The sequence below is a fragment of the Nocardia sp. NPDC005745 genome, assembly GCF_040630775.1.
Lineage (GTDB): Bacteria > Actinomycetota > Actinomycetes > Mycobacteriales > Mycobacteriaceae > Nocardia.
This window is the reverse complement of the sequence record NZ_JBEXYF010000020.1, coordinates 1-57,671: the sequence shown is the minus strand read 5'-3', so window position 1 is coordinate 57,671 and position 57,671 is coordinate 1. Positions and strand designations below refer to the sequence as shown.

Here is a 57,671-nt window from a genome sequence, read left to right as displayed (position 1 = left end):
CCCCATGGCCACGCCGCGCCGGAACGCCGCGTCGAACCGTCGTTCACCGAGTGCGCGACGCACCGTACGCTCGCATTCGTCGTGATAGTGGGATAGCTCGGGGAAGACAGAAAAACCAGGGGTGGAAGACCGCAACAAAGCTGCCGCGGCACCCATCAGAACAGCCGCACGTTCGCCATCGCCGGCAATCCACGCCAGCCCCTCGATATCCAATGCCGCCACGACCGGGCTACGCACACGCTGGTTCACTCGCAGCGATTCCTGCAGCAACTGTTGTGCGCGGGCCCCCTCGCCTCGCTGCGATACGAGGATGCCCAGCCCCCACAGCGCCATCGACCGATAAAGCGATTCACCACGCGCTTCGGTGATGGACAGCATTTGCTCGTGACACTCGATCGCCTGCGATAAATCGCCCTTCGCTGCGTAGGCCCAACCCAGTAACATCAATGCAGCGATCCCTAGGGGCCCTCGCCCGTTCGAGTCGAATATCTCGACAGCATGCTCGAGGCAGGTGACTGCTCGAGCAGGTTCATCCTGATAGAGCGCCAAGGAACCCTGGGCGTAGGCAACCGACGCCTGATTCATGGGAGTGGGATCCTGGGCGGCCAATTCGCGCGCCTGCTCCAGTAAGGAAACGCTCGACTGCGGGTCTCGCTGCGCCGCGGCCATGATAACGCAAGCTAGCAGCGCTCTGACACGGTCGGATACCGAACCCGCACCGGTATCGAGGGTGCGGTCGAGCCATCGTCGACCTTCACCGTACAAACCCCGAAAGCTCCAGAAAATCAACAACGCGGCGGCGGTGCGCAGCCCGGCCTCGGCCGAGTCCGCAGTGTCGTCGGACAGGCAGAACTCGAGGGCATCGCGCAGATTCGGTTGCTCGCGATCGAGCCGGGCCAGCCAATCGAGCTGCCGATCGCTGATCCATTCGGCCTCGGCATCCAGCGCCAGCCGCTCGTACCAGTCGCGGTGTCGTCGACGCAGCTTTTGGTATTCGCCCGACTCGCGCAACTGCTCGCGCCCGAAGTCGCGAACAGTCTCGAGCATCCGGAAACGCACGACTCCATCCAGCTCTTCGCGGTTCACGATCGACTTGTCCACCAGGGAGGACAACCCGTCAAGTAAACTCTCCCGCTCCAGGCCCGCACCGCACACCCCTTCGGCAGCGTCTAGTTCGAAGCCGTCGGCGAACACCGACGACCGGGCCCACAGCCGCTGCTCGGTCGGCGGGCACAATTGGTAGCTCCAGTCGATGCACCAGCGCAGGGTCTGCTGCCGCTTCGGCGCGGTGCGACTGCCGCGGGTCAGCAGCGCGTACCGATCGCTGAGCCGCGCCAAAATCTGCTCCGGCGACAGGGTGCGCATTCGTGCCGCGGCCAGTTCGATCGCCAGCGGCAACCCGTCCAGCCGCGAACAGATACCGGCAACCGCGGCCTTGTTGTCCTCGGTGATCTCGAAGCCCGGCACGACCGCAGCGGCACGTTGGGTGAACAACGTCACAGCGTCGAATTTGGGCATTCCCCGCAACGACGGTTCACCGCCGCCGCCCGGAACGGTCAGCGGCAGCACGCGCAGCACCGCTTCTCCAGCGATGTCGAGCGGCTCGCGGCTGGTCACCAGAATCCGCAGGCCCGGACAGGCCAGCAACAGTGTTTCGACCAGTTCCGCCAACGCCTCCGCAACCTGCTCGCCATTGTCCAAAACGAGCAACATTTCCCGGGAACACAGGAACTCGACCAGCACGTCCCGCATCGGTCGGGCCGAATCGTCACGCAGGCCCAGAGTGGACGCCACGACGCCGATCAGCAGTGACGGGTCGCGCACATTGGCCAATTCGATCACCCAGACCCCATCGGGGAAACCGCGTCGAGCATTCGACGCCGCCCGCAACGCCAGGCGGGTCTTGCCGACACCACCGATCCCGGCCAACGTCACCAGCCGCGACACCGACAGCAGATTCTTGATCTCCGACACCTCGGCACGGCGGCCGACGAAACTGGTCAACTCCAGCGGCAGCTCACCGGTCCCGCCACCACCCCTCGTTGGCTGCGGCGCGGCCCGAACCTGCGACGGCGGCACATGCTCGAACGGGCCCCTGTCCGGTGTCCGCAGTGCCATCTCCCCCACTTGGTATCCGTGCTGACGCTGTACCTGCCGAATGGCCTCGCCGATCTCCGCTGCCGACGGCCGCGCTTGCGGATCCCGGTTCATCGCCGATTCCACCACCGCCGACAAGTCATCGGGAATACCGCTTTCCCGCAGGTCGGGCACCGGTTGACTGGTGATCCGCCAAAACTGCGCCACCACCTGCTCACCGCTGCGCCGCTCGAACGCGGCATGCCCGGTCAACGCGCAGAACAAGGTCGCACCCAGACCGTAGACATCGGCTGCTGGTGTCGGTGCATCGCCACCGAGCACTTCCGGCGCGGTGAACGCCGGAGACCCGGTCAGCACGCCCGTCGCCGTTTCGAACCCGCCGGCAATGCGCGCGATACCGAAATCGGTCAACGCGGGCTCACCGTAATCGGTGAGCAGAATATTTCCCGGCTTCACATCGCGGTGCACGATGCCGAGCCGATGCGCGCTTTCGAGCGCACCCGCGATCTTCACCCCGACCCACAACCCGGTCTCCAACGGCAACGGTCCCTGCCGACGAATCCACGCATCCAGCGAATCCAACGGGTGATACGGCATCACCAGATAGGGCCGCCCGCTCGCGGTGACACCGACCTGCAGCACCGTGACGATATTCGGATGCCCGGTCAGACGGCCCATAGCCTTCTGCTCGCGAAAGAACCGCTCCTGATTGTCCTCGTCCAGCTCGGTGGTCAGCACCTTCACCGCCACCGTGCGCTCCAGCGCCACCTGCCTGCAGCGATACACCACACCGAAACCACCACGTCCGATTTCTTCGGCATCCTCGAATTCGGACGCACTCAACTCCACCGCGACGGGCAAGCCCACATCACGTTGAGTCTGCAGCGGGTCATCATCGACCATCAGCGGTGTGCATTCCACCCCGCACGTGCACGAACATCGGGCCCCATGCGCCTACCTTTCGACACTGCCCAGCGTATCGCCAACATGGTGCGCAGGTGATCGATCTCGCGGTACAACGCCGTCGTCTGGTCGGTGTGCTGCAATCCGATCCGGTGATGGTGCGGTTCCTGGCCGATCACGACGCGTATGCCCAAGTGATGGAGCGGTTGTTCACGATTTTGGGCGGTGCGGACGCCGATGCTGACATGCGGGTGCAGGCGGCGATGATGTCAGGGGCCATCGGCGGCGCCGCCCTTCATCCGCTGGTGATCGACCTCGACGATGACACGTTGCGGTCTCATCTGATGCGTTTGGCGCGGCGGCTTGTCCGGCTTCCCGAGTAACTCCGAGCGTTGCGGGCGATCAGCAGCCCGGGACCGGTCCGCCCTGTAGTTCGACCAGCGCGCAGAACGTCGTCGCCGCGACCTTCTGACCAGTCCCCGATGAACGAGACCAGGTGGACTCATTCACCGGGGACGGCTCACTCCGTGGCGTTCCGAATATCGGCCACTACGCCACCGCCAAGCACGGCGTCATCGGCCTCATGCGCTCATTGGCAATGGAGTTGGGCGACAAGAACATTCGCGTGAATACGATATGTCCGACCAACGTGCCGACGCCCATGCTGCTGAACGAAGAAACCTACCGCCTGTTCCGACCGGACCTGGCGCATCCGACCGTCGACGACTTCATCCCCGTCGCACAGATGCTGCACGTGCTGCCGATCGCCTGGGTGGAGCCGGAAGATATCAGCAACGCAGTACTGTTCCCAGCATCCGATGAGTCTCGTTATATCACCGGGGTGGCTTTGCCGGTCGACGGCGGCATACTGCTCAGGTAGCGGCGATCCATTGTGAAAACTTCTCGGATGAAAACCCTCGTTACTGGTTTCCGCACTCCGTACGGCAATCGAGACCGGCCGCAAATTCGATTCTGCCGCTTTCCCTTCTTGTGAAATGAGAATATTATTCTAATGATAAATAATGCAACGCTTTCAGTTGTTGCAAACCAGGATCCATATGAGATGGTCGCGTCGTGAATGCTGAGGACCAATTCCATATCGGAATGGTGGTAACAGACCTCGATGCCACTGCGGCAACGTTATCCGCAGTGCTCGGATACGAGTGGGGACCGGAGATCGGCGGGCCCATTGCGGTGGACCTTCCCGATGGCAGCACCACCATAATAGAATTGAAATTCCGGTATTCGACGACCGTGCCGAGGTTGGAGATCATCCGCAGCGTCGCGGGATCGCTGTGGGAACCAGTGCGGGATGCCGGGATACACCATACCGGGTACTGGTCCGACGATGTGGCCGCCGACGTCGCCGCACTCACGCGGTACGGATATCGCATCGAAGCCACAGGGAAGGCGGGCAACGGACAGATGTTGTTCGCATTTCTATCCGGTGCCCACGGCTTCCGGGTGGAACTCGTCAACCGGGCGGTGGAGCCAGGACTGGCGCAGTGTTGGACCGCTGACGACTCGGCGAGTGACGCATGAACAGCAACCGAGCGAAGCCTCGCGCTGAAGCAGCTCTCACGGTGCCGCATCGGTCCGCAGAGCAAATTGGTGGAATGCCGTCCAGCCTCCACGATGAGGCCGAACGGCCAGCCGCCGATAAGACACCGCGAGTTAGCCGAATCCGCTGACTCTTCGACCAAATCCGAGCCGGCAGATTGCACACCCAGCAAAAGCGCGAGAACACACCCAGCGGCGAGAGGCGCTGAATTTCGTGAACCGCCGTTGCGACCGGCGCCGATCATCGATCGTGCGATGATCGGCGAGCGCCCACCGCACGAACCGAAATGCTGATGAAATTGTCGTTGTGCTGCGCCGCCTCCCAGCCGCACAGTCGAAATACGGCGGTTCACGCCCGCGCCTGGTGATCGCCGGCCAGCACGGTCCGGCGTCGGCAGGAGTCGAACTCCAAAAGCATTCCGACTTGCCTCCTCAGCAGACGCCCGCACAGTTCCTCCCGAGGCGCCGATTCGGGTCACTGGATTGCTGGGCCGGACGCCAGCAGCTCGAATGCCGGCTCGGTCTGGACAAGATGGTGCCAGTCACCATCGACCACACTGGCCCACACTGCAGCGGCTGCGGGTTCTGCGCCGACTGCCTACGCGTGGTCCCCAATGCGAATGCCCCTCCCACGCCGCCCTATCGACCTCGAAACCGCCTGAACACCAATCCGTCCACCTCACGAACAAGCGCGAAACGTAACACTTGCGCATTCAGTGACAATTGTTACTACTGCCACGGAAGCGGTGCGACGCAGGGCCGCAACGGCAGTTGCCGGGCTACCGCCAGTTGACCCCGGGAGCCAATGAGCCGCACGAGACCCCCGCGTCGCGGCCGCACCGATCCCTGCCCATGAAGGAATCGCGATGAGAATGCCGCCGTTGTCGAGCTGGTTGAACCAGCGGTTGCTGCGGTTGCCCGCGCCCGATACCCGGAGTCTGCAGGTGGACGACACCTTGCAGATCCCGATGCGGGACGGCACGGTACTGCTGGCGGCTCGAATGACACCACGGTCGGGAGGTGACGGACTCCCGGTCGCTCTGATGCGCGGGCCGTACGGTCGCGGAGGGCAATTCGCGTTGCAATTGGCTCGGCCGCTGGCTGAGCGAGGTTTTCAGGTGGTGCTGCAGAGTGCGCGTGGCACAGCTGGTTCCGGCGGTGAGTTCGAGCCGTTACGCAACGAACGGTCCGACGGCATCGACACGGTGGAGTGGTTGTTCGAGCAGCCCTGGTTCGGCGAGTCGATGATCATGTTCGGCCCCAGCTACTTGGGCTACACCCAGATTTCGATGGCGGACCTGCTTCCCTCGCAAGTCAAGGCGATCATTCCGGTGGTCACCACCTCGACGTTGTTGCAGGGAATGGTCCGCGCGGGCGGGTTCCCTCTGGAAGCGACCTTCGGATGGGGCGTTCTGATGGAGCGTCAGAACCAGCCGCTGGCGACGACTCGTATGCTGCTGGGCGCCCGCAAACGGCGCCGCGCGGAAAAGACCCTACCGCTCGCCAATGCCGCCACGGTCGCACTCGGGCACCGTTCCGAGCTGATCCAGAATCTACTGACCCACGACGCGGACTCCCCGCACTGGGCTGGAACCGACCACCGCGACCACATCGGGCAGGCGGAAGTCCCCACCAGCATGATCACCGGCTGGTTCGACATCTTCCTCGATAGCCAACTGCGCGATTACGGCCGTATGGTGGCGGGAGGTCAGCAGCCGCGACTGACCATCGGCCCGTGGTCCCATGGTTCGATGGAGATCATCTCCACGATGGTCCACGAGGTGCTCGATTTCGGGCTGCCGCTCGCGCGCGGCGAGGCGCCGGTCGAGCGCGCGCCCGTGCGAGCTTTCGTCATGGGTGCCGAGCAATGGCGTGATTTGGCTTCTTGGCCTCCGCCGAATTACGAAGCCCGCAGCTTCTACCTTCAGCCGGGCGGCGCCCTGACAGTCGAGCAGGCGCCGGTAGCGGAGTCGGAGCCGAGCAGCTACCACTACGACCCCGCTGATCCGACCCCCGCCGTGGGCGGCGTGCGTCTGCTGCCCGGAATCAAGGCTGGCCGGGTCGACAACCGCATGCGGGAACAGCGCGACGATGTGCTGACCTATATCAGCGAGGCACTGGCCGAGGATCTCGAGATCGTCGGCGCGGTCGCGGCGAAGATCTGGTTCGGGTCGAGTTCGGCGCACGCCGATGTCTTCATCCGAGTATGTGATGTCGATCCCAGCGGACGGTCCATGAATGTCTGCGAAGGCATCACCGGCCTCACCGAAGCCGACGAACTCGATTGCGGCACAGTGGAACTCACGTCCACCGCGTATCTATTCAAACGTGGCCACCGCATCCGTATACAGGTTTCGAGCGGCTCCTTCCCGCAGTACAACCGCAACCTCGGAACCGGCGAACCCCGACTCACCGCGACCCGGATGCTGCCTGCGGACCAGCAGGTCTTCCATGATCCGGCGCACCCCTCAGCGGTCCTGCTGCCGGTACGGACCCACTGACTTCGACAACACTGATCAGCCGCGCGCATCCCCAATTGACCCCGTTAAGGAAGACTCCGTGATCGACCACACCCTGTCCACCATCGAGATCCCCATGCGCGACGGCGTCACGCTGTCCGCGACAGCGTTCGTGCCCGTCGGCGGCAACGCCTCGACATTGCTGGTCCGTAGCCCGTACGGATCGGTGGACTATCCGATAATGGGCGGCACCGGAGGCCTCGCCCCCACCCTGCTGACGTTCGTCAAAGCCGGATATGCCGTCGTCTGGGTGGAGTGCCGGGGCACCTTCGCCTCCGGCGGCGTCTTCACTCCCAACGTAAACGAAGTCGCCGACGGCTACGACACGGTGGACTGGATCGTGCGCCAACCCTGGTCGAACGGCAAGGTCGGCACCTATGGCTTGTCCTACCTCGGAATGACCCAGTGGGCTATCGCCACCGCCGCCCATCCCGCACACAAGGCGATGGTGCCGGTGATGACAGCGTTGGACTTGTACAAGGGCGCTATGTACCACCCTGGCGGCGCGCTGTCGTCCGGTATCGTAATCGGGTGGTCGGCGATCATGCGACTGGCCGAGGAGATGCGCCGCGAAGACAAGAACGACACGCTCATCGCCGAACTGGCCGGGCACGTACTCGGCGGCCACTCGGCGGCCGAGACCAGCCCGCTCACCGAGTTCACGGCACTGACGGACAGTCCCTGGTTCGCCGACCTCCTCGCGCATCCGAGCTATGACTCGTTTTGGCACGACCAGGACCTCAGTAAAGACATCGGCAAGATTTCCACACCCGCGCTGCTGATCGCCGGATGGTTCGACATCTTCGTCAATCAGCAGTTACGCGACTTCGAACTGCTGCGCCGCGATGGCGCCACCGACGACGTCCGCGAGGGCTCACGCCTGATCGTCGGGCCTTGGGATCACTACGACGGCGTGCTCAATGCCCGCACACCCGACCGCGACTTCGGCATCATGGCCAGCGGTGCCGGAATCGACCTGACCGCCGAGCACCTTGCTCATTTCCAGCGTTGGATGTCCGACACCCCGTCCGACGGCACTCAGCCACGGGTGCGATTGTTCGTCATGGGCATCGACCAATGGCGTGACGAGAGCGACTGGCCCCTGCCCGATACCCGCTACACCGACTACTACCTCGACGCGAACACCCTGACCACCTCACCCCCGGAAACCCCTGGCACACACAGCTACGTCTACGACCCGGCCGACCCGGTCCGCACTACGGCCTCCGCACGGATGTCGGCGCTCTGGGAAGCCGCGGACCAGCGCTTCAATGACGAACGCCAGGATGTGGTGCGGTTTGCGACTCCGCCGCTGGAGGCGCCGGTGTAGGCCACCGGCTACGTCAGCGCCGTGTTGTTCACCTCTTCCGATGCACGCGACACCGATTTCACCGCACAACTGATCGACGTCTTCCCCGACGGCAAGGCGATCGCTCTGAGCAATGGCATCGTGCGCGCCCGCTACCGCAACGACCTGTCGACCCCCGAACTGCTCGAAGCCGGACACATCTATGAACTGACCATCGACCTGGCGGCGACCTCGAACGTCTTCCTCACCGGCCACCGGATTCGCGTCGACATCTCCAGCAGCGACTTCCCCCGGTATCAGCGCAACACCAACACCGGCGGACAGATCAGTGCTGAACCCATCGACGTCGCGGTGACCGCCACGAACACCATTCACACCGGCCCTGATCACCCCAGCCGCCTGGTGCTGCCGGTGATCCAGCGATAGGCCATAGCTGACAGCCCCGAAGCAGAAGGGCCACACGGGAAACAGCACCGCGGAGCTACCCACGGCGCGGCCCAGCGCCTCCGCGGCCCCCATCAGTATGGTGGCGCGTCGTGCGCCGTCCTCGGCACCGGCAATCCACGCCAGAGCCTCCAGGGCCAGGGCGGCGGTGACCGGATCGTCGACCAGCCGGGTCAGCCGCAGGCACTGTTCCAGCAGTTCCGTCGCTCACCTGCGCAAACACCTCCTTCGAGGCAAGCGACAGCAGAACCCGTACAGGTAACGCTTGTAATTTTTGTAACAAATGTGCACGATCGCTGGGTGGAGAAGGAGCTGTCGCAGCGGATCCGGCGTGCCATCGCTTCGACGCGAACGCCCGAGCCGACTAAGGCGGCGACCTCTCGCCGGCGTAGACACGCGCCGTCGATCCCCGACGAAGGAATCCGATGAGAAAACCATCCTTGTTCAGCAAATTCCTGCAGCGCTCGTTCAAGTTGCCCGATCCACTGACACGCGAAGTCGCCGTCGAGCGGGATGTGCGCATTCCCATGCGTGACGGCGCAGTCTTGCTGGCCGATCGCTGGGTCGGCGCCGAAGGAGGTGACAGGCTGCCCACGGCACTGATCCGCGGCCCGTACGCCAGGCGCGGCCTGATGGCGGCGCAGCTGGCCCGCCCGCTTGCCGAACGCGGTTTCCAGGTGCTGCTACAGAGCACGCGGGGGACTTTCGGCTCCGATGGACAGTTCGATCCGCTGCGCAACGAGCGCCTCGACGGCATCGACACCATCGAGTGGCTGTGCAAACAGCCGTGGTTCGGCGAGTCGGTGGTTCTTGTCGGGTCCAGCTATCAGGGCTACACGCAGTGGGCGATGGCCGACCATGCGCCCTCGCAGGTCAAGGCAATGATTCCTGCGATGACCGAATCGACGCTCGGCACGAACTTCCTCCAGGCCGACAAGTTCGGCCTGGAGTCGGTCTTCGGCTGGGGTGTCCTGGTGGAGGGTCAGACCCGGCGATTGGCCATGCCGAGGTTTCTGCTCGGTGTACGGCGGCGCAATCGCGCGCATTCGGTACTGCCGCTGGCAAACGCCGATCAGGTGGCACTGGGCCGCAGGTCGATGATCATCCAGAGCTTCTTCAACCACGATGTCACATCGCCGTATTGGTCGGTGGCCGATCACAGCGATCGGGTCGCCGATGTCCGGGTGCCGGCCAGCCTGGTCTCCGGCTGGTTCGATGTTTTTCTTCCTGGCCTGCTGCGCGACTACTCGCGCCTGCGCGAGTCCGGCACCCCCGCTCGCCTGACCATCGGCCCCTGGTCGCACACCTCTCCGGAGGCGATCGCCGCGATGCTCAACGAGGCAGTCGATTTCGGGTCGGCGCACGCGAACAACACCACGCCGGCGGACCGGGACCCGGTCCGTATTTATGTCATGGGCGCCGAACGGTGGCGCGACCTTCCCGAATGGCCCCCGCACGGGTACAGCGAACACCCGCTGTACCTGCAACCCGGCGGCAGGCTCGACGACACCACCTCATCGGCTCCCGCCCACGACGCGTACCGCTACGACCCGGCCGATCCGACACCGGCGGTCGGTGGCGCCCGGATGCTGCCGGGCATCAAGGCCGGGCGTGTGAACAATACCGGGCTGGAGCGGCGCGCCGATGTACTCACCTACACCAGCGAACCCATGGCCGACGATCTCGAGGTCATCGGCGAGGTGAGCGCGCAGATCTGGTTCCGCTCGAGTCTGCCGCACGCCGATGTGTTCGTCCGGCTCTGCGATGTCGCTCCCGACGGCACCTCGACCAATGTCTGCGACGGCCTGGTCGGATTGGCCGATGCCGACCAATTGCAGTGCGTCGCCGTCGCACTCACTGCGACGGCGTATCTGTTCAAGCGGGGCCACCGTGTCCGCGTCCAGGTGTCCAGCGGCGCCTTCCCCCAGTACAACCGCAATCTCGGCACCGGCGAGGCACGCGCGACCGCCACCACCATGCAGGCAGCCGACCAGCGGGTTCATCACGGACCCGATCATCGATCGGCGATCATGCTGCCGGCCGGGCCGGCGCAACTCGCCTGACGAGCAGCCGACGCACCGGGCCTGGGTTTCCACAGCCCCGGGCCCGGTCCGGTCCCACGCCGTGCGGAAACCCGCCCGCGATAGCGTGAGATACCGCGCCGAGCATGAGCTGCAACACACCCTATCGGTAACACTTGTATACTTGGGTTCAACTGACAACATTGGAGGGGTGGAGATTGTGTTGCCGGTGGAGCCGGAGGCTGGAGATCGCAGGGTACGGCGTTCGAAGACGGCGCTGCTGGCTGCAACCATCCAGCTGATCTCCGAGCGCGGCAGCACCGAGGTCTCGGTGACCGAACTGGCCGAGGTGGCCGATGTCAGTCGCCGTGTCCTCTACCAGCATTTCGGCAGTCGTGACGCATTGATCGTCGCGGCGGCGGCGGACCTGCTGAGCCGCGAGTTGATACCGCATCTGCCCCCGAATCTCGACACCCGCGAATCCACGGTTGTCATGGCCGGACACATGGCCGCGAACCGAAGCTTCTACAGGGCGATTCTGACCGGGTCGTGTTCGTATGCGACAGCGCGCGCGGTGAGCCAGCTGTTCAGCCCGTTCGCCACCACCGACGCCCGTGAATCATTCGGTCTCGACGAAGAACTGGCCAGCGAGGTCGGTGACTACTTCGTCGGCGCCACGGTGACCGCGATAGCAACGTGGCTGGCCGATGGTCCCGATCCGCTGGACCCGGAGGAGTTCGCCTATCGGATGCAGCGCATCCGATCGGTGCTGACCTCTGAACAGCGGGCATCAGCAGACTCCGCCCGATGAAGCCTCGCCCGCCCGGGGTGGCAGTCGGCTCTGCTCACCTCGACAGTCACCGTCACGGGTACCGCCGTGGTGGGTGCGGTACCCGAGACGGTGAGATGGGTTGCGCTCAGGCCGGGTCGCGTCGAGCGGCGCGCAGGGCCACGATTCCGAGGGCGGCCAGCGCCGTGTATCCGAACAGCACCAGCGCCGCGCCGAGGCGGATGCTCTCGGGGTTCATCCCCGACCAGGGCGCGTCGCCTTTGGAGGCCAGCGCCGCCAGCGCCAGCTCGGTGATCCCCGCGATGACCGCGCTGAGCGCCACGACGCTGTTGGGGCGCCAGGACAGCAACAGGGCGAGCACGGTGCCGACGACGGCGAACACCCAGGCCATCCAGTCGAAGTAGGCCAGCTGCAGGGCCGAGGGGCTCTGTGCGTACATGGTGGCGAGATCGGCGAAGGACAGATACATCGGTGGTGTGCCTGCGGCCGGAGACGCGGGCATGTAAATCCACGCCGGTCCGAGCAGTCCGATCCACAGCGCCAGCGGTGACGCGACGGCCAGGGCGACCAGCAGACCGGGGGTTCGTGCGGCACCGATACCGACCTGTTGCGGGGAACCGGTGTTGATCGTTGTCATGGTGACGTACTCCATTCGAGTGACAGTGCTGTCGCTGAACGCGGGAACTCCCCGGCGGACGTGACAGCGATGGGTTGCCGGAACGCCGCGGGTGCGGTGTCCGGAGCTGGAGTGAACGGCGATGTCGGGCTGCGAACGGAAGCGGTCGGAGTCGAGGTGCCGATCGAGGGTGGCGCGTGGTCGCGTCCTTTCGAGAACAGGCGGTGATATGAAGATGTGGCAGGCGCAGACGATGGCCCACGGTGTTCGGGCGCGATGTAGGCGGCGCCGGCACAGTCGTGCCGGCGCCCCGTTACAGAATCACCGCGAGGACGGCGCCTGGGGTGCGGTGATCGATCCAGGCGTGTCCCGCAGTCGTCACGTCAGGAGGCCGGGAACCCGGCCCAGGCGACCGGCGATTCGGGGATGTCGGTGGGCAGTTCGGCCCAGCCGCCGCCCTCGACTGCGGAAACCAGCGTGCCGTTGCGGATCGCGGTCGGGTAGTAGGTCCAGTTGTAGAGCCGTGGATAGCCGGCTCCGGGCCCGGTCGGTTCGCTGAAGTTCAGCGGCGGGGTGATCCCTCCGCCGGTGTAGTCGGTCACCGCGCGCAGGCCCGCGAGCACGCTCTCGCGGGTGATGGACGCCAGTCCCTGGGTCGCGTGGTTGAGCAGGTCGAAGGTTATCCAGCCCATCTGCGATTTGTCTCCGAGGTACTGCACGTAACCGGCCTCGCGCATCGAGTCGAGGTAGCGCCGCTGTCCGATCACGTCGGCGTCGAAGGCCGGGAACAGCGAGGCGACCAGAACACCCTCCCCGGCCGGGCCCAGCTTCTCGAGTACGGCCGGGGTCAGTGACATTCCTTCCACGATGAACGGGGTGGTGATACCGAGTTCGTGGCGGGCGAGGATGGCGTTGACGGTGTCGTCGTTGTTGACCAGGGTCAACATCACCGCGTCGACACCTTCGACCGATTTCTGCACCCACGGCGCGATGTCGTCGACGACGTAGGGTGCGGCCACCAGACGGGTTTCCTCGGGCAGTCCGAAGCGCTGCAGAGTGAGGTTGTGGACATCGACGAACCACGGGATGCCCGGGATGTCGGTGGTGAGGCTACCGGGATGCTCGGCGCCGGAGGCGAACGCGGTGGCGATCTTGCCCCCGTCCATCGAGATGTGCCCGCCGTTGATGTTGAACACAAGCGGGTTGTAGTACTCGTCCTTGGTGCACGGTACTGCCGGGATCGAGGCCAGCCCGGCCTCGGCGAGGATGGTGCTGATCTCGTAGGACACCACCAGACTTCCGACCACCGCGACGCATTCGGGGTCCGCGGCGGCGCGGCGGGCGCACTCGACGGTCTGCGCCGGGTCCAGATTCGTCTCGAAGATCTCGAGCTCGACCGGACGGCCGGATCCGCCCAGGCCGTTCAGCGTCTCGTTGATGGTGCGGACCGCCGCACGGTTGCCGGCACACAAATCGTCCTGCGGCGCGTTGTTCGCACTGCTGGCGTCGATGATGGCGACGACCTTCACCGGAGTCCCTGTCGCCCGCCCCCGAGCCGGATGCGCTTGCCCGTCGCCGAGCCGCTGGGTTGTGTCGCTCACTGAGTTCCTCCTGATCGGAATGTGCCGTAGGTCACGCCACTGATCTGACCGTAAGCTGCGAAAACACCCCAGTCAAGAACACTTGTTATTTTGGGAGCAGCTGTGCACTACCGGCGCAGGTGTGATGAACGCTCCGGGCAGGTGAGTTTCCTTCCGGCCGCTGGACACAGTGGAGACAGCGCTGACACCCGATGGTGAACTGCTCGTCCGCAGCGACCAGGTCATGCGCGGATACCGCGGTAAACCCGAATGCACCGCCGAAACGATCGACCCGGACGGCTGGCCCCACACGGCCGATGTCGCACGCTTCGACGACGAGGGCTTCGTGTGGATCGTGGACCGCAAGAAGGAACTCATCATCAACGCCGCAGGCAAGAACATGTCCCCGGCGAACATCGAAATGGCCATCCGCTCGGCGGGCGACCTCATCGCGCATGTCTGTGTCATCGGCGATGCACGCCCCTACAATGTCGCCCTGCTCGTCCTCGACCCCGCAAGCACGCCCGGGACCGAACTCAGTTACCCGTCGCTGCATACCCCCGTCGCGGAGCAGATCGCCCAGGCAAATGCGACGCTGTCGCGCGTCGAACAGATCAAGAAGTTCACCATCCTGCCGGAGGACTGGACTCCCGGGACTGAACTGACTCCCACTATGAAGCTGCGCCGCAACGTCATTCACCAGAGATACACGAGCCAAATCGACGCCCTCTACACCTCCGATTGACGAATCCCAACCGCCACGGGGCATCTGTCCCGCATTCACAGATCGTGGCCTGGAACCTCCAGTACTGCTCGACTGGCTGCATCATCAACAACGGCACCCGCGCAGCCCGGTGGAGCTGTCCAGCCTTCGTGCGGTAATGTGGCATCGGATGGAATCCCTTGCGCGACAACATTGTTCCACAATGCTCATGACGACCTCCTGGGACATGACCGAGACCGCACCCGCCGCCACCACAACACATTTCGAAGTAGCGCGCAGCGATTCGATCGGGGTACCACTACCAGGTATGGAGCGAAACTGGTCCGCGCGGATTCCAAATACGAGCTCCTGGTCCGCGGGCCGAACGTGACACCGGGGTTCTATCGTCGTCCCGATTTGCATGGCGAAGCCTTCGACGCCGAGGGCTTTCTCCGCACCGGCGACCTGGTGTCGTTCGTCGACCAGCATGATCCAAACAAGGGCCTGCTGTTCGGCGGCAGGATGGTGGAGAACTTCAAACTCTCGACGGGCACTTTCGTACACGTGGGCGCCCTGCGGCCAAAGCTACTGTCGGCTGCCGGAAAACTACTCCAGGACGCGGTGATCTGCGGTCACGATGGTGATTTCGTCGCCGCATTGGTGTGGCTGCATCCCGACCACGTCAAGGGCTACATCAACCAACGTGCGGTTCGTGAGAACCGGGCCGACCTGGTGCGTGAACTGACCGCCGCGGGTCCATCCGCACGGTCCATCAGCCGAGTACCCGCCGCGACGACGGAGATACGCTGAGGTGACCGAGAGCTAGCGATGTCTTCATCGGTTTGGGCGGCAACTTCGCCACCGCTGTCCCGGACACCGAAAGCGCGACTCACGTACTGCGCAATTTCTTGCTGACCGTACAGATTCACCGTAATCGGTGAGCAGAATATTTCCGGGCTTGGCGTCGCGATGCACGATACCGAGCCGGTGCGCGCTCTCGAGCGCACCCATGATCTTCACTCCGATCCACAACACGGTCTGCGCAGACACGGTCCTTGCCGCGGATCCACGCATCCAGCGAATCCAACAGGTGGTACGGCATCACCAGATAGGGACGCCCGCTCGGGGTGAGGAGACCGACCTGCAGCACCGTGACGATGTTCGGATGCCCGGTCAGACATGTAACCCAGAAGGGCAGCTGGTCGGGGTCGACCGCCGTTATGGTCTTGCTCCGGGCTACGCCGGGTTCTGCACAGGCGGGAGAGCAGGGCTGCTGCCGGGAGTACGGCTGATGGCGTGGGTCGGGTCGGCACCGAAGCTCAACAGCAGGTACTCCCACATCGCCGCGAACCCGGCGACGTGATCACCGTGCGTGTCGAGTTCGTGGGTGAGCTGGTATTCGCCGAGGAACGTCGCCGCGACGGCTCGTGCCGCGGTCGCCGTGTTGAGCGTGGCGGAGACCTCTCCCCGCTGCTGGGCTTCCTGGAGGAAGCGCTCGATGTGGCCCATCCACAACAGGTGTGGACGCGGGAGCTCGGCGTCGATCACGGTGTGTTCACGGTTGAGGCGGAATGCGGCCCGGAAGATCACATCGGTGTCGGCGCGGAGTGTGATGTCATCGATCGCGACAATGAGGGCGTCGATGCCGTGCAGGCCACGGGCGTGCACGGCATCGATGATCTGTTGGATCTGGGTGACTTCTTCTTCGACGATCGCGGCGGCCAGGTTCGCCTTCGAGGTGTAGTGGTAGGCGACGGAGCCCTTGGTGAGGCCGAGGCGGGCAGCGATGCTGCCCATACTTCCGCCGACGTACCCATTGGTGTCGAACTCCTCGGCCGCCGCCTCGAGCACAGCCTGCCGGGTGCGCTCGGCCTGCTCCCGCTTGGTCACCATACCTGTCCCTCTCACCCTTCCAGCAGCGCTGGCAAGGCTGCCCTAACTTTCCCCTTGTCGATATCTCACCCGTTCAATATAGTCGGGTCAGATACATCCTGATCGTTCAGTATGTGTATGCCGTCGGGCGTGATGAGAGAGGACTTCTATCCGTGAGCAGTGTGGACACAGCCTCCGGTCCCGCGCCGTCGATGCGTGAGCAGGGCGCCGCGTTGTGGCGGCTGCTATCGCCGGTGCGCGGCCAGTTGATCGTGGCGGTGCTGGTGCAGGCCCTCGCCGCCGTCGCGTCGGTGGTGCCGTTCATCGCGGTCGCGTCCCTGGCGCGGGTGCTGATCGAGGACGGCCTCGCACGCCCGGAGCAGCTGTGGCTGTGGGGGTTGATCACGGTCGGCGCGCTCGTGGTGCGGGCCGTCGCCACGCTGGTCGCGGGCGCGATCACGCACTACGCCGACAATGATCTGCAGCTGATCCTGCGCCGCCGGATCGCAGCTCGGCTGGAGCAGGCACCACTGGGGTGGTTCACCCAACGCAGCGCGGGGACGATCAAGAAGGGCGTCGCCGACGACGTCGCCGCGATGCACCATCTCGTCTCGCACGCGGAGCTCGAACTCACAAACGCGATCGTCGTGCCCCTGGTGACGCTCGTCTATCTGTTCAGCGTGAACTGGTGGCTGGCACTGGTGGTGTTGATCCCGATGTTCGCCGGCTTCTACCTGTACGCCCTGCAGCTGGCGGCAGGCAAGGGAAAGATGGAGCAGTACTCCACGTCGATGGAGCGGGTGACCTCGGCCGGGATCGAGTTCATGCAGGGCATCTCGGTGGTCAAGACCTTCGGGCAGGCCGGACGCGCCCACCGGCGCTTCCTGGATGCGACGACCGCGTTCATCGACTTCTTCTGGGGCATGGTGATGGGCTCCCGCAAGACCACCACCGCGGGCGACATCGTCCTGGCCCCACTGGCCGCTCTTGTCGTGGTGCTCGGTGGTGGCGCCCTGTTCGCGCAGATGGGATGGATGGACCCGGTCGACATCGTCGCGTTCGCGCTGCTGGGGCTGGGTATCACCGGCCCGCTGTTCGCGATGTGGTACGCACTCACGTCGATGCAGCAGGCACAGTCGGCGGCGATTCGCGTGCAGGCGCTGCTGGACACCCCGGTCCTCGACGAACCGGAAATCAGCGCGACGCCCCGCGACGAGATCCTGGAACTGCGAGGCGTGGGCTTCAGCTATGACGGTACGCACGACGCGCTGCGCGACATCAGCATCACTCTCGCACCCGGCACGACGACCGCGCTCGTGGGCCGTTCGGGGTCGGGCAAGTCCACGATCTCCCGCCTGATCCCCCGCTTCTGGGATCCCACCGAGGGGCAGATCCTGCTCGGCGGTCAAGACCTGCGCACCCTCAGCACCGAAGAACTGTTCCGGCATGTCGGCTTCGTGTTCCAGGACGTACAACTGCTGCGCACGAGCGTGATCGACAACATCCGGATGGCCCGCCCCGACGCCACCCCGCAACAGGTCCATGACGCGGCACGGTCCGCGCAGATCCACGACCGGATCATGCAACTCCCGCGCGGCTACGACAGCGTCATCGGCGAGGACGCGCTGCTGTCCGGAGGCGAGGCACAGCGCGTCTCGATCGCCCGCGCGATCCTCGCCGACGCCCCCATACTCGTGCTCGACGAGGCCACCGCTTTCGCGGACCCCGAATCCGAAGCGCTCATTCAGGACGCCCTCTCCGAACTCGCCACCGGCCGCACGCTGCTGGTGATCGCGCACCGGCTCTCCACGATCGAACACGCAGACCAGATCATCGTGCTCGACCGGGGCCGCATCGCCGAACAAGGCACGCACGAGGGGCTCCTGGAGCGGGGCGGGACCTACGCGCGCTTGTGGGCCGACCACGAACGGGCCACCGCCTGGACCCCGCGCCCCACCACAGCCACAGCAACCACGACAGAGGAGGGCTGGCTGTGATCCGGCAGATGATCCGCATCCTCGGCCCCGACGCCGGCACCTTCCGCGCGCTGCTCGCCGGGCTCGTCGCGAGCGCCGTCGTGCAGGGGATCGCCTTCGCATTCACGGTGCCGCTTCTGACCGCGATTCTCGCCTCGGACTGGGGCGCGGCCTGGACATGGTTCGGTGTCGAGACCCTGCTGCTGGCCGTCTACGCGGGTGTGACATACCGGGCGAAGCTGTCGTCGACCGGCACCTCTCGGCTCGTGGCGACCAACCTGTGGCAGCGCCTCGGCGACCACATCGCCCAGTTACCGCTCGGCTGGTTCGGGCCCGCACGCGTGGGGCAGGCGTCCAAGACCGTCTCCGCCGGAGTGCTCGACGTCATGGGCCTGCCCACGAACCTGCTGCGTCCCCTGATCGACACCTTCGTCACCCCCGCGGTGGTGGTTGTCGCGATGTTCTTCTTCGACTGGCAGCTCGCGCTTATCACCGCCCTCACCGCCCCGTTCATCGCCGTCGCATACCGGTTCGCCGGGAGGCTGTTGATGTCGACCGACGCGCACACTCACGAAGCCGCTGTCGACACCGCGAACCGGCTTGTGGAGTTCGCGCAGACCCAGCCCGTGCTACGCGCCTTCGGCCGCCGAACCGAAAGCGGGCGTCTGCTCGATGACGCGATCGTGGCGCAACGCGCCGCCGACCGGAAGATGGTCACGCGGGTTGCCATTGCCCAGTTCGGGTTCGGACTCGTCGTGCAGACCGCGTTCACCGTCGTGATCCTCGCCGGCATTGCACTCGCACTCGGTCGCAGCCTCGGGCATATCGAGCTCGTCACCCTGCTCGTGCTCACCACCCGGTACGTGCAGCCCATGCTCGACGCTGGCGACCTGTCCGCCGGCCTGCGCGTGGTGCGCAACACCCTGGACCGCATGGAGAACATCCTCGCGACCCCCACACTCCCCGTCACCGGCACAGCCGCCACCCCCACCGAGCCGACGGTCGAGTTCGACCACGTGACCTTCGGCTACGACCCGCAGCGGCCCGTCATCCGCGACGTCAGCTTCGGCGTGCCGGTCAGGTCCATGACCGCCCTCGTCGGACCGTCGGGGTCGGGTAAGACGACCATCACCCGGCTAGTCGCACGGTTCTGGGACGTCGACTCCGGTACCATCCGCATCGGTGGCGCCGACGTCGCCGCACTCACCCCGGACGACCTCATGCGGCAGCTGTCGTTCGTCTTTCAAGACGTCTACCTGTTCGCCGGCACGATCCGCGAGAACATCCTGATCGCCAAGCCGTCGGCAATCGACGAAGAACTGGAACGGGTCGTCCAGCTCGCCCGCGTCGACGAGATCATCGAGCGCCTGCCAGCCGGTCTCGGCACACAGGTCGGCGAGAGCGGCTTCGCGCTGTCCGGCGGGGAGCGCCAGCGTGTCTCCATCGCCCGCGCACTACTCAAAGACGCCCCCATCGTTCTGCTCGACGAGGCCACCGCCGCGCTCGACCCCGAGAACGAGGCCCTCATCCAGGACGCCCTCACCGCCCTCACCGCCGACCGAACCCTCATCGTCGTCGCCCACCGCCTCCAGACGATCAGGTCCGCCGACCAGATCCTCGTCCTCGACAACGGCCGCATCGCCGAACGCGGCACGCACGAGGGCCTGCTCGCCCACGGCGGCATCTACGCCTCGTTCTGGCGCGAACGCAGCCGCGCCCGGGGCTGGCGCATCACCCCGGCCCGCTGACGCACCCACCCCCCGACGAAAGCGAAGACGATCGCATGACCAGCAGCACCACACCCGCCAGCCCATCCGCGGCGGCCCGGCGTGCCAAGCACCTATGGACCATCACTGGGATGGGACTCCTGCTCTACCTCGTCTTCCACGTGCTCTCGACGCTCCTCGAAGGCGTCGACCCCGCGCTCGAAGGCAATGAGGCACAGGCGATGTGGGTCTGGACGATCAGTCTCGGCATCGCCTTCCTCCCCACCCTCCTCTCCGCGCTTGGCGAATCCCGCGCCATCGCATGGGTCATCTTCGTGCTCGGCATCGTATCCGTGCTCCTAGGCCTCCTCATCGCCTACCAGTACGGCATCAATGCCAGCGCCGGCTACATCGCCCTCACCATCGCCGTCTTCATGCTTCTCCCAGCCGTATTCGCGCTCCCCCACACCCTGCGATGGGCCCGCGGAGGGTAGGCGCCGAGACAAGCTTTGAGGATGCCCAACATTCACCACCGACGACGTCGCGGTGGCAACACGATGGGCGAAGGACCAACTTGCGAGTAAACCCGCCGACGGAGAGGCCTGATGTGGGCTAGCACTTGCGTGAATGCAGTGTCACGATGCGTGACCGTGAGGTCAGTCAGAATGCCTCCCGGGCGGCCCCGTGTGCAGGGCAGGCGCGAGGCCTGACAGGGCACGATCGGCAAGAGACGGTGGAGCTGCGGTGGCGGGCGACTACGACTGGCCGATGGTTCCCAACAATGGGACCAGCCGATGATCCAGTACCGGGCGAATGACAACCGATGTGCTGGCACGACGCACACCGACGCAATTGAGCACCAGGGCATTGACCCGCCCCAGGTCCTCAGCGCTGCGAGCTACCACTCGGCACATCACGTCGCCGTCGCCGGTCGTCCCGTATGCCTCGATCACCTCAGGAATGTCGGCCAACGCCCGGCGTAGCGCGTCCAGGTCGCGCTGGTGAACGGCGATGGTCATGAACGCTGTGACTCCAAAGCCGGCCAACGCCGGGATGGCGTGGACGTTCTCCATACTGAGCACGCCGAGTTCCTCGAGTCGCGCCAGTCGGATCTGCACGGTGCTACGCGCCAACCGCAACTCCCCGGCCAGCCCCATCACGGTGGCGCGGGGATGCTGCAATAAGGCAGCCAGGATACGGGCATCGGTACCATCCAGGGTGACCCGTTCGGTCATGTCAGCCTCCTTGGCAGACGTCGGGCAGCCCGGATTCCGCGCTGGCGAAACCAGCATAGGGATGCAAATGAGGAGATTGAGCAAAGGGATCGGTCGACTACCTATGGCGGCGAGAACGGCCCGGCACACATGAGGTGGCGCCAGGCCGTACCGATTTATTGTGGCTTGGAATGATCAGGCAGGAATCCCGCCAACCAGGCCAGCAACGGCGCGGCCTGGCCGCAGCGACGATGCCAGAGTACACCAACATCTGACGGAAGTACCTGTCCCGACTGCCTTCGTCAATATTGGCCGACACCATCGCGCCATTGGTGGAGAAGGGACTGACATCACTACTGTCGCCGAGATCGCCGTAGCGGCAACGAATCCGATCGGGTTCACCGCGCCATCGTCGAGCATGGGTCCAGCGACGGCGATCGCCACTCCGATCGTGGCCGAGGACGATGCCGGCACGGGCACGATACCGGCCATGTAGCACAGCAGCAGCGCGACCAGCAACGGAATACCGATTCCGGCAGCGGCGGTGCTCACATAATCGACGGCACCGGCAGTTTGCGTCACCTTGATGAAGGTGATGACGCCGCCGACGAGAACGACGATCGGCGAACTGACATTGGCCAGCCAGGTCTTGGCGTCCGCCGGGTTGACGACAACCAGCACCGCCGCAGGACGCAGATGTCCAGCAGCGCAATGGAAGTTCCGGTGAGGGCGAAGAAGCTCCAGGGAGCACTAGGTGGCTCGCCCAGTCGAATTGAATTGGCCAGGCGTCTCACACTCCGGAAACCTTTCATTCTCTTTGGAACACGGCTGCCCTGAGCGGGACTTTCTGTTGCTATGTCGACGCTAGCCTGCATACCGACAAGCCACAGTGCGTCCAGGACACGTCTCATGACACGAGTCAGGCAGGCAAATCGACTGAACTGCGGGGCAGCCGCGGCAACCACGAGGCAATGTGACTGATTCTCCATCCAGCAGTAGTCGGCGTCACGTTGCGCCGGTCACACTGGCGGCATTTCGTAGCGCCACTACCTGCGCACGGCGCAACTCGTCACTGCACCAGGAGGAATCGAATGGATATCGGCGTCATCAGCGGAGACGGCATCGGCCCCGAAGTCATCGACCAGGCGCTGGACGTACTTGCCCTGGTGCGCCCTGACATCGCGGTCCAGCATTACGATCTCGGGGCAGCCCGTTACCACCGCACGGGCGAAGTGCTGCCCGACGATGTTCTCAACTCGCTTCGTCACCACGACGCCATCCTGCTCGGGGCCATCGGGGACCCCAGTGTGCCCAGTGGCGTACTCGAGCGCGGATTGCTCCTCGAGATGCGTTTCGCGCTCGACCACCATGTCAATCTGCGACCGTTCGAGATCCGTCCCGGCGGGGCTTCCCCCCTGCGTACCGCGCCGACGGTATGCGACTTCGTTGTTGTGCGAGAAGGCACTGAAGGACCCTATGTGGGCACCGGAGGATCGGTGCGCACCGGCACTGCGCACGAGGTGGCCACCGAAGTATCGGTCAACACCCGCTATGGCGTCGAACGCGTGGTGCGGTTCGCCTTCGACCTCGCCGCGACCCGTCGAGGGCATCTGACCTTCGTCCACAAAACCAACGTGCTCACCTGGGCCGGCAGGCTGTGGGCCAACACCGTCACTGAGCTTGCCACCCGCTATCCGGAGGTGGAGGTCGCTTACGCGCATGTCGACGCCGCGACCGTTCACCTGGTCAACGATCCGGGTCGCTTCGATGTGATCGTCACCGACAACCTTTTCGGTGACATACTCACCGATCTGGCCGGCGCCATCACCGGAGGTATCGGGCTGGCTGCGTCCGCCAACCTCGATACCACTCGCCGGAACCCATCCATGTTCGAACCAGTGCACGGCAGCGCCCCGGACATCGCTGGACGCGGGATCGCTGACCCGACTGCCGCGATCCTGTCGGTGGCCTTGATGCTCGACCACCTGGGCGACCCAGCGTCCGCCACCCGCATCCGAGAGGCGGTCGACAGCGGGCTCGCCGACAACACCGGTGCAGCGCGCACTACCGCCGCGACCGGCGCGGCAATCCGAAGCGCGCTCACCTCGACGACTGCGCCGACCGCGGCCGCACCCACGAGTCGCTAGCTGTATCGCACAGACGGTCGAACCAAACCGAGCGAAGCGAAAGACATGACGCAAACACACGAATCCTCCTCGACAAGAGAGCCTTTGGACCTCAACGACCGCTACCGCCCCGGGTCCGGTGCGGTTCTGATGACAGGTGTCCAGGCCGTAGCACGCTTACTCGTAGAACAGCATGAGCGTGATCGCCGCGGCGGCCGTCGGGTCGCGACCTTGGTGTCGGGATATCAGGGCAGCCCACTGGCTGGCCTCGATCAACTCTTGGCCGGCCTACCGCTGCTGGCCGGGCACGACGTCAAGCTCACGCCGGCGGTCAACGAAGAACTCGCGGCCACCACGGTCTGGGGCAGCCAGCTCGAACTCCCGATGGGGACGCGCACCCACGACGGTGTTGTCGGCGTTTGGTATGGCAAGGGGCCTGGGTTCGACCGTTCCACCGATGCACTGCGACACGCGAATATGTACGGCGCTCATCCCACGGGCGGTGGCCTGTTGCTGGTCGGCGACGACCCTGCTGCCAAGTCCTCGAGTGTGCCTGCGGCAAGCGAAAAGGCTATCGCCGCGCTCAACATACCGATCCTGTTCCCGCGCAACGCCGAAGAGATCATCGCGTTCGGCATGATCGGAATCGCTCTGTCGCGCGCTTCCGGATGCCTGGTCGCCCTCAAGATCGTCGCCGACGTCGCCGACGGAATCTGGACGGTCGACCGCAACTTCGCTGACCTGGCGATCAGGGTGCCCACGATCGACTGGGACGGCAAACCCTGGGCCTACCGGCAGCGGGTGCTCGCCGCGCCCCCGGACAGCCTGCTCGCCGAGGCGGACCTCTATGGCCCGCGCTGGTCGATGGTCAAGGCCTTCGTCGACGCCAATCCCCTCGATACGGTGGAGGTCGATCCCGCGAACGCGTGGCTGACCATCGCTGCAGTGGGCAGCGCCTACAACGCAGTCCGCGACGCCCTGACTGAACTCGGCCTGCCCGAAAACGAACTCAGGGCCGCCGGTGTGCGGGTGCTGCGTATCGGCGCCCCGTTCCCTCTCGGTAAAGCCACAATCACCGACGCCATTCGCGGAGTCACCGACGTTCTGGTCATCGAAGACAAGACACCATTCGTCGAAACACAAGTCAAGGAGATGCTCTACGGCGCAGCCCAGCAACCCGCAGTGCTGGGTAAGGCCGACCGAGAAGACAGGCCACTGATTCCGGCCGACGGCGAACTGACCGCCGCGCGCCTACTGGGCCCACTGCGTCGGGTGCTGCGCGGTCGCGTCCAGCTGCCCGCCAGCGCTTCACCCGGGCCCCTTCAGCTAACTGTGCTGCCGACCAGGCGCACACCGTACTTTTGTTCGGGCTGTCCCCACAACCGGTCCACTGTCGTCCCGGACGGGTCCTTGGCCGGCGGTGGTATCGGCTGTCACACGTTGGTCACCATGTCCTCACGAACAGACTCGCAAGTCACCGGATTGACCCAGATGGGCGGCGAAGGCGCGCAATGGATCGGCCAGGCGCCTTTCACGGACATCCCCCACATCTTCCAGAACGTCGGCGATGGTACGTACTTCCACTCCGGCCAGCTCGCTGTCCAAGCCTGCATCGCCGCCGGAGTCAACATCACCTACAAGGTGCTATTCAATTCCGCAGTCGCCATGACCGGAGCTCAGTCCGCTGAGGGCGGGCTGACCATCCCAGAGTTGACGCACAAGCTCCACGCCGAAGGCGTCCAGCGCATCATCATCTGCGCAGATGATCCGCACAGTCATCGCACTTCGACCTTCGCACCGATCACGACCCTGTGGGGGCGTGACCGCCTCGACGAAGCGCAACGCATCCTGCGAGACACCGAGGGCGTGACAGTGCTGATCTACGACCAGCACTGTGCCGCCGATGCCCGCCGTAAACGCAAACGCGGCACTCTGCCCAACCGCAATACACGGATCATCATCAACGAAGCCGTCTGCGAAGGCTGCGGAGACTGTGGCGTGAAGAGCAACTGCCTCTCCGTTCAGCCGGTTGACACCGAGTTCGGCCGTAAGACGCGCATCGATCAGGACAGCTGCAACACCGACTATTCATGCCTCGACGGCGACTGCCCATCGTTCGTCACCGTCGAGATAGACGAGCAAAACCGGTCGGACGCCCCTGCGATACCCACCCCGCCGGCGACTTCCGAACCCACCCTTCCCGCCATCTCGGGAAGCTTCGGAGTGTTCCTCGCCGGTATCGGGGGCACTGGAATCGTCACTGTCAACCAGATGCTCGGAATCGCCGCCCTTCGATCCGGCCTGCACGTCGAAGGGCTCGATCAAACCGGATTGAGTCAGAAAGCCGGGCCTGTCACCAGCCACCTTCGTCTCTCCACCAAGCCTCTCGCCGCGGCTAACCGCGTCATGCCGGGCTCCGCTGATTCCATCATCGCCTTCGACCTGCTCACCCTCGTCGAGCCCAAGAACCTGACCTACGCATCAAACCAGCGCACCACCGCCGTCGTCTCCACCAGCATTACCCCGACAGGTGACATGGTGTACTCGCCCGCCGTGCAATATCCGGACGTCACAGCGCTTCTCGACAGTGCCACTGCATCCACCTATCGGTTGGTCGACGTCGATGCACTCAGCGCCTCCCGCACCCTCTTCGGCGATACCACACCCGCCAACTTGGTCCTGGTCGGCGCCGCGTACCAACTCGGCGCGCTTCCCATTCCTGCCGCAGCAATCGAGGAAGCCATCCAGCTCAATGGCGTGGCTGTCGAGGCCAACACTGCAGCCTTCCGATGGGGTCGTGTGCTCATCGATGATCCCGCCGCCTTCCGCGCCGCCACTCGACCGCCCCACGCCGCCACCCGCAGTGACGATCAGCTGCCAGTACGCCTGCAACCTCTCATCGAGGCATTGCCGACACAGTTGCAGTCCGTCGTAAGTCGGCGCGCTGCGCAGCTTTCCGCTTATCAGAACACCTCCTCGGCCGCCGATTACATTGCACTCATCACCCGTATTTCCCATCACGACACAGCGTCCGAACACGACTATGGCTTCACCGAGGCCGTCGCACGCGGAGCTCACCAATTGCGGGCGTATAAGGATGAGTACGAAGTGGCGCGCATGCTGACCGATCCCGCATTCCTCGACGCGATTTCCCGCGAGGTCGCAGGCGCAACCAACCTCACCTACAGGCTTCACCCACCGCTTCTGAAGGCACTCGGCCGCAAGTCGAAGATCGGGCTGAAGGCCAGCCGGTCGCGACTCGCGCTGCGGGCGCTGGCCAAAGCCCGCGTCCTGCGCGGCACCCCACTCGATCTGTTCGGCCGCACAGCGATGCGACGTCTCGAAAGGGCGCTGTCCGCGCACTACGAAGCCATGGTCATCGAGCTAGCCGCGAATCTAACCCCGCAGACCTATCGCCGGGCGTTCGATGCGGCAACATTAGCCGCCGAGGTCCGCGGATACGAAGACGTCAAAATCGCGAACGTCCGCCGCTACCTCGCCGCACTCGAAGCTTTGGCCATCGACACCGCACCGGTCAGAATGCACCTCGATCGATTTCGGAATGGAAGCGCCGTCTGACCGGCAGCGCGAAGATCTTCCTTACGCTGACGTGTCCGGCGGCACCCGCGTCTACGTGCAGACCGCCCAGGCCCGGACGAAGCGTCCAAGGTGCGCGGCCGTTGCGGGGCGTGAACCGCTCCCGCGATTCGAATCGGTGGATGTCGTCGGCGTCGGCGAGCAGCCGCGCGGCGTCGGACGGGCCGATGCCGTTGAGGTCCAACAAGGTCGAGCCACGGTCGGCGGCCGACTATCGCAGCCCGCTCTGCTCGCTGCGCCGCGACGGGCGGTTCGTCACCGTCGGCTTCGCCTCCGGCGATACTCCACGGCTTCCCCTGAATCTGGTTCTGGTCAAGGGAAGTCACGTACACGGCTCCCAATCCAAGATGTGAACCCAGCTGAATTCCGCCGCAACGAGGACGAATTACGAGAACTGCTGACCACCGGCTGCGTCCTGCCCCACATCAGCGCGGCGACCTCCAGACCCGGGCGGCCGTTCGCCCGCGATGGCCTGCCGATACGCGAAGGTGCGGCTTTCTGCAGCCGGTCCTCTTGCTCGAAATGATGGCCGTTCAGAAACCGAGTTGCGCCGCAGCCGTGCCGACGATCTGGGGTGGCGCGTTCGCTGCACTGAAAGCCGGCCGCAGGATCTCACCCACTTGCGCGCCGCGGTGGTCGGCGGCGCGGCAGCCCCGCCGTCGATGATGCGCGCGTTCGAGCAGCGTCACGGCGTGCTCGTCGTGCATGTCTGGGGCATGACCGACATTGCACCGTTCGGCTGCATCACCCACCCCCTGCCAGCGCCCGCACCGAGGCCGAACAATGGACTTACCGCGTGAGCCAAGGCCGTTTCCGGCCGCGGTGCAGGCCCGGCTGGTCTCCGACGACGGCGCTGCGGTCCCCACGACGGAGTCAGCCTGGCAGAACTCGAAGTTCGCGGCCCCTGGATCACCGGCTCCTACTATTCGCCTGACGCAACCCCGGTCGATGCCGACAAATTCGACGACGGATGGCTGCGCACCGGCGACGTCGGCCGAATCATCCGAACGGATTCCGACCCTTGTCGACCGTACCAAGGACATCATCAAATCCGGCGGTGAATGGATCTCCTCGGTCGACCTCGAAAACGCTGTCATCGCCCGTCCCGCGGTCGCCGAAGCAGCCGTGATCGGTATCCCCGACCACAAATGGGACGAACGCCCCCCTCGCTGCCGTCGTACTCGCCGAAGGCGCCCACGCCCAGGCAGCAGAACTGCGCGACTTCCTCGCCGGCAAGGTCGCCAAATGGCAACTACCCGAATACTGGACCTTTCGCACCGAGGTTCCCAAGACCAGCGTCGGCGAGTTCGACTAGAAACAGCTGCACCACCGGCACGCCTGAGGCACCCTGCCCATCGTGACCCTGACCTGAGCACGACGCGCGGTGGATTCCTTCGGCTCCGGAGGTGACGAGCGAGAGCACGACCGGCTGGACTCCCCCTCCCCGATCTGAACTGACGGAGATGCTCGGACACTCGGATCTCACTTGAACCGTAGAGAGATTCGAGTGAGCGAGCCTGTTTCGACCGCCTGCAGCCGCAGTACCTCAAGCGTCCGATGATCCAGCATCCGGCCGTCGTTGTCCCGCACACGCCGATCCTGCTAGATCACTCCATCCGAGTCGATCTACGTCTGAACTCCTTGGTAGCCACTCTCTACCGTCGTTTCGCTGGGGGCGAGCACGATGTCGAAGCGAACGTGACGGAATGGTGAGGCCACGCCGAACCGCGCGGCCTCTTCAGGGTCGTCGATCGTAACAAAATCGCGGATCAGGCTTCTCTTCACAGCAAAAACGACGTCCCTTTCGATGTACGGGCAGTCGGACACGAAGGCGTGGGTGGTCAATGATTGATAGCCGTCGGCTTCCGCGATGAAGTGGAGGTGTGCAGGGCGGTAGATATCTCTGCCTTCCCTCACTACGAGTGCACCGCCCGGTCCGTCCACGGGCATGGGATAGTGGCGCGGCATCACGCTGCGATACCAGAAGTACCCCCCCTCGTCGGTCGTGAAGACTCCCCGCCCGGTGCCTGGCGGTAGGTAGTCGACCTGGACGTCGTAAAACCCCTCACCGTCCGATTGCCAGGTGTCGACCCGAGCTCCCGCAAGTGGATTGCCCTCGAGATCGGTGACGCTCCCTTCCACAACGAGTGGTTCACCCCGGCCGGTATCATTGATGAGGTCACCGAGTTGCCGCTCCGGGCTCACGGTCATGTGGAACGGACCCATCACGGTAGATGCCGTCGGCGAAAGATCATCCCACTCACGGATCTCTCCCTCGGCACCATTGATCGTCTCGACAAGCATGGACACTCCCATACTGTCGGAGAAGAGGATGAACTCCTGCCGGGTGTCGGTGCATGTCTGTCCGACAGCAGTGAGGAACTCGATGCCCGCTTCCCATTCAGCCGTGGTCAAACGGGTTTCGCGCACGAACGCGTGCATGTGGCGGATCGCGCTCGTCAGGATCTCTTTCAGCCGCGCATCCTCCTCACGCATGGTGGAGAGGCTAGCGACTACCACATCAGCGGAATTTTCTTCGTTGAAATCCATTGTTCCTCAATCAATCATTCTGACACCATACGGACGCCTCCCAGGGTCGGGCTGGAGAGCCGAACCATGACTTTCGTTGACCTGGTCCTCCGTTGGGGTGGTCCTCAATCGGGCGCTGGTCGTCGGAGCGTGTTGTTGCGCAGTGACGGGTTTCGTCATGCCCCTTGGCCAGAGCGAAGTGGACCTGGTCAAGTTCGGGTGAGTGGTCAGGATCCGTGGGACCCCGAAATGTCCTGAATCATAACCACCCGCGCCCTCCGACGCGGCCGAGCAGCGCGTCCATCTTCAGCACTCCGCCGCGGCGCCCACCACCTCGGCGATGAACTCCACGATCAGCTCGGTAGGCTGCGGGGCCGCCTCGGCGAGGAAGGCATGGCTTCCCGAGGGTCCGGTGATCAGCTCGAAGCGGCTCCCGGGTATCGCCTCGGCGACCGCCTTCGAGTAGGCGGCGGGGACGACTCGGTCCTGCTCACCCGCGAGCACCAAGGTTGGGACGCGGATCTCGCCCAGGCGGTCCTCGACGTCGAACCCGAGATTCGCCCCCACCGTCGCGAGGTGAGCCTCCCGTTCGGCCGAGTCAGGCGCGGCGAAAAGCGCAGTCGCAAGGCCGGTGGCGCGCCCAGGATCGGCATCCAGGAACTCATGAGAGAAGAGCCACCAGGCCATCGCTTCCCCGTATGCCTGAGGGTCGTTATTACTGAACACCGTCTGCCAGATCTGAAACATCTGGCGCATGGACTGAGTCGTCCGGGGCCAGGGGCTGCACAGCACGAGTCCCTGAACGCGGTCGGGATGTCGGAGCGCAAGTTCGAGAACGACGGCGGCCCCGTGCGAAACGCCTACGACGCAGGCGGTCTCGAGTCCCTTCGCGTCGAGCAGAGCGACGACATCCTCGACCTCCTCGGCGAATCCGTAGTCCCCCTTCGACGGGGCCGACTCGCCAGCTCCCCTCCAGTCGAGGGCGACCGCGCGTGCGTAGTTGGTGAGGCTCCCGAAGATCCCCGACTGGAGAAATATCTGGCGATCGGCCGCCGAGCCCGGGAGGAGCACCACCCCCGGGCCATCGCCCTCGTCGGCCGCCGCGAGCAGTGGCCGCTCGTCTGCGGGCATCACTTCACTGCCCCTTTGGGTAGAGCAGGATCTCCTCGCCGACATAGGTGTAGCAGCGATCGCGGTTGGTGAGGTTCGGCTCGTCGGCCGCGATCGCGGCCCACGCCGCTTTCCCCTCCTCGGTCTGCCAGCTTTCGAGGAACGACTCGGCACTGTCCCACCAGAGCTCGACGACACCGTCGTAGTCGACCGGCAGCTCGTTGCCCACGCCACCGCGCGGATCGTTCATTCCGGCCACCACCTCCGCGTTGCGGGCGTGGACCTGAATGTAGCGCCGCAGGTTAAGGGCCTCTGCGTGTTTCCGGACGAGCGGACCGTGGGTGTTGAGCCAGTAGTCCTCGAATTCCTCGCGACTGATTCCATCGCGGCGGGTAAGAAAGTTGAGCATCTTCATCATTTCGGTATCTCCTTTTGTAGGTGGTCTGCGAAGTGACGGGCTGACGATCAGGCCAAGGCCTGGCTGCCGCCCGTCGGGATCTGGGCGTTGGTCAGCGAGCCGGCCAGACTGGTGCCGAGCCTACGAAGTTCTTCGGCATTGTCGGCGACACCGAGGATGTAACGGTCCGGGCGCACGATCACGGCCTGCGTGCCGAGCCGCTCGAGCCACGCTCGGACGGCTCGATGTTCGTCGGCTGGAAACGGGATCGCCCCGATGGCTGACCAGGCGGCATCCTCATCGACTCCGGCCGCCCGAAGTAGCCCCTCTGTGGCCACCACGGCGATTCGGTAACCGACCGCATCGTCGAACAGTGTGCCGTCGGCGAGCCTCGGCTGATCAGCGATCGTACCGACCGGTGCCTCCTCATTGCCGTGCAGGCCGGGATCGAGCCTCGGTCGCGGCGGTTCGTAGTTGTCCTCGAGCGAGACGCTCGCGCGGAAGGCTTCGGGGTCGGCGGCAATCGCGGCGCCCGCCACATTGATTGTGTTGCTTATTTCGACCAGAGTACGAACGTGGGGTTTACGCTCCTGCTCGTAGGAGTCGAGGATCCGGTCGGCGAACGTCCCGTCGATCACCCCGGCCAGCTTCCAGCCCAGGTTCATCGCGTCGCGGAAACCGGAATTGAGACCCTCCCCAAGGGTCGGCGGCATCTCATGGGCGGCGTCACCGGCGATCAGGAGGCGGCGGTCGCGCCAACGGTTCGCGACCCGCGAGTGGAACTCGTAGACCCCAGTCCGCACAAACTCGGCGTCACCCTTCTTCAGCCAGGGACTGAGCAGTTCCCACACGTTGTCGGGATCCACGAGCGTTTCCTGCGTCTCACCCGGCAGCACCTTGAACTCGAAGATCTTCAGGTTGTGCGGGAAGGGCGTCACGTACCTGACTTGCCGGTCGGGATTGGCCCACTCGAAGATCCGCTCCGGCAGCTCGACGTCCTCGCGGATCAGCCGCAGGTAAACGAGGAGCCAGGCTTGATCTCCCTCGAGGTCGTCCTGGCCACCGCCGATCGCCTCGCGGACGATCGAACGGCTGCCGTCGCAGCCGATGACCCAGTCGGCTCGCAACCATCCCGCCGGCGTCCCATCACGCTGGGCGATCCGCAGATCGACCCCGTCCTCGTCCTGGACTATCTCCTCCGCCTTGAAACCGAGGTACGCCTTGACGCCCAAGCGGTCGTTCTCCTCACGGAGCGCCCTCTCCAATGCAGGCTGAAAGAACATGACGTTGTGCGCCCAATCCTGATACCTCTCGCCGAGGTCAGGTTTCCGCTCTATGATCCGGTTCCAGTCTTTGTCGAATATGTCGTACCAGAAGGTCCACTCCACCATGTGGGAATCGAGTTGGTCGATCACTTCGAGGGTCTGAAACAGACGAAGGGATTCGGGGACGATCCCGCCGGCCCGGGGGAACGGATAAACATCCTTATAGGGTTCGATGATCGCGACATCGACTCCCTGGCGGGCCAATAGATTGGCCAGCGCGCCACCGACCGGACCGTAACCCACGATTGCGACGGTCGTCTTGCGTCGTTCTGAAATCTCCACTTGTGCTCCTTTGCATTCAAGTTGGTTGAATTGTCAGCGGCCCGAAGGGGTGGTGAACGCGTGGGCCGGTTCCAGGCTGGTGCGCAGACTCGCGGCGCTTGGAACGAGCCCGCCGCGGCGGTTGGCGTGCTGTTGCGTGCTGCGCTGGGCGGTCTGGAGCCGCCAGGTCCGGATCTCGTCACCAGTGCCGGGCCGCTCGACCTCGCCGACGCCGGCGCCGAAGTCGGCGAGGAGGCGCCCGGCGGTCGGGGCGGCGAAGTAGTTGCCCAGCTCGAGGACCCGCAGGCCGGCCAGGGGTTGTGGGGTCATCGAGCGGGCTCTCCCAGGTCGACTTCGGTGTCGTTGCGTTCCTTGGACAGCCGCGTCTTGGCGATCTTGTTGGTCTCGGTCAACGGCCAGTGGTCCAGGAACTCGATGTACCGTGGCTGCTTGTAGGGCGGAAGCCGGCGGGCGCACCAGTCGGCGAGGTCGGCCGCGGTGACCGTGTGGCCCTCCGCGGTGCGCACGAACGCCTTGACGTCCTCTTCGGACAGGGCCGACGGCACCCCGACGACCGCGCTCGACGAGACGGCGGGGTGCGCGTCGAGCACAGCCTCGACCTCAGCGGGGGACAGGTTCTCCCCGCGCCGGCGGATCATCTCCTTGATCCGCCCGGCGAAGGTGAACCGGCCGTCGGTGTCCCGGCGGACGAGGTCCCCGGTGCGCAGCCACTCGCCGTCCCGCAGGGCGGCGGTCTCCGCCGGCATTCCGGCGTACCCAGGGGTGATCGCGGGGTTGCGGAGCTGCAGCTCGCCGACCGTGCCGTCGCCGACCTCCGCGCCGTCGGCAGGGTCGACGACCCGGGCCTCATTGACGCTGCCCAGTCGGGGGTGCTGACGGGGCCGTCCCATGGATCCGTAGGCAGGCGGTTCATCGACGGAGTTGATCAGCCCGTACGGCGACTCGGACTGTGCATAGCCGATGACGAGGCGGAAGCCGAAGCGCTTCTCGATCTCGGCGTGCCGGTCGGTGCCGGGGGCAGGTGCCGAGTAGCAGAGGCGAACGTCGTGCTCGCGCTCGGCGGAGGACGGCTTCTGCGTCATGAGGATCTCCAGCATCGCCCCGATCATGTTGACGACGGTCGCCCCGGACTCGCGTGCGGTCTGCCAGAACGTGCTCGCCGAGAAGCGGGGCGGCAGCACCAGCCGGGCACCGCAGCCCCAGGAGCCGAGCGTGGAGTAGGCCTGCGCGTTGAGGTGGGCCAGCGGCAGGGTGGTGAGCAGGACGTCGTCCTCGGTCAGCCCGAGCCAGTACGGGAAGCCTTCGCCTGCCATGGTGTACATGCCGTGGGTCTGGATGATGAACTTCGGCCGGCCGGTGCTCCCGGAACTCTGGATGTAGCCGGCGTGGGTGTCCGGATCGAGCGGGACGGCCTCGCGAGGTGCGGCGGTGAGCAGGTCCGCCACGGTGGTGACGTCGACGTCGGCGAGCACGGTGTCCGGATCGGCCACGACGGCCGTGGGCTCGACCACAGCGAGTACCGTGGGGAGCTCGGCCTGCGCGGCCCTCGGGTTGACCGCGACGGCGACGGCGCCGGCCAGGGCGGTGCCCAGCCAGGCACGCACGAAGGCGAGGCCGTTGGGCAGGACGAGCACCACGCGGTCGCCGCGGCCGACCCCGGCCGCCCGCAGGCCCGCCGCGCAGGCCCGCGCGTCGGCGAGCATCTCGGCGCGGGTGGCGTCGCCGTCGGGAGCCGAGCACCACGGCCGGTCGGGCCATCGCTTCGCGCCGTCCGCGAGGAACTCGGGCAGGGTCAAAATGCCCGTCATCGCCGCGCCCTGTCGGGATCGCTCGACCGGACGCCGATCTGGCGCAGCCAGTCGTCTCGGTCGAAAAGGGTCCGCACCGAGCTGACGGCGCCGTCCGCGACCCCAACGACGACCACGCCGGGAACCCGGAAGCCCTGTCCGGCGCCGCGCGTCGTCACACCCGACCAGGTCAGCTCACCGGTGAACGCCCCGGCGAACTCCACCTCGGCGAGCACCCGGCCCTCCGCGGCGGCGGGCCGGTGGCACAACGTCATCTGCATCCGGCTGAACGTCGCGTTGACGCCGAGGAAGTGCATCACCGCCGCGTCTCGGCCTTGCACGAGCGTCGCCTTGAACAGCGAGTGGATCACGACGTCCTCTCCGAGCGCGGCGGCCAGCCCGGCGACGTCACCGGACTCGTGTGCGGCGTACCAGCTACCGAAGACCCCCAGGGTCTCCGGATCGTCGCCGCGAATTCCATCCACCGGTCGATCCCTTCGCTTGCCTGCTGTATACAATTCGAACTGTAGAATTCGGTTCCTCCCGTGTCAACGCACAATTTTGGAGTATCGGACGCAGACGTTTGTGTACAACTAGGCGGACTGTCTGCCATACTCGGCCAGGGCTCCGCCCAACCGCCCAACGACCGTGCAAGGAGGCCTCGATGGCGCCCGAGAGCATGAGGACCGTGCGGAAACCGGAGAGGGAGGCATTCACGCGCTGCCGGACGCGGCCGGTGAACGAGGCGACCTCGAGGGGCTCGTCCGGGTCCAGGAGGCGCAGCGGTTCGCGGCCATGGAGAGCGCGGACGTCGCGGCGCTCGCTGATCCGCTGGCCGAGGACCCGCGCTACACCCACTCCGGCGCGAGCACCGGCGAACGGCAGGTTGGACTACGGACCGATCGAGCACGAGGTCAACTTCGTCTCGGTGATCGGGGATGTGGCGCGCGCCTTCGGCCGGATGCGCACGGTGGCCCGGGTCCGCGGCAGCGCCGAGCAAATCGACAACAGTCCGGGTGGCCGACGGCAGGGGCTGGCATCTCGCCGCCTACCAGCCCACAGCCGACCCGGCCGACCAGGCTGCACCCGTTACCACCTGACCAGGAGGTCGACGATGACCACACTCGGACACCGGCTCCCCCATCCGACGCCGCGGTCCCGGCCGACCGGGACGAGGACCTCGTCGCCACAGCCGGCACGCTCGTCCCCCTACCGCGCAGCAACGCCCCCCTACCGCGCAGCAACGCCGCCGCCACCGAGGCGGACCGACGCATCCACCCCGGACAACCTCGCCGCACTGGCGGAGGCCGGCCTGCTCGATGTCGCCAGCCGGCATGCAGTGCTGAGCCCGGACCTCGCGCGGGAGGCGTACGGGCGGCTGCTTACCGGTATCGATGAGCCCCGTCACCGCTCTGATTCGAGGACGCCATGACCGACGTAACCCGCTCGCGCACCACGTCCATCGGGCATTCCACGGTGGACTCCATCGAGGTGTGCGGATACGACCTGACCGGCGAGCTCATGGGCGAGGTCGACTTCGCCGCGGTGTTCTTCCTGCTGGTCAGCGGCCGGATCCCGGGGAAGGGGGAGGTTCGGCTGTTCAACGCGATCCTTGTCGCCCTCGCCGATCACGGCCTCACCCCGAGCGCGCTGGCGGCCCGGCTCACCTACACCGGAGCGCCGGAGGCGGTGCAGGGCGCAGTCGCCGCCGGGCTGCTCGGCGGGGGCTCGGTGTTCCTCGGGGTGTTCGAGGACGCCGGCCGGATGCTGCGGGCCCAGTCCCCCACCGAGGACTCCGACCTGGACGTGCTCGCGGACCGGATCGTCGCCGACCACCGCGGCCACAGACTCCCTGGACTCGGCCACCCGACTCACGTCAACGGCGACCCGCGGACCGCGCGGCTGGTCCAGATCGCGGAGGAGGAGGGCCTGCTCGGGCCACACACCCGCCTGATGCTGCGGGTGCAGGCCCGGAGCGGGAAGCCCCTGCCGCTCAACGCCGGCGGTGCCAGCGGCGCACTGCTGTGCGACCTGGGCATCGACAGCACGGCGCTGCGCGGGATCGCCCTCGTCGCACGCTCCGCCGGTCTGGTCGGACACCTCGTCGAGGAGTCCCGCGCTCCGCTCGGCCGTTGGCTCTGGGACACCGCCGAACGCGAGACCACCTACACCCCACCCGACTGACCCCCGATCCACTGACGAAGGCACCGTGGACGTCACCGAAGAGCAGGCCGCCGACGACGTCGCCGCGAGCTTCGACGCCATGCCCGACCAGCGGCTCGAGGAGGTCATGCAGCGTGCCGTCCGGCACCTGCGCTCCTTCGTGTGCGAGGTCCGGCCCACCAGCGAGGAGCGGGAGAAGGCCATCGAGTCCCTGAGCGCCGTCGGACAGGCCTGCACCGACACCCGACAACGACAGGAGTTCATCCTGTTCTCCGACACCATTGGCGTGTCCATGTTGGTCGCGACGATCAACGGCGCCGAGGGCGGCCTCTCAGAGGGTGACGGGCTGCGGCCGACCGCCCCCGCGGTGCTCGGCCCGTTCCAGATGACCGAGAGCCGGGCGCGCGAGCAGCTCAACAGCACCGGTCAGGGCACCCCTCTCATGGCCGAGGGACGGGTCACCGACCTCGAGGGCAAGCCGATCCCGCATGGGCGGGTGGACACCTGGCACGCCGACGGCGAGGGCTGGTACGACGTTCAGGCCGAGGGCGGGCTCCCGTCGGACACCGGCCGCGGCCTGTTCATCGCCGACCACGAGGGCTACTACTGGTTCCGCAGCGTGATGCCGCGCTCTTACCCGATCCCGGTCGACGGCCCCGCCGGCGACCTCGTCGTCCGCGCGGGTCGTGCACCCGTACCGGCCTGCTCGCCTGCACTTCAGCGTCGAGGCCGAGGGTTTCCAGGCGGTCGCCACCGACGCCTTCGTCTCGGACTGCGGGTACGTCGAGCGGGACGTCGTATTCTCGGTGAGGAGCGAGCTGATCCGCGACTTCGTCGTGGCTCGAGGACGCCGCTCAGGCCGAGCGGTTCGGCGTCACCGCACCGTTCGGTACGTGCGGTTCGACTTCGTCCTCGCTCCCGAGGAGAGGTGAGACCATGGTGAGTCCCGCGGCCTGGAGGGGCTGCGCGGCCCGGCTGGGGGCCGACCGGTCGCTCGCCGGCCTCACAGTCGAGCAGGCCGCCGCCCTGGCGGGGCCGGGGGATGTTATCGTCGAGGTCGCCGCCGCGGCGGTGAACCGCAGCGACGTGCTCAACGCACTCGGTGCCTTCCCGCAGGTGTGCGACGGCCGGATCCCCGGCCGGGACTTCGCTGGGACCGTCGTCGACGGGCCCGCCGAGTTGGTCGGCACCGAGGTGTGGGGAACCGGCGGCGGCGAGCTCGGCCTGACCCGGGACGGCAGCCACGCGCGCTACCTGAGCATCCCGGTCGAGGCGGCCGTCGCCCGCCCGGCCGGACTCAGTGCCGTCGAGGCCGGCGCCGCGGGCCTGGCCTACCTCACTGCGGCGGCGGCTCTGGCGGAGGTCAGTCCGATCGGACCGGGAACGGTCGTGCTGGTCACCGGCGCCGCCGGCGGGGTCGGCGGCGCGGTCATCGGTGTGGCCAAGGCACGTGGGGCACACGTGATCGGGCTTGTCCGCGGTGCGGCGAGCGCGGCCGCCGCCTCGGCCCAGGGTGCCGACGAAGTGATCGATCCGGGCACCGGGACGCTGCCGTCCGGGGGTGTCGAGGTCGTCGTCGACACGGTGGGCCCACCCCTGCTCGACGCCGTCCTGCCGCTGCTGGTCACCGGGGGGCGGTTGTGTCTCATGACGGCCCCGCAGGGCGGCATCCTGCAGCTGGACGTTCTGAACTTCTACCGGCGGGCGCTGCGTGTGGTCGGGCTCAACACCATGCGCTTCGACGCCGCCCAGGCCGCCACCGTGCTGCGCGAGGTGTGCCCGGCCATCGAGCGAGGCGAGCTGCGGGCACCGCGCGTGGCCCGGACGTTTCCGCTGGCCGAGGTCGAACAGGCCTACGCGACCGTCCACGCCGGTGGGACGAGAGGGCGCGTGGTCCTCGTACCAGGTGAGGGATGATGGTCGGCATGAGCGGATCGGCGAAGCAGCACTCCTACGATGTGCTGCGCCGGGGAATCGCCGATGGCACCTACCCTGCGCGGGCAGCTGGCTGCGGGGGTCGGTGCCGCGGCAGCGGCGGGGATGAAGCCGCACGCCGATCCGCGACGCGCTGCACCGGCTCCAAGCCGAGGGCTGGTCCAGCTCATGCGGCACCGCGTGCCCCTGCCCGTCGGTGAGCCGCTGGGCCAGCCCGGCTGCGGTCGTGGCCGACAGCCCGGTCACTGGAGCGAGCTGCTGCCCAACGGCGTCGTCCCGCCCGACCAGGAACTCTTCCCGCCCTGCGCAGCCGCCATGCCGACCAGCAGCTCACCAGCGGTGTGCCCACGGGCGCGCTGTTTGATCGGCCCGACAACCGCGTCCATCAACTCGATCATGCGCGAGCGGTCGACCCGCTCGGTCACCGCTACCATCCCCGACCACCGGGTCAGCGACCGGTCCGGCGCGCCGATTCCCACCGCCCGCCGAACACGACGGATGTCGCGTGGCCTGTCCACCTGATAGGTGTCCTCTCCACTGCGCTGATAGTGCTTTCGTGATCACCAGCATCATCGCAGGTCGAGCAGTGGATGGTGCCGCTGATGGACAGAAGCGGCATTGCAGGGTGCCCGGGGCATTGGTAGCCGGGTAGCGGCGGCGTAGCTGCACTGATCGGCGAGGTTGGTCGAGGTTGGTCGAGGTCGTGTGATGACACGATCTGACTGATCTTGAACGGGGAGGACCTCCCGTGGCGGTATGGAGCTGTCTGACAGCCCCGCCCGACCACCGGAGGTCCTCGTTGGTCCACGCTAACGCCCTACCGTCCGCACGCGGCAAGCTGCGCCTGGCGCGTTTGATCGTCGACCACGATGGTCCGATCGGCAGCCTATCGATCCCGACGCGCGAGAATCTGCGCTAAGTGATGTCTTGCTCGCGGCAGGGGCACATCGGACGTCACCGGGGAGATCGCACTGGGTGGGGAACGTTCCAGTGCGCCAGTGCCTCAGACAGTCCGGCGTGTGCTCCGGCCCATGCGACATACCCGTCCGGGCGGACAAGTGCGGCTTCGACGTCCGCCCATTCGCGCCACTCGACCTCAGCAACCTTCACGCTAGCGACCTCGATCGAATCGCCGCCGCGGAGATCGAGGACGACGTACTCTCCGTCGCATAGCACGTCCAACAGAGTTCGACCGTCCAGCAGGGCGAAGTTTGGTGCGCGCGTCCCGACTACCGGGTTCGCACCCTCGGGCCCCGCGTACCGCACCGACAGACCGGAGAGGCGCTCGGCCAGGTCACGAGAGACCTCCGGGTGCCGGCCGATCAGTTCTCCGATCAGCGCGCGCATCTGCCTGCCGTCCAACGTGAAGGCAGCCATCAGTTCTGTCTGCGCCTGTGTCTCCCGGAGCAGGTCCTGACCAACCGGATGACGCTCGTCGTGGTAGGTATCCAATAGCCAGTCGGGCGCCGTCCCATGGACTGTCGCGGCAAGCTTCCACCCCAAGTTCATTGCGTCCTGAATCCCGGCGTTGAGCCCGCCACCGCCAGCGGGCATGTGCTGATGCGCGGCGTCGCCGGCGAGGATGATGCGGCCCTTCCGGTACGATGCGGCTTGCCGTGCCTTGTTGCCATAGCGCGAGAGCCTTACCGGCGAGTGCATACCGTAGTCGGTACCCGTTATAGCGGTGACCTTGCGGCTAAGCTCGTTGAGCGTGAATTCCTCAGCCGGCCAGTCGGTACGGACATCGTCCGGGGAGATGCCGGCGAATCGGTACAGCTTACTGCCCGGTATCGGGACAGCGAGGAGAAGACCGTCCATAGTCCAGCGGCTGATGACGCCCGGCGGGGTGTCGGCGATCTCGACGTCACCGAGCCAACCCAGGCAGGTTCGGGGACTGCCGGGAAACTCGATCCCGGCTGCTTGCCGAACGGTGCTGTACACACCATCGCAACCAACGACCCAACTGGCCGACACGGCCGTTCCGTCGTCCAGTTGAACTCGCACCGATTCTCCGAGATCGGTGACCTCGGTCACCCGCACTCCACGGCGAATTTCCGCCCCGGCGTCGAGCACATGTGCCTCGATGATCTCCTCGGTCCGGACCTGCAGAAGGGCGATCGTGAACGGAAATGGCGTGTCCAGTTTCGAGAAGTCGAGGCGTTCGTCCAGCATGGCGAAATGACCGCTTGGGATCGCGATGCCTTCCTCCAGCACTTGGTCCGCCTGGCCGCGTGAGGCGAGGATCTCGAGCGTTCTCGGATGGATGATCAACGCCCTGGCGCGCTCGGTCCGGTCGGATCGCTCCTCGAGAATGGTGACCCCAACCCCGGCGAGTCGCAGCTCCGATGCAAGCCAGAGGCCCACTGGGCCGGCTCCGACGATGATCACATCGACATCTGCAGCCATCTCTACACTTCCTTTGCGGTCGGTGACCAATAGTCGTGGTTGTGGATCAAAGCGCTGACGCGCGGGGCCGCCGGAGTCGGGATGCGCACCTGCAGCCGCGCGTCCACCGGCAGTGGACCCTCCTGCTTCAGGCGGCTGAGGATCGCGTGCGACTCCAGGCGTTCGTCGAGTAGGCGAACGAGTCGAACGTGACCTTCTCGGCGGCGGCACCGGCCTCGAGACCGGACCGCGGCAGATCCATCCCTGCGACACACATCACCGGCTAGGACACTGCCTAGGCCGTTCACGTCCCCTGACTCGTGCGCGTCGTACCAACGGCCGAACACGTCAAATCCGTGCGAGTCCGTCTCTAAGCCCTCATTGCGGGTTCGGTCCATCGATGGACTCCCTCGTCGCCTGCGCATCCGTCGGCTGCCTAGCCAGCCGAGCGCTTTCGCAAAGGTTCCATACAATCTGTGGCATGTCAAGCCCTATCAATCGGGCTTACGTTGCGACTACCTCGACGAGCTCCGGAGCCTTCCGGTGCACATTGTGCACAATCGGCAGGCGCCTCCGCGCGACGGAGGCGACTATGACTGTCGACAGTCGACCGGCCGACGGTGATGGGGCGCAGGCTCAGGCGGTGCAGGCCCGAGCAGCTCAGGCATAGGGGCGGTGACGCCGTCGCCTATTGCGTAGCCCTTACACCCTTGAAGTCGGCCACCCAGGAAGCTGGGGATGTCGTCCGGCTGCATCCGCGCCCACGAGGCGTTGTGTTGCGGTATGCGGCCGGAAATCAGCCTCGTGGAGGCCGGCGCCGCCGGTCTCGCCTATCTCACGGCCGCGATGGAGGTGGTAGGACCGCTCGATCCCAACTCGACGGTGCTCGCCACCGGGGCGGCTCGCGGGGTGGGCGGCGCCGTCGTTGGGCTGGCGAGAGCCGAGGGAGCCCGCGTCATCAGTCTCGTTCGCGGCAACGCCGCCTCGAATATCGCTGCGGCTCAGAGCGCCGACGAGGTGATCGATCCCGACGTCGCTGACCTCCAGGACTGAGTACCGGCGGGCGGGGTCGACGTCGTCGTGGACACAGTAGGGCCGCCGCTACTCGAGACGATGCTGCTGTTCCTTGCGCCGGGCCGGCGGACATGCTTGATGACCGCGCCGCGGGGCGAATCTCTGTCAGTAGACGTGTTGGACTTCTACAGGCGCGCGCTTCGCGTCGTCGGGCTGAACACCATGCGCTGCGATTCCATCCAGGCCGCGGCCGTGCTGCGCAGCGTGTGCGCGGCGATCCGGAGTGGCCACCTCAGGGCTCCCTATATAGCGAAGAGGTACCATAGGGCGAAGATGTACCCGCTGTCCCGGGTCTAAGACGCGTACGCGACTGTCCACGGTAACACCGGCGGCCGCGTCGTTCTTGGCCCCGGTTCGATAGAGGTACGATGACGCACGGTGCATTACGACGAGGCAGGCATGGGTGGATCGGCGACAGAGCACGCTTACAATGTGCTTCGTCGGGGAATCTCAGACGGCACCTTCATGGCAGGGAGCTGGCTACGGGAAGAGGATGGCGCCACTTTCTCCGGTGTCAGCCGCACGCCGGTTCGCGAAGCCCTGCATCGCCTACAGGCCGAAGGTCTCGTACAACTCAAGCGTCACCGTGGCGCACTCGTAGTTGGGTGGACCGCTGAAGATTTGGATAACCTCTACGAGCTCCGCGCCAACCTCGAGGGCTACGGAGCGGGCCGGGCCGCGCGCAATCGCACGACCGAGCACCTCGAACGCCTGCAGAAGCTCTGCGCGGAGATGGACGAAATCCTGCCCACTGCCGGCGAAGACGAGCTGCAGCAACTCGGGACCCTCTGCATAGATTTCCACACAGAGGTCCACCGCGCCTCAGGAAATCGCCAGCTCGTGGCGCTCATCCCGTCGATCCTCACGTCGCCCTTCGTGAGTGAAGCGTTTCGTCACCACACCCATCTCGAAATCGAACGCTCATTCAACCACCACCGCGAACTAGTCGACGCTATCGAGGCCGGTGACAGCGAGTGGGCTGAGACACTCATGCGGGCACATCTCAGGCATGGTCGGCACTCACTGCGTCGCATGGAACGGCACCTGCCGCTCACCCCGTCCGCGGAGTGACCAGCCTTGGACGAACGAACTGACGGGCGGGAGCATGGTCGGACGAGCGCGGCACCAACCTGCTCGACACCGGCATGGCGTTCTACGACAGCTATGAAACCGCTGATGGCAAGTACATGGCGGTCGGCTGTCTCGAGCCACAATTCTATGCCGAGTTCTTGAACGGTCTCGGCATCGACGCGACGGATTTGCCACACCAGTGGGATCCCCGCAGTCAGGACCGGCTCCGGAGGATCTTCGCCGACAAGTTCAAGACCAAGACGCGCGATGAGTGGTGGGCGATCTTCGAACACGCCGACGCCTGCACCACCCCGGTCCTGACGTTCACCGAGGCCGAGCAGAACTCCCACATCCGAGCCCGCTCCGGTCGCCACTTGGTGGTAGTCGGTGGCGATGAGCGCCGTGATCGGTATCCCCGATCGTCTGCGCGGCTAAGTCGGCTACGCCTACGTCGTGGCGGCGCCCGGGCACAGCATCGATGCAGACGCGTTACTCCAGCTCTGCCGATCTCAAGTGGCCAAGTACAAGATTCCGGCGCGGATCGTCGAGGTCGATTCGCTGCCGCTGACGCCATCGGGAAGATTAGGAAGATCGCTGTGAGGGAGTCGGCTGGCGCCGATTCGCCGTCGGTACCATGAGGAAGCCTACTGAGCCCGATCCGGATCAGTACCCGACCGCTGCAGGACTTGACGACGATGGCACGAAACAACGGCGACACCAACGCCTCCGCGCCCGTGGTGAACCCGACGCGCAAATCGGTTCCGGAGATGCCTCGTACTCGCCGGGGGCGTCGCACCCGTGACGCGCTGGTCGCGGCGGCACGTGAACTCTTCGAGGAGCGCGGTTTCCGTGACACACGCATCTCGGACATCGCGGAGCGGTCCCAGACCTCCTACGGCACCTTCTACCACTACTTCGACACCAAGGAAGCGGTGCTCCAAGCGCTCTTCACCGAGGTGGCCGGGGAGATCTTCACCGCCTCGCGGATGAGCCCGGACGTACCCGACGATCCCGTCGCCAGGATCGAGGCGGCGAATCGGCAGTACTTCGCCGCGGCGGCGCGCAACGCCTGGCTGATCGCAGTGATCGACGAGACAGCGCTGCGAGATGACCACGTCCGACAATTGAAGCTCCGGCTGCGCGATCTCTTCCTGCGCAGGAACGAGGCCGGCATTCGCAGGCTTCAGGAACAAGGTGTCATCGATCAGGACCTCGACGCTGCGATAGCGTCCGCGGCCCTGGGCGGCATGGTCGAGCACTTCACACAGATGTGGTTCGTGCACGGCGTCACCTTCGACCACGAAGAGGCCATCCGGACGCTCAACGTGCTCTGGGCCCAAGCGATCGGCCTGAAAGTCCCGCCGCGCATCGGGGATGCGTCGTTGGCCGGTGCAGCTGTCGACTGATCAGTCAGGTGGTTCGGTGCCACTGCGGCATATCGCGCCATCGGAGTAGCCAGGAAAGCCAGGTGCTGGATCGTGGTGCTGACGCACCCTCATCGAGGTCCAACGGTTCACTACCCGGGTGGGCGAGGCGGTCGCGAGTGGTCCGTTTGTCGGCGTACTCCTGCACAACATCGTCCCAGCGAATCTGGCAGGCCGGATTCCAGGCCCAGGGGACCCGATGAAGGTGCCCGGCCGCGCGACGCTGCAACGATCGTCCACATCTGTATACCCAGAGCAAACCCCTGCTCGCCCCCGTGGGGGGCATCGTGACCGACACCGTCTGCGTCGCCAGTGCCCACGCGTGCGGGGTCACTACTCACGTCCATCCCGTACCTCCCCACTCTTTCCGCCCGTTTCACTGCATCTAATCGTTCGGGTCAATAGGGTCGGCGACAGTCAGCACCGCCTCCAAGACCCTCTCGTTGATGCCTCAGTCGGATCCGCGATGAAAATCGACCATCAAGTCAACTGACTTGAGCGCGAAGCAGCTAGCCGGTTCAACGAAACCGTCCGGTTGGCCAAAGCGCCAACTGCACTGCTGGATAGCGATGTTTGATCGTTCCGCTCATCCAGATCAATAGTGTCCGGCATCTCGTTCGCATTCGCAGCCAGGCCGAAGGCGCAAAGATCTTGACTCGACAGTCAACTGTGCCTACAGTCACGTTGCAGCGGCTCGCTCGAAGCGGCCGCCGGGTCGGTGAGAGCGCCTTCGGGATCGAGGTGTGGATTGGCCGGATTCCGCCGCGCCCCACGAGTGACGCCGCGGCCGAACGTGAAGCTGAGGAGCTTGAGATGTCGCCGCAGGAGAACTGCGAAATCGCCCTCGAAGGAATCTCGTTCATCGACGAACGCCGCTGGTCCGACTCCTTCGACCTGATGGCTGATGGCTGATGGCTGATGGCACGTGGACTGTGACGAATCGGCCGTATCGAGTCGAGTACGGGGGAAATACAGTAAGGCGAAGGCCGAGGAGATGCTGACAGGATTCACGCGCACTCCGACCACATCGACGCTTCAGCATCACGTTCGAGGACAGCGAAATCCAGTCGTTGCGCGACCATCTCGACGCGTACCAGGTCCTGTCGTACGTCGAGCAGCTCACCGAGCGCACCAACCGGCAGTCGGCATCGTAGACGCCGCAGCGGGCGTGTCCGGAACTCGCGCAAGTGGCCGGACACGCTCCGGAGTACACAGACTCGGCCTGCGGTGAATGGTGCGAACATCCGCCGCGGCATCAGCTGCCGACCCCCTCGATGGTGGAAGTCGAACTGTGCGCGACGCGCTGAGGCTCGACCTGGACCAGAAAAGGGGGCGGCGGCCGAAGAAAGGAAACAAGATGTCCGGTGCACCACGTACGGAATACGGCGGATTGCGAACCAAGCGGCCGAGGAGAGGAATCGGCAGCACCCACAGTCGCACTGTACGAATGTCGGTACGCGAGGTTCTGAATTTCTTCAAAAAATGTCCGAGATGCGGCTACCACGCGTGCGCAGTGATGATCGAGCGAGAGCTGGCGAGCGGCACGATCCACTCCGACTTGTACGTAAGCTGTGCTCGACCTTGCGGCTGGGGTGACCTCTGAGGAGTGGTTTCGGCAGCGGCGCAGCGGCGCACGCACGCCAAAGGATGTAGTGAACTCATTTATACCGCTTCGTCTCGCCGACAGGGTTGATCGTTTATCGGATACAACAGTGACTTAGTGGCGAGCAGGGCCCGACCAACGCTGCACGGCAGCAGATTTGCATTGACGTCCGACGAAAAAGACAGCGCATATGACTCTTGCGCACAGCGTGACCCGGCCAGTACGCACACAGGAGCAACCCCGAAACGGATATATGGAAGAGATGGTGACCCACAGTCCCCACATGCCCGAGGCCAGGGACCTGCGCTCGCGGAATTCCGCGAACACCACGAACTGAAGGGATCGCCGCCGACCGCCAGGGGCATCCTCTCCGCGGCCCGGCAAAGCGTCCCCGCTCTATGTCCGAGACCGGAGGCGCAGACCACGAGCGGTCGATTGTCCACTGAAATCTCGGATCGCGGTCGTCGACCCGCCGCGCCCATCGAACAGAGACGCAATGTTGCAAGCAACAGCACCCAAGGTTACCCGCCAGTTGGTGACCGCCGAGGCACTCACGAGGCTCGGCACCGACCTGATCAGCTCTTCCCCGTTATCAACTACTCTCCGCACCGGTGGCGGGAGCCTGATCACAGTTGACATCGCCGGAGACCCACAAGTCCGACCAGACAGCGAAGGGCGCGATCCTGCCCTGTCGCGGATCCGAGAATTGCAGTGACACAGAAGTCAGAGGCGGTGTCCCGGTGGTCGGGTATACGCCAGATCATGCGTTCTTCGAAGTCGATTCGCACGCGGGTGCTGGCGATCGCACTCATACCCGGCTTGGCGCTCGTGGGCATCGGAACTACATTCGTCGCCCTCCAGTTGGACGAAAGCCTCACAGCGCGGGAATGGTCCGAGGGTCTGAGTCTGCAGATCGACCCCTCGCTCGATATGGTCGACGCGTTGCGATCAGAGCGAACATACAGTTTCCGCGCCCTCGGCGGAGACGCCCAGGCGACAGCCGATCTTCCGGACGTACGGCATAAGACCGATATCGTCACGCAGAAAATCATCGCGATAGGCCGCGAGATAGTGGAACTGAATCCCGCGGCCACGGCCAGATCCGGACCGGTTTTCTTTACGCTCACCGCACAGATGCCGCAGATTCGACACTCGGTCGATACAGGACAGGCCACTGCCGCGGATGTGGATGACTTCTATACCCGGCTCGCAAGTTTCATCAACCTCGGTCTCGAGGGTTCAGCCAGAACGTCGCCGGAATCGGCGGCCTCCGCAGACGAGATCGTCACCTCTGAACTGATACGGGCGGCTGATCTGCATGCCCGCGCTGTCGGTCGCGCGTGGGATTCTCTGGCGAACAGAGGTTCGCTCACCCTGGCCGATCGCCAGATTTATGTACGCATGATCGGAGCCTTCCACAATCGGCTGGAAGTGGTTGCGGACCAGCTTACAAGCGGAGAGAAGGCACGATACGACAGGCTCGTCGCGGGCAACGAATGGCGGGCGATGACAGCTGCCGAGGAATCCTTGGCTCTGACCGGGAAACTCCCGTCCGAATTGGACGAATGGCTACGGGACCAGAACGCGGTGGGTGCGGAACTACGGGCGTTGGAAAGAGAACACTTCCGATACGCCGAACGTATCGCAAAAGAGTCCGCCGATGCTCTGCTCGAGCACAGTGTCGCTGCCGGAATCGGCGTACTCCTCGTGGCTGTGGCAACCTTTGGCGTTGCTGCGGGGCTCGCCGGCAGGATGGTCCGGCGCTTACGCTCCTTGCGCACCAAGACTCTGGAGTTGGCAGAACAGACATTGCCCTCGATAGTGCAGCGATTGCACGACGGGCAAGCGGTCGACCTCGACGCGGAATTGATACTGGTCGATGACGGTGTGGACGAGATCGGTCAGGTTGCGCACGCTTTCAATACCGCCCAGCGGGCCGCCGTCACGGCTGCGGCCGGCGAGGCGCGTGCCCGAGCCGGGATCAAGCGGGTCTTCCTGGACATCGCGCGCCGCAGCCAGGTCATCGTCCACCAACAACTGAAGGTGCTCGATGCCGCCGAAGCCAAGCAGGACGACCCCGAGCATCTCGAGTTGCTGTTCCAACTCGATCATCTGACGACCCGCGCACGGCGCAACGCCGAGAATCTCCTGATCCTGGGAAATGGTCAACCCGGTCGGCGGTGGCGCAATCCCGTCCCCATAGTCGAAGTCGTTCGCGCCGCTATCTCCGAAACCAGGGACTTCACACGAGTGAGCGCGGTCCGCTTGCCGGAAGTCGAGGTGGCCGGGGCCGTGGTGGCCGACCTCATTCACCTGTTGGCCGAACTCATCGACAACGCGGCGTCGTTCTCGCCTCCGGATTCGCCAGTATCGGTGCGTGGCAACCTCGTCGGGAAGGGGATGGTCGTCGAAGTCGAGGATCAAGGACTCGGGATCCGCTTCGAAGAGCGAGAGCGCCTCAACGAAATCCTGCGTGAACCGTCGGGCTTCCAGCAGATGGCGTTGGAGGGACACCGCAATCTGGGCCTGTTCGTCGTCGGACAGCTCGCTCACCGACACGGCATAGCGGTCAACCTGCTGGAGTCGGCCTACGGCGGCGTCAAAGCGATCGCGCTGGTCCCGGATGGGCTGCTCGTCAACGTCAGTGAAGGTACCTCCGATGCCGACGCTGCTCCCTCGGCCGACAGTCGAGGGCGACCTGCTTTCACGCCCCGGGTAATAGTCGATCCGGTGCCGAGGATGGCGGGCACCACCGCTGGCACCGGGTCGACCTGGCCACTCGAGGAGCGATCCACGGATCCCGCTTCACCCCTCGTTCGGACTGCTTCCCGGGCGGATATCCACCGACCCGTTGGGGATTTGATTCCCTCGCCGGGTCGGTCAAAAGTGCCGTTACCCAGGAGAGAGCGCCTGACCCACCTCGCGCCTCAACTGCGACTCCCCGAAGACAAACCGGCACCCGAGGAATCGTCGCAGGAGGAAGCGCGCAGGCGCAGCCCGGCTCAAGCACGTAGTTCGATGACTGCTTTCCAGAGGGGATCCCGTGACGGGCGTTACTCGAGCCGCGGTAGAGAATAGGAAATGGATTGATGTGGAAATGAATGAAGATATAGGTTTTGCGTCGGTGGGGCGTCAACTCAGTTGGTTGCTCGATGATCTACTCGACAGATTGCCCGGGGCGGAGAACGCTGTTGTGCTGTCGGCAGATGGTCTGGTCATCGCCCGATCGAAGGGTTTTTCGCGCGAGGACTCCGAACATCTCGCGGCCATGGCTTCCGCGCTGGGCAGTCTGGCGCGTGGTGTCGGCGATCAGTTCGGCAAGGGTCTCGTGCAACAGACGGTGATCGAGCTCGAGTACGGCTACCTGGTGGTGACCGAAGCCGGACAGAATGCCTGCCTGGCGTTACTGGCGACCGAGCGTGCCGATTTGGGGCTCGTGGCTTACGAGATGAATGCGATCGTAGGCAAGGTCGGTGACAGCCTGTCCGCCACTCCGAGGGCGATAGCAGATAATTCGCCGGTGCGTTGACGTTCCATGACACCAGACGATTCATGGACTGATGACGAGTGGATCGATGACGAGCCCGGTCCGCTGGTCCGCCCTTTTGCTGTCACCCGCGGCAGAGCCGCGCGAGACCTGTACGATCTCGACATCCTCACACTGGTTGTCACGGTTCGTCAGGAGACGGATGCGGCCGGATTGGATCCGGAATACGGGCGGATACTGCGGATGTGTCAAGGCAGACCATTGTCGATCGCCGAAATCGCCGCCGAGCTGGGACTGTTGATGGCGGCGGTCAAGGTACTCATCAGTGACCTGATCACCTCGGGGCACGTGATATTCAGATCTCCCACTCACTCCGTCGGTCGGCCCGACGTACGGCTACTGCAGGCGGTTCTCGATGGCGTTCGCAACATCTGACGACTTCGGCATGTCGGATCTGCGCGAAGTACAGGCAGTCAAACTTCTCGTCGCGGGCGGGTTCGGTGTCGGCAAGACCACCTTGGTCAGCACGGTCAGCGAAATCACGCCACTGCGCACCGAAGAGCGCCTGACCGACCTCGGCTCCGAAGTCGACGACTTGACCGGTGTCGAAGGAAAGTCGACGACTACGGTCGCCCTGGATTTCGGCAGAATCACGCTCAGTTCAGAGGTAGTGCTGTACCTCTTCGGCACTCCGGGACAGGATCGGTTCTGGTTCATGTGGCGCGAACTGTCTGTCGGAGCACTGGGAGCAGTAGTGCTGGTGGACACACGCCGAATGCAAGACAGCTTCGCGGCAGTTGACTTCTTCGAATCCCGGGAAATCCCGTTCATAGTCGGAGTGAACTGCTTCGACGGGGGGGAAATCTATGACGAGGACGAGGTCCGGAACGCTCTCGATATCAGTTCGCAGGTTCCGGTCCAGCTGTGTGACGTTCGAGATCGCAACTCCGCCAAACAACTCTTGGTCCGCCTTTTCGAGCATCTGATGATCCAGGCAACTGCCGACATCGCCGGCGCCTGGTAGACAAACCCATCATGGTGTCGGAGAGGTGTAGTCGAATCGTCGGCCACCGCGATCTGCAACTCGCAGCTGACCAGCATCGATCTGGAGTCGATCTTCATCCGCTACACGACGATCGTTCTGGTGGCCGGCACAGTCACCGTGATGGTGTTATGAGAGATTCTGACGTGACCCCGGGGGCGGTCCACTGTGAATGTGAGTCGGTTAGCGGTGTATTGCAACGTTCGCGCGCTAATTCCGCTACCGGCGCTCGGGTCGCCGATCTACTTCCTCAGTCTTCGACTGCTATCCACTGGGATGATTGATGACTCCGGCGTCGCCGTCACCATGCCGAGTAGCGCGATGCCACCGACCATCAACAGGCCGCGACCGGACGACCCACGCCAGTGACCGGCGCGAAGTACCCGTCCAGCGGTTGTACGTCGTAGCTGATCACCCACAGAGCGTCAGGAAATGTGCCAGCTGTCGAGGAATAGCTGTTCGGCCGGGAGTCGCGGCAGGTCAGTGCGGCCCTCGCCGCTCAGGGTCGCCCAATCGGCGATGCGGGGCGGTCGAGGTCGTAGAGGAAGACGTGCGCGGCGCTGCGGCAGGCGGTGAACTCGAACATGATCCCGGAGACGCTGAGTACCAGGTGCATGTCTGGTTCCTCGGGTCGCGGTGATCGCCGCGACGCGGAGGCGTGTGGCTCGGAAGTGGGCGGATACGTGCTCAGGCATGGGGAGGCTGCTGTGAGTCTGGCGCGCAACCGCGGGGGTGGCGTCTGCCGAGCGGGGTCTAGCGGCATGTGGTCGGCGGTCGAGCGTGCCGGATACGCGGATCTGGATACAGCCTGTGATCCAGGGGCGCCCCTTGCCGGATCGCGGCCGATTCCAGATCGTCCGCACTCGGTCGTGGCGGACGAATTCGGCCTTGCGCGTTGTCGGAGAGTGCATCACTCAATTGCCTCCTCCGGCGCCTTAGCGACGAACCGCGGCGTGAACCGCCGCGCCGCCGATCCCCGACGTTGAGCCGCCAGCTGGCAAGAACGAGTCCGACGCACGGCGTGCGCATTATCAGTCGAACAGTGATCGACTGGGCGCCAACCCAGAGATGGGCCTTGCGGGCATGCGGTCCATCGTCTAAGAACTCGCGGTTCAGTCGAAGGCACCAGAAGATGTCACCTACTGCGAGGTGAACGTCGATGGCGTTCGCGGGCTGTGGTGTGTCCCAGTGGAAGCACCGACCGATCGCGCAGAAGTGTGCATCCACGGAGGCGGGTTCGTCGGCGACAGCGTCGACAGCCATCCCAAGCCGACCGGGTACTTGGCAAAAGCGACCGGGGTGCGCGCCTTCTCGGCCCAGTACCGACTCGTGCCCAAGCACCCTTCTCGGCACAGATCGAAGATGTTGTCGCGGCATACCGGCGGCTTCGGGCACAAGGCTTCGCAAGCATTCGACTAGCAACGGCGGGCGACTCCGCCGGCGGCACGCCATCGCGGCGGCGACTGCATGGTTGCGACCGCACCGTGTACTCGCCGACTGACGCGACCGACCGGCCGTGCACCAATGCCGCCACCGTCAACCCGCAACGACGAGGAGTGACTTCGATGTCCACCACCATTACAGCTCCGCCCCACTCGAGGGCAATCACGCCAACGCAGTAGTTATCGGCGCAGGCTTCGCCGGCGTGCACTTGCCATCGAGCTGCGCAAACTGAATTTGTCAGCCATCGGCTTCAAGGCCGGCGACGATATCGGAGGGACCCGGTACTTGGAATCGCTATCCAGGTGCGCGGACCGATAGCGAAAGCTGGTCGTATGGATTCCCGTTCCTAGAGGTGGAACAAGCGTGGATTTGAGCGAGCGCAAACTGGGGCAGAAAGAAGTTCAGCGCTACATCAGCTTCGTCGCCGACCGGTTCGACGTTCGCCGCCAGATCCGTTTCGGGAAGCGTGTCACCGCAGCGGCTTACAACGCCGCTGAAAGCCAGTGCACAGTGTCCACCGACGACGGAACAACCTACACCGGTACATACTTTTTCACCGAATTCGACTTTCGTCCCTTTCCGGAGATGCTTCGCTCCCGTTCCTATGGTCTGCGACTGCCGAGCAACATCAAGGAAGTGTGCGCTCCAGGCATCGGCAGGCCATCTGGCGCGCGCATGAGGAACTGAGATGAGGTCCAGGACGAGGTCGATATAATACTGGTGACGCACCGTGGAGGAGCCTATGACGTCCGATGAACGCCGCAAACCCAGAGGGGCCGAAACCACCTCGCACCTGCAGATTTTACAGCGTCGGCCAGTCCAGAAGGAGACACCCAACACTGCGCGCGGAAGACGCACCCGAAGCGCTCTGATCGAGGCGTCACGCAGCCTCTTCGAAGAGCGCGGATTCCGGGAAACCCGAATTTCCGACATCGCCGAGAGATCCAATACGTCATACGGCACCTTCTATCACTATTTTGATAGCAAAGAAGCAGTGCTGAACGAACTGTTCATCGGCGTGGCCGGTGAAATGTTCGCGGCATCGCGAATACGCCGTGATACACCCCACGACCCACTGGCCAAGATCGAAGCGGCCAACCGTCAATATTTCGCCGCTGCCAAGAGAAACGCAGGGCTGCTAGCAGTCATCGAGGAAATGGCCCTACGTGATTTGCACTTCCGAGAATTGAAGATCCAAATGCGTGACCTCTTTATACGTCGCAATGAGGCGGAAATCACCAAACTCCAGAAGTCAGGCGTAATCGATGCCGGCCTGAACGCCCGGATTGCTGCTGCCGCACTCGGCGGAATGGTCGAGAACTTCATGCAGATGTGGTTCATTCATGATGTGGAATTCGACGAAGAAGACGCGCTCCGCACTTTGACCCAACTGTGGGCCCAGGCGCTCGGAGTCCCCGTGCCGAGCCGCGCCCCTGCTTGATCCGAAAATCGCCGACGCGCTCGGGATGGCGGTCTCGAGTTCTGTGTGCAGCAGATTCACGAGACGCGCTGGCCGGCGCGCTCGAGTGCCGTTGCATAATTGCGCGAAAGAGTGATGCTGCTGCGCCACAGACCGTTCGGAGTCTGGGAGGACTTGAGCCCCAGAGGCGTTGTCCTCGAAGTCCCTGGTCAGCGAGCCGACTTCAGGGTTACAGTTAGTGACCAGTGTGTTGCCTACGCTGAGCCTGTTGCTACGGCACTCACCACGACGGCTGCGGTGAGCGCCGCGTCGACCGCCCGCACCGCGTCCCTGGCCGCCTTCGCGGCCCAGTCCCCTGCGGCGATCTCCTTGGCCCGCTGGGTCACCACTCGACGGTCGCGGTCGGGGAAGATCTTCGGCGCCGCGTCGGCCGCCGACAGCAGCGAGATCAAGGCGGCGGCGCGAGGCTCGATAGGGGCGTCAGGGTGTGCGAACGGCGGTGTCAGCCGGTCCCGGAGTGCCTTGCGGTGTCCCCGGGGCATCCACGCGGTGCGGGGAAAGATGCCCAGTGCCCGGTGGTGTTCGACGCGTACCAGGCCCTCGTCCGTCAGCCGGTGCAAGACTCTCGGCTGCAACCCCTTCGACAGTTTCTCAATCGCAGCTCGGGGTTTCATCGGACGTGCCGTCTCGATCCTGGCGAGTGTGTCGCCCAGTATCGGATCGGCACTCTTGTTCGCGCTCAGCATGATCCGGCCCGGTTTCGCCTCGTCGCCCGGCCCGGCCAGCCGGATTGCCCCGGCGTCGATCAGGTCCAGCAGCACTGCTCCGGCGAGAACCCTTGGGGTACGGGTGCTGTCGGCTATCGAGTGCCCGGTGCGTTCGTCGAGAAGCAGCAGCATCAGGTCTCCGGCGAGCAGCTTCATCACTCGTCCTCCGGTTCCGCGTCGGGCCGAGTCCAGGCCAGGATCATTGTCGGGGTGCAGCCGCCGACGAGCAGCGCGGTCAGCAGCATCACCCCGCCCGCGTAGGCCGCCTGAATATTGTCGAGGTCGGTGAACCCGCCCACGACGATCAGCCAGATCGCAGGAATCATCGCCAGCGCCTGGGTGAGGGTGAGCCCCACCGAGCGAGCCGCATTGCGCTGCTCGATCTCCCATTCGTCCAGGGCGCCGACGGGCGCGTCGGCTTGGCGTCCCGAGACGATCTGCAGCGATATCCACAGCGGAAAGAACATCAGACACACCGGCGCCCACAGCAGGGGCCCCCGCTCCCAACCGCACGCGATCAGCACTGCGGCCACCGCCAGGGCCAGGAAGATCGTCGCGAGGACCACCACCAGCAGCCGACAGCGGCGACGCGTCCGCCACCGCGGCAACATGGAGGCCCAGCGCTCGGCGTAGAACTCGAACCGGCGTGTCCGGCGAGCCTGGTAGCGCTGCAGCAGAGTCGGGTGCGTCATCGAATATCCCCTCCATCGTTCCGGTAGACCGCCGTGGACAGCGGCGCGAATTCCTCCCGCGAAAACACCGCCTCGACCGGCAGCCCGAACACATCACAGATCCGCAGCGCCAGATCGAGGCTCGGATAGTGATCACCCCGTTCCAGCGCCCCGACCGTCTGCGGATTCACCTCGATCGCCTCGGCAAGCTGAGCCCGGCTCATTCTCCGCTCGGCACGTAACACCCCGATGCGGTTGTAGATGGGAAGAGTTTTCCCACGTCTTACGGGACTCATACATCAAATTGTTGTATAAACCCAACAGTTCGTCAAGAGTCGAAGCAGCCCCGCTGACGCCGAGGTACGGAGGCGTCGATAGCCGGGAGGTGTCGCGTGATGCTCACATATGTCTTCTGACCAGCTATTTTCGCTGTCTGGTCGATACCGCGGTCAACGCTGGAGCGCCGAGCTGGCGTATCGAAGAGGGCTCCCAGCGGAGATCTGCCGTCTCACCGCATCTTGCTCCTACCCCACCCATCGGCTGGGTGCAGTCACGTCTGCCGGTAGGCCATCCGATACTCGTTGTCGCCGTGTTGATCTATCCGAGACCGGCCTTCCCGAGTCGGCTGAGAACGACGGAGCCGATCTGGCGGCGGTCCGCTTCTGGCCGGTCGCGGAGCCTCGGATACGCCACGACAACCTGCGGCCACCGCCGGACACGTTCCTGAGACATGAGCACGCGGGCGGTCGCGCGAAAGCCGCGGGTATGCGGCACCGGGTACTCCTCGGTCGGTCAGGATCGTCGAAGCGACGGTCCGCGTCCGGCTTGTGAGCGACCAGTGAAACGTAGCGCTGCCGGGCCGCCAAGTCACTGAGGGCGGTGTCGGTCAGACACCACACCTCATCCTGAAGTGCTCGCCAGAAGTCGGATCGTGAAGTCAGATCGTTGAACGCCTGGGCGACGTATTGCTTCCATCTCAACGTTGCCGCAGATCGATCTCTGTGGTTAGCGCATGTATCCCCCTCCGGACACAACCACTACGCCCACGGGCGGTTGTGGGCTGGTTTCGGCCACCACTGTCCGTGTGGTGTGGTTGTAGGTGAGTTTCAGACCAAGTTGTCTGTAGAGTTCCAGTTTTTCCGCCGGGTCGGCTTTGCGAATCACTCTCACCAGACCACCGAGCGAATCAACGAGGCCTGCGATCTCCTCTTGCGTCATGCGCCGGTGTGGATGGCGCTGGCTTTCTAGCGCCGCTATCTGTGCGGTGACGAGTTGCCGCCGGTCCATCCCGCCAAGACTTCGACACGGTCGGGCGACGGTATCGTTTGCACGGAGATACCGGGCCAAGGGGCGCGTAACGCCGCGGTCAACCGATCTGCCCCGAGCAAGGTCCCGTACGCGGTTGCGGTCCGGACTGCAGTAGGCGACCCATCCACCCCAGGTGGACGCGGCGATATCGCCACCGGAACCGTTCGGGCCGACCGTGAGAGACGCCAGCATGGCCAGCCGGTACCTATCGGTACGGTCGAGGTGCGGTTGATAGAACACGGCCAGCGCGTCAACTGTGGCCACCGTCACTGCGGCGCTGGAACCGAGGCCCAGCTTGTGCCCGTCTTCGGTCATCCCCTCTCCCTGTCGGACAGCACGAAAGAGGCTAACTGCCCACCTGATTCGGCCAGCGAGTGCGATGGGGTCGGGGCGCTCCTCGCGTTACGGACCCTGTGTGATGGACCGGCGCCAGCGGTCGAGGTATGTGTCGGCGATGTGTTGCTGATCGGGAAAGCGATGTGCCAGTAGCAGAGTCCAGACACAGCCCTCCAATGACCTCGCGGCGCAATATGGGTGCAGCTCTCCCAGGACCGGTTTCCACTGCTGGTAACGGTGCAGCACCGTGGCATAATCCCATTTCGCCGGGCCGGCGCAGGTGTCCTCGAAGTCGTTCCAGAGCAGCCCGTTCACCGTCGCGAGGACATTGGCGGCATGCGCGTCGCCGTGCAATGGCTGGGCAGTCTCGCGGTCGGCCATCAAGATCGGCGCCAATCGCCGGAACTCCGCCCGGAACGCGACAATGAGATGCGCCGGAACGATTTCCAGGCGCTCGAGGGTGTCTATCATGGTGGGTATCTCATCCAGCACGACGCCCATATACGGAAGGTCACCGGGATAGCCGCGCAGCACGCGATGCAGCTCGGCGAGTGAATCGGTCAATTCCGCGACACCCGGAACATACTCCGGGTCGTGTTCGATGTATTGCCAGCAAGTCAGCCACATTCCCTCGTGATGATGCGGTCCGGGCGGCAGCTCGTCGCTGGGTGGCACGACGGCTCCGCCATGGTCGGTGAGGTAACGGACAACCGCGACTTCGCGTCGCAACCAGGAGGGAAGGTTCGGGCGCAACAAGGTGGTGGTGGTGACTCGCGCGACGAACGGAGCGGGCCGCAGATGAATCACCACGTTGCTCACGTCCTTGAGAACCTCGGGTGCGGTGACCGTGACACCATGCCGCCGAGCGACCGCCACGGCAGCGGCAACCGCCCGCCGGCGGATCTCCCGCCTCGACTCACCGGCTCGGATCACGGCTTGCGCTGCCCGGCTGTCCTCAGTCGGGCCTCACGCTCGCGGTGTTCCTCGGCCACTTCGCGGGCGGCGGCTTCGGCGGCGGGATCCACCGGCTCACTCGACCACGGCAACACCGTCTCCCCCATCGCCTGCACAAACCGCTC

At 65.0% G+C, this 57,671-nt stretch carries 47 protein-coding genes and 9 pseudogenes (1 of these 56 running past the window's edge); 34 read left to right on the top strand and 22 right to left on the bottom strand.

The window, feature by feature from the left end; all coding sequences use genetic code 11:
- Nucleotides 1-3,000: the 5' portion of a protein kinase gene (locus ABZ420_RS21640; protein WP_357125479.1), read on the bottom strand. It extends 264 nt beyond the left edge of the window; the window shows 3,000 of its 3,264 coding nt (coding positions 1-3,000); the start codon lies at nt 2,998-3,000; its stop codon lies beyond the left edge, outside the window.
- Between the two features lie 95 nt (nt 3,001-3,095).
- Between ABZ420_RS21640 and ABZ420_RS21635 the strand changes: the two genes are divergently transcribed.
- From ABZ420_RS21635 to ABZ420_RS21605, 7 genes and pseudogenes are all read left to right on the top strand, one after another.
- On the top strand, nt 3,096-3,383 hold the full coding sequence (locus ABZ420_RS21635; RefSeq protein WP_357125476.1) for a hypothetical protein: 288 nt from the start codon (nt 3,096-3,098) through the stop codon (nt 3,381-3,383).
- A gap of 134 nt (nt 3,384-3,517) precedes the next feature.
- Nucleotides 3,518-3,880: pseudogene (locus ABZ420_RS21630) on the top strand (SDR family oxidoreductase); the annotation flags it as partial.
- Nucleotides 3,881-4,104: 224 nt separating this feature from the next.
- Nucleotides 4,105-4,542 (top strand): VOC family protein, encoded by a 438-nt coding sequence (locus ABZ420_RS21625; RefSeq protein ID WP_357125473.1) that lies wholly within the window; start codon nt 4,105-4,107, stop codon nt 4,540-4,542.
- An 884-nt stretch (nt 4,543-5,426) separates the two neighbouring features.
- A complete protein-coding gene (locus ABZ420_RS21620) occupies nt 5,427-7,061 on the top strand; it encodes a CocE/NonD family hydrolase (RefSeq protein ID WP_357125471.1) in 1,635 nt (544 codons plus the stop codon).
- Nucleotides 7,012-8,814: pseudogene (locus tag ABZ420_RS21615) on the top strand (CocE/NonD family hydrolase). The gene ABZ420_RS21620 and the pseudogene ABZ420_RS21615 overlap by 50 nt, the downstream one beginning before the upstream one ends.
- Nucleotides 8,815-9,257: 443 nt before the next feature.
- A complete protein-coding gene (locus ABZ420_RS21610; RefSeq protein WP_357125468.1) occupies nt 9,258-10,895 on the top strand; it encodes a CocE/NonD family hydrolase in 1,638 nt (545 codons plus the stop codon).
- Nucleotides 10,896-10,956: 61 nt separating this feature from the next.
- Nucleotides 10,957-11,664: a TetR/AcrR family transcriptional regulator gene (locus tag ABZ420_RS21605; RefSeq protein ID WP_357125465.1), complete on the top strand. Its 708-nt coding sequence runs from the start codon at nt 10,957-10,959 to the stop codon at nt 11,662-11,664.
- A 106-nt stretch (nt 11,665-11,770) separates the two neighbouring features.
- Here ABZ420_RS21605 and ABZ420_RS21600 read toward each other — a convergent pair whose 3' ends face one another.
- Entirely contained in the window at nt 11,771-12,280 is a 510-nt protein-coding gene (locus ABZ420_RS21600) for a hypothetical protein (RefSeq protein ID WP_357125462.1), read from the bottom strand.
- 362 nt (nt 12,281-12,642) lie between these two features.
- The gene (locus ABZ420_RS21595) at nt 12,643-13,860 is read right to left on the bottom strand and encodes an ABC transporter substrate-binding protein (protein ID WP_357125459.1); all 1,218 of its coding nucleotides are present in this window, start codon (nt 13,858-13,860) and stop codon (nt 12,643-12,645) included.
- A gap of 169 nt (nt 13,861-14,029) precedes the next feature.
- Here ABZ420_RS21595 and ABZ420_RS21590 point away from each other — a divergent pair, with 169 nt between their 5' ends.
- Together ABZ420_RS21590 and ABZ420_RS21585 are read left to right on the top strand one after the other, a co-directional pair.
- The gene (locus ABZ420_RS21590; protein ID WP_357125456.1) at nt 14,030-14,584 is read left to right on the top strand and encodes a hypothetical protein; all 555 of its coding nucleotides are present in this window, start codon (nt 14,030-14,032) and stop codon (nt 14,582-14,584) included.
- 345 nt (nt 14,585-14,929) lie between these two features.
- Nucleotides 14,930-15,352: a hypothetical protein gene (locus tag ABZ420_RS21585; RefSeq protein WP_357125454.1), complete on the top strand. Its 423-nt coding sequence runs from the start codon at nt 14,930-14,932 to the stop codon at nt 15,350-15,352.
- A gap of 114 nt (nt 15,353-15,466) precedes the next feature.
- Here ABZ420_RS21585 and ABZ420_RS21580 read toward each other — a convergent pair.
- Nucleotides 15,467-15,719: pseudogene (locus ABZ420_RS21580) on the bottom strand (protein kinase); the annotation flags it as partial.
- A gap of 59 nt (nt 15,720-15,778) precedes the next feature.
- Nucleotides 15,779-16,435, bottom strand: coding sequence for a TetR/AcrR family transcriptional regulator (locus ABZ420_RS21575; protein ID WP_357125450.1), 657 nt, complete (start codon nt 16,433-16,435; stop codon nt 15,779-15,781).
- A gap of 152 nt (nt 16,436-16,587) precedes the next feature.
- Here ABZ420_RS21575 and ABZ420_RS21570 point away from each other — a divergent pair, with 152 nt between their 5' ends.
- From ABZ420_RS21570 to ABZ420_RS21560, 3 genes are read left to right on the top strand one after another with little or no spacing between them, the layout of a single operon-like run.
- A complete protein-coding gene (locus ABZ420_RS21570; RefSeq protein ID WP_357125448.1) occupies nt 16,588-18,411 on the top strand; it encodes an ABC transporter ATP-binding protein in 1,824 nt (607 codons plus the stop codon).
- Nucleotides 18,408-20,138: an ABC transporter ATP-binding protein gene (locus tag ABZ420_RS21565; RefSeq protein ID WP_357125445.1), complete on the top strand. Its 1,731-nt coding sequence runs from the start codon at nt 18,408-18,410 to the stop codon at nt 20,136-20,138. The genes ABZ420_RS21570 and ABZ420_RS21565 overlap by 4 nt, the downstream gene beginning before the upstream one ends.
- 35 nt (nt 20,139-20,173) lie before the next feature.
- Nucleotides 20,174-20,590 (top strand): hypothetical protein, encoded by a 417-nt coding sequence (locus ABZ420_RS21560; RefSeq protein WP_357125442.1) that lies wholly within the window; start codon nt 20,174-20,176, stop codon nt 20,588-20,590.
- 261 nt (nt 20,591-20,851) lie between these two features.
- On the opposite strand, the gene ABZ420_RS21555 is transcribed toward ABZ420_RS21560, so the two are convergent.
- Complete coding sequence (locus ABZ420_RS21555; RefSeq protein WP_357125439.1) at nt 20,852-21,331, bottom strand: Lrp/AsnC family transcriptional regulator; 480 nt, start codon at nt 21,329-21,331, stop codon at nt 20,852-20,854.
- Between the two features lie 174 nt (nt 21,332-21,505).
- A complete protein-coding gene (locus ABZ420_RS21550; RefSeq protein ID WP_357125435.1) occupies nt 21,506-21,991 on the bottom strand; it encodes a hypothetical protein in 486 nt (161 codons plus the stop codon).
- 410 nt (nt 21,992-22,401) lie between these two features.
- Between ABZ420_RS21550 and ABZ420_RS21545 the strand changes: the two genes are divergently transcribed.
- Together ABZ420_RS21545 and ABZ420_RS21540 are read left to right on the top strand one after the other, a co-directional pair.
- Nucleotides 22,402-23,457 (top strand): 3-isopropylmalate dehydrogenase, encoded by a 1,056-nt coding sequence (locus tag ABZ420_RS21545; RefSeq protein WP_357125432.1) that lies wholly within the window; start codon nt 22,402-22,404, stop codon nt 23,455-23,457.
- A gap of 45 nt (nt 23,458-23,502) precedes the next feature.
- Complete coding sequence (locus ABZ420_RS21540; protein WP_357125429.1) at nt 23,503-27,015, top strand: indolepyruvate ferredoxin oxidoreductase family protein; 3,513 nt, start codon at nt 23,503-23,505, stop codon at nt 27,013-27,015.
- Here ABZ420_RS21540 and ABZ420_RS21535 read toward each other — a convergent pair.
- Entirely contained in the window at nt 26,972-27,217 is a 246-nt protein-coding gene (locus tag ABZ420_RS21535; RefSeq protein ID WP_357125426.1) for a hypothetical protein, read from the bottom strand. The two genes, ABZ420_RS21540 and ABZ420_RS21535, sit on opposite strands and share 44 nt — an antisense overlap.
- Before the next feature lie 15 nt (nt 27,218-27,232).
- On the opposite strand from ABZ420_RS21535, the pseudogene ABZ420_RS21530 reads away from it, so the two are divergent.
- Both ABZ420_RS21530 and ABZ420_RS21525 read left to right on the top strand, forming a co-directional pair.
- Nucleotides 27,233-27,466, top strand: a pseudogene (locus ABZ420_RS21530) (NADPH:quinone oxidoreductase family protein); the annotation flags it as partial.
- 62 nt (nt 27,467-27,528) lie between these two features.
- Nucleotides 27,529-28,348 (top strand): annotated as a pseudogene (locus ABZ420_RS21525) (AMP-binding protein); the annotation flags it as partial.
- 311 nt (nt 28,349-28,659) lie between these two features.
- Here ABZ420_RS21525 and ABZ420_RS21520 read toward each other — a convergent pair.
- From ABZ420_RS21520 to ABZ420_RS21490, 7 genes and pseudogenes are all read right to left on the bottom strand, one after another.
- On the bottom strand, nt 28,660-29,583 hold the full coding sequence (locus ABZ420_RS21520) for a dioxygenase (protein WP_357125423.1): 924 nt from the start codon (nt 29,581-29,583) through the stop codon (nt 28,660-28,662).
- A 285-nt stretch (nt 29,584-29,868) separates the two neighbouring features.
- A complete protein-coding gene (locus tag ABZ420_RS21515; RefSeq protein ID WP_357125420.1) occupies nt 29,869-30,693 on the bottom strand; it encodes an alpha/beta fold hydrolase in 825 nt (274 codons plus the stop codon).
- 4 nt (nt 30,694-30,697) lie between these two features.
- Nucleotides 30,698-31,090: an EthD domain-containing protein gene (locus tag ABZ420_RS21510; RefSeq protein ID WP_357125417.1), complete on the bottom strand. Its 393-nt coding sequence runs from the start codon at nt 31,088-31,090 to the stop codon at nt 30,698-30,700.
- Between the two features lie 47 nt (nt 31,091-31,137).
- On the bottom strand, nt 31,138-32,676 hold the full coding sequence (locus ABZ420_RS21505) for a bifunctional 3-(3-hydroxy-phenyl)propionate/3-hydroxycinnamic acid hydroxylase (RefSeq protein WP_357125413.1): 1,539 nt from the start codon (nt 32,674-32,676) through the stop codon (nt 31,138-31,140).
- Nucleotides 32,677-32,826: 150 nt separating this feature from the next.
- A pseudogene (locus ABZ420_RS21500) lies at nt 32,827-32,985 on the bottom strand (CoA transferase); the annotation flags it as partial.
- Complete coding sequence (locus ABZ420_RS21495; RefSeq protein ID WP_357125410.1) at nt 32,982-34,484, bottom strand: AMP-binding protein; 1,503 nt, start codon at nt 34,482-34,484, stop codon at nt 32,982-32,984. The gene ABZ420_RS21495 and the pseudogene ABZ420_RS21500, both read right to left, overlap by 4 nt.
- Entirely contained in the window at nt 34,481-34,948 is a 468-nt protein-coding gene (locus ABZ420_RS21490; RefSeq protein ID WP_357125407.1) for a nuclear transport factor 2 family protein, read from the bottom strand. The genes ABZ420_RS21495 and ABZ420_RS21490 overlap by 4 nt, the downstream gene beginning before the upstream one ends.
- A 943-nt stretch (nt 34,949-35,891) precedes the next feature.
- On the opposite strand from ABZ420_RS21490, the gene ABZ420_RS21485 reads away from it, so the two are divergent.
- The 4 genes and pseudogenes from ABZ420_RS21485 (at nt 35,892) to ABZ420_RS21470 (ending at nt 38,543) form a co-directional block, all read left to right on the top strand.
- Nucleotides 35,892-36,647, top strand: a complete 756-nt coding sequence (locus tag ABZ420_RS21485) for a citryl-CoA lyase (RefSeq protein ID WP_357125405.1) — start codon at nt 35,892-35,894, stop codon at nt 36,645-36,647.
- Nucleotides 36,648-36,726: 79 nt separating this feature from the next.
- A pseudogene (locus tag ABZ420_RS21480) lies at nt 36,727-37,302 on the top strand (dioxygenase); the annotation flags it as partial.
- Nucleotides 37,303-37,312: 10 nt separating this feature from the next.
- A complete protein-coding gene (locus ABZ420_RS21475) occupies nt 37,313-37,558 on the top strand; it encodes a hypothetical protein (RefSeq protein ID WP_357125683.1) in 246 nt (81 codons plus the stop codon).
- 4 nt (nt 37,559-37,562) lie between these two features.
- Nucleotides 37,563-38,543 carry a zinc-binding alcohol dehydrogenase family protein gene (locus ABZ420_RS21470; protein ID WP_357125402.1) on the top strand — a complete coding sequence of 327 codons (981 nt, stop codon included), beginning with the start codon at nt 37,563-37,565 and terminating at the stop codon, nt 38,541-38,543.
- Between the two features lie 260 nt (nt 38,544-38,803).
- Here ABZ420_RS21470 and ABZ420_RS21465 read toward each other — a convergent pair whose 3' ends face one another.
- Entirely contained in the window at nt 38,804-38,986 is a 183-nt protein-coding gene (locus ABZ420_RS21465) for a hypothetical protein (RefSeq protein WP_357125399.1), read from the bottom strand.
- 529 nt (nt 38,987-39,515) lie between these two features.
- Nucleotides 39,516-40,967: an FAD-dependent monooxygenase gene (locus ABZ420_RS21460; protein ID WP_357125396.1), complete on the bottom strand. Its 1,452-nt coding sequence runs from the start codon at nt 40,965-40,967 to the stop codon at nt 39,516-39,518.
- Between the two features lie 717 nt (nt 40,968-41,684).
- Between ABZ420_RS21460 and ABZ420_RS21455 the strand changes: the two genes are divergently transcribed.
- From ABZ420_RS21455 to ABZ420_RS21390, 14 genes and pseudogenes are all read left to right on the top strand, one after another.
- On the top strand, nt 41,685-41,999 hold the full coding sequence (locus ABZ420_RS21455) for a hypothetical protein (RefSeq protein WP_357125393.1): 315 nt from the start codon (nt 41,685-41,687) through the stop codon (nt 41,997-41,999).
- A gap of 21 nt (nt 42,000-42,020) precedes the next feature.
- Nucleotides 42,021-42,317 (top strand): annotated as a pseudogene (locus tag ABZ420_RS21450) (hypothetical protein); the annotation flags it as partial.
- 81 nt (nt 42,318-42,398) lie between these two features.
- Nucleotides 42,399-43,091 (top strand): GntR family transcriptional regulator, encoded by a 693-nt coding sequence (locus ABZ420_RS21445; protein ID WP_357125390.1) that lies wholly within the window; start codon nt 42,399-42,401, stop codon nt 43,089-43,091.
- A 29-nt stretch (nt 43,092-43,120) separates the two neighbouring features.
- Nucleotides 43,121-43,453 (top strand): annotated as a pseudogene (locus tag ABZ420_RS21440) (CoA transferase); the annotation flags it as partial.
- Nucleotides 43,454-43,544: 91 nt separating this feature from the next.
- Nucleotides 43,545-43,691: a hypothetical protein gene (locus ABZ420_RS21435; RefSeq protein ID WP_357125387.1), complete on the top strand. Its 147-nt coding sequence runs from the start codon at nt 43,545-43,547 to the stop codon at nt 43,689-43,691.
- A 95-nt stretch (nt 43,692-43,786) separates the two neighbouring features.
- Nucleotides 43,787-44,497, top strand: a complete 711-nt coding sequence (locus ABZ420_RS21430) for a helix-turn-helix domain-containing protein (RefSeq protein ID WP_357125384.1) — start codon at nt 43,787-43,789, stop codon at nt 44,495-44,497.
- A gap of 591 nt (nt 44,498-45,088) precedes the next feature.
- On the top strand, nt 45,089-45,427 hold the full coding sequence (locus tag ABZ420_RS21425; RefSeq protein ID WP_357125381.1) for a hypothetical protein: 339 nt from the start codon (nt 45,089-45,091) through the stop codon (nt 45,425-45,427).
- Nucleotides 45,428-46,880: 1,453 nt separating this feature from the next.
- The gene (locus ABZ420_RS21420) at nt 46,881-49,196 is read left to right on the top strand and encodes an ATP-binding protein (RefSeq protein ID WP_357125378.1); all 2,316 of its coding nucleotides are present in this window, start codon (nt 46,881-46,883) and stop codon (nt 49,194-49,196) included.
- Between the two features lie 19 nt (nt 49,197-49,215).
- Complete coding sequence (locus ABZ420_RS21415) at nt 49,216-49,647, top strand: roadblock/LC7 domain-containing protein (protein WP_357125680.1); 432 nt, start codon at nt 49,216-49,218, stop codon at nt 49,645-49,647.
- A 6-nt stretch (nt 49,648-49,653) separates the two neighbouring features.
- Nucleotides 49,654-50,040, top strand: a complete 387-nt coding sequence (locus ABZ420_RS21410) for a DUF742 domain-containing protein (RefSeq protein WP_357125374.1) — start codon at nt 49,654-49,656, stop codon at nt 50,038-50,040.
- Nucleotides 50,021-50,629: an ATP/GTP-binding protein gene (locus ABZ420_RS21405; protein ID WP_357125371.1), complete on the top strand. Its 609-nt coding sequence runs from the start codon at nt 50,021-50,023 to the stop codon at nt 50,627-50,629. The genes ABZ420_RS21410 and ABZ420_RS21405 overlap by 20 nt, the downstream gene beginning before the upstream one ends.
- A 1,167-nt stretch (nt 50,630-51,796) precedes the next feature.
- Nucleotides 51,797-52,066 carry an alpha/beta hydrolase fold domain-containing protein gene (locus tag ABZ420_RS21400; RefSeq protein ID WP_357125368.1) on the top strand — a complete coding sequence of 90 codons (270 nt, stop codon included), beginning with the start codon at nt 51,797-51,799 and terminating at the stop codon, nt 52,064-52,066.
- A gap of 387 nt (nt 52,067-52,453) precedes the next feature.
- Nucleotides 52,454-52,777 carry a hypothetical protein gene (locus tag ABZ420_RS21395; protein ID WP_357125365.1) on the top strand — a complete coding sequence of 108 codons (324 nt, stop codon included), beginning with the start codon at nt 52,454-52,456 and terminating at the stop codon, nt 52,775-52,777.
- A 55-nt stretch (nt 52,778-52,832) separates the two neighbouring features.
- The gene (locus ABZ420_RS21390; RefSeq protein WP_357125362.1) at nt 52,833-53,531 is read left to right on the top strand and encodes a TetR/AcrR family transcriptional regulator; all 699 of its coding nucleotides are present in this window, start codon (nt 52,833-52,835) and stop codon (nt 53,529-53,531) included.
- Nucleotides 53,532-53,764: 233 nt separating this feature from the next.
- Here the strand turns inward: ABZ420_RS21390 and ABZ420_RS21385 are convergent, their stop codons facing one another.
- From ABZ420_RS21385 to ABZ420_RS21365, 5 genes are all read right to left on the bottom strand, one after another.
- Nucleotides 53,765-54,433 carry a GPP34 family phosphoprotein gene (locus ABZ420_RS21385; RefSeq protein WP_357125360.1) on the bottom strand — a complete coding sequence of 223 codons (669 nt, stop codon included), beginning with the start codon at nt 54,431-54,433 and terminating at the stop codon, nt 53,765-53,767.
- Nucleotides 54,433-54,969 (bottom strand): hypothetical protein, encoded by a 537-nt coding sequence (locus ABZ420_RS21380; RefSeq protein WP_357125357.1) that lies wholly within the window; start codon nt 54,967-54,969, stop codon nt 54,433-54,435. Before ABZ420_RS21380 ends, ABZ420_RS21385 begins: the two co-directional genes overlap by 1 nt.
- Nucleotides 54,966-55,244, bottom strand: coding sequence for a helix-turn-helix transcriptional regulator (locus tag ABZ420_RS21375; protein WP_357125354.1), 279 nt, complete (start codon nt 55,242-55,244; stop codon nt 54,966-54,968). The genes ABZ420_RS21380 and ABZ420_RS21375 overlap by 4 nt, the downstream gene beginning before the upstream one ends.
- Nucleotides 55,245-55,953: 709 nt before the next feature.
- Nucleotides 55,954-56,571 (bottom strand): hypothetical protein, encoded by a 618-nt coding sequence (locus tag ABZ420_RS21370; RefSeq protein WP_357125351.1) that lies wholly within the window; start codon nt 56,569-56,571, stop codon nt 55,954-55,956.
- Nucleotides 56,572-56,658: 87 nt separating this feature from the next.
- Nucleotides 56,659-57,411, bottom strand: a complete 753-nt coding sequence (locus tag ABZ420_RS21365; RefSeq protein ID WP_357125348.1) for a phosphotransferase — start codon at nt 57,409-57,411, stop codon at nt 56,659-56,661.
- Nucleotides 57,412-57,671: the final 260 nt, after the last annotated feature.

What these genes read in the sequence shown, in the direction of transcription:
- ABZ420_RS21405 (WP_357125371.1), top strand. Translation starts at nt 50,021, where the DNA reads ATGGCGTTCGCAACATCTGACGACTTCGGCATGTCGGATCTGCGCGAA.
- ABZ420_RS21520 (WP_357125423.1), bottom strand. Translation starts at nt 29,583, where the DNA reads ATGGATTTCAACGAAGAAAATTCCGCTGATGTGGTAGTCGCTAGCCTC.
- ABZ420_RS21385 (WP_357125360.1), bottom strand. Translation starts at nt 54,433, where the DNA reads ATGAAGCTGCTCGCCGGAGACCTGATGCTGCTGCTTCTCGACGAACGC.
- ABZ420_RS21555 (WP_357125439.1), bottom strand. Translation starts at nt 21,331, where the DNA reads ATGACCGAACGGGTCACCCTGGATGGTACCGATGCCCGTATCCTGGCT.
- ABZ420_RS21470 (WP_357125402.1), top strand. Translation starts at nt 37,563, where the DNA reads ATGGTGAGTCCCGCGGCCTGGAGGGGCTGCGCGGCCCGGCTGGGGGCC.
- ABZ420_RS21620 (WP_357125471.1), top strand. Translation starts at nt 5,427, where the DNA reads ATGAGAATGCCGCCGTTGTCGAGCTGGTTGAACCAGCGGTTGCTGCGG.
- ABZ420_RS21495 (WP_357125410.1), bottom strand. Translation starts at nt 34,484, where the DNA reads ATGACGGGCATTTTGACCCTGCCCGAGTTCCTCGCGGACGGCGCGAAG.
- ABZ420_RS21390 (WP_357125362.1), top strand. Translation starts at nt 52,833, where the DNA reads ATGACGTCCGATGAACGCCGCAAACCCAGAGGGGCCGAAACCACCTCG.
- ABZ420_RS21600 (WP_357125462.1), bottom strand. Translation starts at nt 12,280, where the DNA reads ATGACAACGATCAACACCGGTTCCCCGCAACAGGTCGGTATCGGTGCC.
- ABZ420_RS21515 (WP_357125420.1), bottom strand. Translation starts at nt 30,693, where the DNA reads ATGCCCGCAGACGAGCGGCCACTGCTCGCGGCGGCCGACGAGGGCGAT.
- ABZ420_RS21420 (WP_357125378.1), top strand. Translation starts at nt 46,881, where the DNA reads ATGCGTTCTTCGAAGTCGATTCGCACGCGGGTGCTGGCGATCGCACTC.
- ABZ420_RS21545 (WP_357125432.1), top strand. Translation starts at nt 22,402, where the DNA reads ATGGATATCGGCGTCATCAGCGGAGACGGCATCGGCCCCGAAGTCATC.
- ABZ420_RS21540 (WP_357125429.1), top strand. Translation starts at nt 23,503, where the DNA reads ATGACGCAAACACACGAATCCTCCTCGACAAGAGAGCCTTTGGACCTC.
- ABZ420_RS21485 (WP_357125405.1), top strand. Translation starts at nt 35,892, where the DNA reads ATGACCGACGTAACCCGCTCGCGCACCACGTCCATCGGGCATTCCACG.
- ABZ420_RS21410 (WP_357125374.1), top strand. Translation starts at nt 49,654, where the DNA reads ATGACACCAGACGATTCATGGACTGATGACGAGTGGATCGATGACGAG.
- ABZ420_RS21510 (WP_357125417.1), bottom strand. Translation starts at nt 31,090, where the DNA reads ATGATGAAGATGCTCAACTTTCTTACCCGCCGCGATGGAATCAGTCGC.
- ABZ420_RS21575 (WP_357125450.1), bottom strand. Translation starts at nt 16,435, where the DNA reads ATGGTGACCAAGCGGGAGCAGGCCGAGCGCACCCGGCAGGCTGTGCTC.
- ABZ420_RS21460 (WP_357125396.1), bottom strand. Translation starts at nt 40,967, where the DNA reads ATGGCTGCAGATGTCGATGTGATCATCGTCGGAGCCGGCCCAGTGGGC.
- ABZ420_RS21455 (WP_357125393.1), top strand. Translation starts at nt 41,685, where the DNA reads ATGTCGTCCGGCTGCATCCGCGCCCACGAGGCGTTGTGTTGCGGTATG.
- ABZ420_RS21430 (WP_357125384.1), top strand. Translation starts at nt 43,787, where the DNA reads ATGGCACGAAACAACGGCGACACCAACGCCTCCGCGCCCGTGGTGAAC.
- ABZ420_RS21625 (WP_357125473.1), top strand. Translation starts at nt 4,105, where the DNA reads ATGGTGGTAACAGACCTCGATGCCACTGCGGCAACGTTATCCGCAGTG.
- ABZ420_RS21560 (WP_357125442.1), top strand. Translation starts at nt 20,174, where the DNA reads ATGACCAGCAGCACCACACCCGCCAGCCCATCCGCGGCGGCCCGGCGT.
- ABZ420_RS21610 (WP_357125468.1), top strand. Translation starts at nt 9,258, where the DNA reads ATGAGAAAACCATCCTTGTTCAGCAAATTCCTGCAGCGCTCGTTCAAG.
- ABZ420_RS21375 (WP_357125354.1), bottom strand. Translation starts at nt 55,244, where the DNA reads ATGAGTCCCGTAAGACGTGGGAAAACTCTTCCCATCTACAACCGCATC.
- ABZ420_RS21370 (WP_357125351.1), bottom strand. Translation starts at nt 56,571, where the DNA reads ATGACCGAAGACGGGCACAAGCTGGGCCTCGGTTCCAGCGCCGCAGTG.
- ABZ420_RS21415 (WP_357125680.1), top strand. Translation starts at nt 49,216, where the DNA reads ATGAATGAAGATATAGGTTTTGCGTCGGTGGGGCGTCAACTCAGTTGG.
- ABZ420_RS21380 (WP_357125357.1), bottom strand. Translation starts at nt 54,969, where the DNA reads ATGACGCACCCGACTCTGCTGCAGCGCTACCAGGCTCGCCGGACACGC.